This window comes from Cupriavidus sp. PET2-C1 (genome assembly GCF_054515855.1).
Map to the genome: position 1 here is coordinate 112,665 of NZ_CM137259.1, position 57,217 is coordinate 169,881.

Sequence of the window (57,217 nt, forward strand, 5' to 3'; positions counted from 1 at the left end):
AACTGCGTGCCGCACAGGTAGTCGCGCGTGGCCAGGTGCCGGTCCAGCTCGGCGAAGCGCAGGGCCACCTTGGCCATGCAAGCCTCGCGCGTGCTCTGCGCGGTTTCCTTGTGCCACAGCCACGGGCTGAAGACCTTGTGCAGCTCGGTGGAGACCAGCGTCAGCCAGCCCACCGCTTCCAGGCGCGCCTGGGTGCCGGCCGCCGGCAGCAGCGCCTTGCCCGGGGCGAGGTCAGCCACGTATTGCAGCAGCGATGCGGCTTCGGTGTGGCGCGAGCCATCGTCCAGTTGCAGCATCGGCACGTAGCCGCGCGGGCTCACCGCGTAGAAGTCGTCGCTGCCGTTTTCCGGCTCGGTCAGCTTGTGCCTGGCCAGGTCGACCTTGGCGAGCGAAAACGGCAGGCCGGCTTCGCGCAGTGCGATATGCACGGCCAGGGAGCAAGCGCCAGGGGAGTAGTAGAGCTTCATCGGGTGGTCCTCGCTGTTTTGGGTTCGGTTCGGGGTCGGGCTCGGGTTCGAGTTCGGGTTCGAGAACTCGGGGTTTGCCGCCACGCCTTGTGGTGGCAGTGCAGGCAGTCTAGGATTGCGAAAGCGCAATCGCAATGCGCGTCGGCGCAAGTCATGCCTGCAAATCTGCAATGAATATTCCCTACCAACTCTCCTCCCCCGATCTCGACGTGGTGCTGGCATTGGTGCGTGGCGCCACGTTGGCCGAAGCCGGGCGCCGGCTCGGGCTTGATGCCTCCACCGTGTTCCGCGCGCTGCAGCGCATCGAGAAAGGGCTGGGGCGGCGCTTGTTCGAGCGCAGCCGCGCGGGCTACCTGCCAACCGAGCTCGCCCAGCAGTTCGCGCAACATGCCGAACGCATCGAGGCCGAGCTGGAGGCGGCGCGCGCGCATGCCTCGGTGTCGGCGGGCACGGTGTCGGGCCTGGTGCGCATCACCACCACCGATACCGTGCTGCATGGCATGGTGCTGCCGGCGCTGGCGCCGCTCGGGCGCCGGCATCCCGGGCTGAGCTTCGAGCTGATCGCCACCAATGAGCTGGTCAGCCTGACCCGGCGCGACGCAGACATCGCCGTGCGGGCCACGCGCCATCCGCCCGATCACCTGATCGGCAAGTGCCTCGGCCCCTTGCGCGTGGCGGTGTTCGCGGCGCGGGAGCTGCTGGAGACGGCCGGCATCGCCATCTCTGGGCACGGCGGCGCCGTCGACCTTGCCGCGCTGGCCACGCTGCCCTGGATCGCCCCGGACGAGGCCATGCCCGATCACCCATCCGTGCGCTGGCGCCGCAAGCACCTGCCGCGCGTGGTGCCGCAATACCGCGTCAACAGCATCGCGGGCGTGCTGGAGGGCGTCGAGGCCGGGCTTGGCGCCGGCATTGTTTCGCTGATGATCGGGCGGCGCAGCGGCAAGCTGGTGGCGCTCACCGGCACGCTGGACGAGTGCGACACCGACCTGTGGCTGCTGACGCATCCCGAGTCCCGGCATCTGCGGCGCATCGCCACCGTGGTCAGCCACCTGGCGGAGCATGTCAGGCTGGATGCGTAGGGCGGCGAGAACGCGCGCTCACGGCGCGGCCAGGGCGGCGGGAATGGCGCTGGCCAGAAAGTCGTAGACCGCGCGGATGCGCGCGCTGCCGCGGATTTCCCGGTGTACGGTGAGCCAGACCGGCAGTGGTGGAATGGACAGCTCGGGCAGCACCGTGCGCACGCGCGCATCGCCGGCGGCGATATAGCGCGCCGCAAAGCCCACGCCCAGGCCGGCGCGGATCGACTGCCACAGCACGATGTCGTCATCGCTGCGCACCGCAAACGCTTCGCGCGTGACCTCCACGCCCATGGCCCGAAAGCCGCGCAGGATCGTATCGTCGTGGTCATAGCCGATCAGGTCAAAGCGCGGCAGGTCCTGCGCCGTGCGCGGCACGCCCTTGCGCCGCAGGTAGTCCTCGTGGGCGCAGGCGCATAGCGCCACCGACGCCACCTTGCGCGCGATCAGCGATGCCTGCACCGGCCGCACCATGCGGATGGCGATATCGGCCTCGCGCCGCAGCAGGTTGCTGACCGCGTTGGACGACACCACTTCGATGGCAAGTTGCGGCTCGCGCAGGCGCAGGTCCGCCAGCAGCGGCGGCAGCAGGTAGCTGGCCACCGCGCGGCTCGCGGAGATGCGCACCGTCCCGGCAATGCCCGCCTGGTCGCGCGTCAGCGTGCGCGCGACCGCGTCCGCGCCCTGCTGCATCACCCGCGCGTGCCCGGCGATGGCGCGCGCGGCCTCTGTCGGCTGCAGGCCATGGCCGGCGCGCTCGAACAGCGGCACGCCGAGCTGCGCCTCCAGCTGCGCCACGTGGCGCCCCAGCGTGGGCTGGCTGCTGGACAGCTGGCGCGCCGCGCCCAGCAGGCTGCCGGCCTCCATCACGGCCAGGAAGGAGCGCATCAGCGCCCAGTCGAATGCTTCGGCCATTTCTTCTATCGCTCCTTGCCTGGCGCGCTATTCAAAAATGAATTCGCGTGTTGCGTATTCATGCAATTGTGGCGCAGCCAAGGATTGCCCACAATGGTCTTCAGGCGATGCTGCAAGGAGAAGGTCATGCTGGAGAACGCGATGCAGGAGAACATGATGCGCGACACCGTATTGATACTCGGCGCCAACGGCCGGCTTGGCCGCACCCTGGTCGATGCCTTTGCCGCGGCCGGCTGGACGGTGCTGGCGCAGGCACGCCGTCCGCTGGCGGGCACGGCGGCGCACAACGTGCGCAGCCTGGCTATCGATGTGGCAGACACCGCGCAACTGCTCGCCGCCGCGCGTGGCGCCAGCGTGGTGGTGAACGCGCTCAACCCGGTCTATACCGAGTGGGAGCAGCACGCCGAAGCGCTGGCGCGCAGTGGCATGGAGGTGGCACAGGCGCTGGACGCCTTGCTGCTCTATCCCGGCAACGTCTACAACTTCGGCGAGTCGATGCCGCCGCTGCTGCGCCCCGAAACCGCCGAGCAGCCCAGCACGCGCAAGGGCGAGATCCGCCGCGCCATCGAGGCCGGCCTGCGCGAGCGTGCGCCCGCGCTGCGCAGCGTGATCCTGCGCGCGGGCGATTTCTTCGGCGGCCCGGGGCGCGGCGCATGGATGGACCTGGCGATCGCCAAGTCGCTCGATCAAGGCAAGGTGGTCTATCCAGGCCCGCGCGACCGCGCGCATGCCTGGGCCTACCTGCCCGACCTGGCGCAGGCCTTCGTTGCGGTGGCACGGCGCCATGCGGATCTGCGCGGCCATGCCGTGCTGCATTTCGCGGGGCATACGCTAACGGGCGATGCACTGGTGAGCGCGCTGGCCGAAGCCAGCGGCATGGCGCACGCACCGCGCGTGGGCGGCATGCCATGGTGGCTGATCCGCGCAGGCGGCGCGGTGGTGCCCATGTGGCGCGAGCTGGCCGAGATGGCTTACTTGTGGAAGGTGCCGCACGCGCTCGATGGCACGGCGCTGGAAGCCCTGGTGGGCGAGCTGCCGCGCACGCCGCTCAAGCAGGCGCTGCGCGCAAGCCTGGGCGAACTGGGTTTGCGGGTGGCAGCCTGAGTGCGGCGCCAGGCCTGGCCAATGATGTCGGATGTCGGCGCGCGTCACTACGCTGCCGGAAAGATGCCGCCACAGCGTTGCGCCCCGGCGGCGCAGCTTAGTCCAGCATCGCCGCCAGCGTCGGCGGCAACCCGCGATTCGGCTTGTGCGGCGGGCGCGCGAAGCTGCCTTCCGCCGCGCCAGTGGGCGCTAGCGCGATCAAGCTCTCGCAATGCCGGATCGCGCTGGACACGCCATCCACCACCGGCACCGGAATCCGGTCCTTGAGCGTACGCGCCAGCCCGGCCAGCGGCGCGCCGGCCACGATGATCACATCCGCGCCATCCTCGCGCACCGCCTTCAGGCTCAGCTCTTCCAGCCGCGCCGCATGATCCTCCTGCACGCTGCCGATATCGCGCAGCGGCTGCTGCAGCGAACGCACGCTGGCCAGCCGCGAGGTCAGCCCATTCGCCGCCACGCACTCGCGGTACCAGGCCTCGATCCGATGCGAAATCGCAATGATGGAAAAACGCTGCCCAAGCAGGCAGGCGCTGGCCAGCGCGGCCTCTGTCATCCCCACCACCGGCACATTGAACAATTCCTTCAATCCCGCCAGCCCGGGATCGCCAAACGCAGCCACCACCAGGCCATCGAACTGCCCCTGATGCTCCGCCGCCACGCAAGCGGTCGCATAGCCGCCCACCAGCGCCTCGAACCGCGTCTCGATATATGCCACGCCGAACTGCGCCGTCGCCATCGTCAAGGCCGTCCCGGGCGAAGCCGTGCGCAAAGCCTCCGCGCGGATCAGCTCGGTAACGCTCTCGGAAATATTGGGATTAACAACAAGAATACGCATGATCACGTCCGAAAAAATGCCCAGCCAACAGGCCCCCAGGGGCCGCCCACCAGGCGATGCGAAGCGAGCCGTAAAGGTTTACCTGGCCGTATGGGGCGCCTCGTCGTCAGGCAAAAAGAGCGGAAAAGAGGGGGCCATGTCTGAGCATCGCCCTAAGGCGATGTGAGTTTGGCCCCCGGCCGCTCTTTTTGGCTGACGACGAGGGGGTGTCGCCCCATCCGGCGCGCCTTCTTTGCCTACTTTCTTGGCAAGACAAGAAAGTAGGTCGCCTCCCCGGAGGGGAGGTGAAACTGCCTTTGACTTTAGGCTTTTGAAGTTGACTTTGAAGATGACTTTGAAGCTAAGCAGTGAAAGTCGAAACCAAAACCACCAAACCTCAAACCAGCGAAGGCGCCCCCGCCGGCAAGAACTTACCCCGCCCCGGCGCCGGCTCCAGATACTTGCCATCCTCCACCAGCAACTCACCCCGCGAGAAGCAATGCACCGGCCACCCGGTCACTTCAATCCCCTCATACGGCGTGTAATCCACCGCATGATGCAAATCGCTATTAGCAATTCGCACCTTCCGCAAAGGATCCCACAAGGCGATATCCGCATCGGCGCCCACGGCAATCGTTCCCTTGCGCGGATACAAGCCATAGAGCCGCGCCGGCCGGTACGCAGTCAGCTCGACAAACTGATGCAACGAAAGCCGGCCTTGCGCGATGCCGTTGAACAGCAGCGGCAAGCGCGTCTCGATGCCGGGCACGCCATTGGGAATGTGGTCAAACGGCTGGGCCGTGCCGCCTAGCTTCTTGCCTTGCGGATCGTCATAGTTGAACGGCGCATGGTCCGAGGAAAACACACTGAACACGCCATTGGTCAGCGCACGCCAGACGGCCGCCTGGTTCTCCGGGTCGCGCGGCGGCGGGCTGCAGACGCACTTGGCGCCTTCATAGCCGTCATCGTCAGGCAAGCCCATATCCTCGGCCGTCAGGTACAGGTACTGCGGGCAGGTCTCGGCCAGGATCGGCAGCCCCCTGCCCTGTGCCCAGCGAATCTGCTCGATCGCCTCCTTGCCGGAAACATGCACGATCAGGATCGGCACGTCGACCAGCTCGGCAAAGGTGATCGCACGGTGCGTGGCTTCACGTTCCACCAGCGCAGGCCGGGCCATGCCGTGGAAACGCGGCGAGATGCGCCCTTCCCCGACCAGTTTTTCAGTGAGCCACGAGATGCAATCCGCGTTCTCGGCATGCACCATCACCAGCGCATCGTTGCGCTTGGCCACGTCGAGCACGTCCAGCATCTCGCGGTCGGATAGCTTCAGGTCGTCGTAGGTCATGTAGACCTTGAACGAGGTGTAGCCCTTGCGAATCAACTCGGGCAATTCATTCTGCAAGACTTCCGGGGTGGGGTCCGCCACGATCAGGTGGAAGCCGTAGTCCGCCACCGCGCGGCCTTCGGCGCGGCGATGGTAGTCCGCCACCGCTGCCTTGAGCGAGCCGCCCTTTTCCTGCGCCGCGAACGGGATCACCGTGGTGGTGCCACCGCACACGGCAGCGCGCGTGCCGGTGAAGAAATCATCCGCCATGCGCATGCCGTCGGGCATGGGCTGGTCCAGGTGGACGTGGCCATCCACGCCGCCCGGCAGCGCCAGCAGGCCGGTGGCATCCATCTCGCGCGCGGCGCGCGGCAGGTCATTGCCCAGCATGGCGATGCGGCCATCGCGCACGCCGATGTCGCAGGTGAAGCGGTCAGAGGCGGTGACCACTTCAGCGTTGCGGATGACAAGATCAAGTTCGGTGTTCATGCGCCCTGCTCCTTCATTCCACTTCGGCAAACAAGCGGCCCCAGCCGCGCAGCGCGCGCGTGTCCACGCCAGCCAGGCGCAGTGATTTCCACACCACGGTGGAGATGGTGTCGTAGACGGGGATGCCGGTCTCGGCTTCCAGCGCCTCCACCAGGTGCGCCGCGCGCAGGTTGGTGCAGAACGTGGTGATGGCGGACGGCTTGTGCTGCGCCACTTCGCGCACCATGCGCCGGATGGTGTCTTCTTCCACCTCGGCGAAGCTGTAGTTCACGTGCAGGTCGAGGTGGCGCTCGGCCGTGCAGCTAAAGCCGTTGCGCTTGTAGTTCTGCACGATGCGTTGCTGCACATCGTCGAGATAGGGCGTGACCAGGCCGAAGTCGCCCGCGCCGGTCTTTTCCAGGATTTCGTTCAACGCCAGCACCGAGGTGGTGGCGGGAATGCCGGTTGCCTCGGTGATCTGACGGCACAGCGCCTGGTCTTTCTCGAAGCCGAGCCAGCCGGAAGAGGTGCCGTTCCATGCGATCACGTCTACGCGCGCGTCGGCCAGCAACTTGGCCGCGCCGATGATCTTGTCGAGGTCGAACTGGCCAAGGGCCTGGTCGCGCAGCGAGATTTCGGTGACGGTGAAGCGCGAGAAATGCGCGCTGACATTGGGCAGGCCGCTCACCATGGCGCTGGTGATGGGTTCCAGCGCGGTATTGGACGACGGCGTGAGCATGCCGAGAAGGGTGCGTTTGGTCATGGGGTAATGCTCTTTAGGAGATGCCGCGCCGCTGCCGGCGTGTGCCGGCGCGGCGCGTGCGACGGGTTGGCTAGCTGTGGAGAACGCGCTGCGCTCAGACCGGCAGCTTCTTCTCGTAGTCGATCGCGGTCGAGGAGATCAGCAGGCCCACGCCGGCCGCGGCAAAGAACATCAGCGCCAGGAAGTACGAGCCGGTGAACTGCACGATCATGCCGACGATGATGGGCACGGTGATGCCGCCGATATTGCCGCCCAGGTTCATGATGCCGCCCAGCACGCCCACCTTGTTGCGGGTGCCGAGGATCGACGGGATGCACCAGTACAGGCCGCACCAGCGCAGGAAGAACAGCGTGGAAGAGAGCAGGGCAACCACCACTACCGGATCCTTCACGTAAGCCACCGAGAAGATCGACACGGTAGCCACCACGGCGGCGATGCCGAACAGGGTGCGCATCACCAGGTTGGGCGCGCCGCCGGCGGCCTTCCACTTGTCGGCGATCCAGCCGCCGATGAGTTCACCGATAAAGCCGGAGAAGAAGATGATGAAGCTGGCGCCGCCCATCTGCTTGATGTCGAAGCCGTGCACCTTGTTCAGGTAGTTGGGCATCCACGTCAGCAGGCCGTAGAAGACGCTGTTGAAGCACATCCAGCCGGTTGCCATGCACCACACGGAGCGGTACTTGAGGAAGTCGAGCGAGCGCCCCGACAGGTTGGCCGGCTCGGCGCGGTGCTCGCTGGCTTGCGCGGCCTCGATATAGCTCGCTTCCAGCTCATTGACGCCGCGGTGCTCGCGCGGCGAGTTGCGCACGTAGTACCACGCCAGCATGCCGGCCAGCACGGTGCCCACGCCAGCCACCACGAACGCCAGGCGCCAGGAACCCAGCGCGGTGATCAGCCAGGTGATGATGATGGCGCCGAGCGCCGCGCCAAGCGGCGCGCCGCCGTCCAGCAGGGTGGCGCCGCGGCCGCGTTCGTTCTGCGTCATCCAGATCGCATTGAGCTTGCCGCCGGCCGGGTAGATCGGCGCCTCGGCCGCGCCCAGCCCGAGCCGGGTCAGCAACAGCGCGCCGGCGCTGGTGCACACGGCCGCCAGGGCCTGGAACGCGCCCCAGAAGACGGTGGCGGTGGCGATCACGATGCGCGGCTTGTACTTGTCCGCCAGCATGCCGCCTGGAATCTGCATGACCGCGTAGGTCCAGAAGAAAGAGCTGAGGATCAGCCCCTGCATGGTGGGACTGAGATCGAACTCCTTGGCGATCAGCGGCATCGCGACCGAGAGCGAGGCCCGGTCGATGTAGTTGATGGCGATGAGGAACAACATCATCAGGAAAATCTTCCAGCGCACGGAGCTCTTCGTCTCCGTTAGCGCTGCAGCCCGGCTTGTCGTTTGCATGACGCTTGTCTCCTTTGGGGGAATGTTAGGCGGTTTGTGTTGTGTGTCGCGCAACTGGAACGGAGTATAGGATACGTAATCTGTAATTACAACTGTCGTAAGTCATTGATTTTATTGTTATGCGAACGCACAATTTTGGGATGTGTTAGCCTTCTTGTGGTGCATGTTCCCCATCTCGGTGATGTCTGTGACTCAAACGCTTCCTAAATCCACCCGCCTGCGCACCCTCGGCATGTCGGCCGAAATCGCCGCGCGGCTGCGCACCATGATCGAGGAGGGCGAGCTGCCCCCCGGCGCGCGCATCGACGAGCGCGCCTTTTGCGAGATGTTCGATGTCTCCAAGACGCCGCTGCGCGAGGCGCTCAAGGTGCTGGTGTCCGAAGGCCTGGTGCTGCATCGGCAGTACATCGGCTACCGCGTGGCGCCGCTCGATCTTGATGAGCTGCGTTCCACCTTCGAGACGCTGCACGGGCTGGAGGCCACCGCCGGCGAACTCGCGGCGGCGCGCCTGTCCGAGGTGGCCATGGCGCGCCTGGAGCGCAAGCACCAGGCCATGCTGGAGGCGCACGCCGCCGGGCGGCGCACCGAGTACTTCCGCACCAACCAGGAAATCCACCAGCTGATCATCGACGGCGCGGCCAACCCCGTGCTGGCCGGCATCTACGCGATGTTGATGAGCAAGGTCCACCGCGCGCGCGGCGCCGCCAATGCGGATATGCTGCGCTGGCAGGAGTCGCACGAGGAGCACGAGGCCATCATGGCCGCGCTGCGCGAACCGGGCCGGCCGCGGCTGGCGCAGGTGCTGCGCCAGCATTCCGAGAACACTGCAAAAGAAGTCCTGACCGTGGTCGCGCGGACCCTTTCCGAGCCCGCCGGCCACATCGCCACCGAAGCCAAGGGGAAACGATGAAACTAGTACGTGTGGGTAAGCCGGGCGCGGAACGCCCGGGTCTGATCGATGCCGAAGGCCGCGTGCGCGACCTGTCCGGCGTGCTGGACGGCCTCGGGCCGCAGGCGCTGTCGGCCGAAGCGCTGGCGCGCCTGGCCAAGCTGGACCCGGCCATGCTGCCGGTGGTGCAGGCCGAGCGCTTCGGCGTGCCCTGGACCGGCATCGGCAAGATCGTGGCCATCGGCCTGAACTACGCCGACCACGCCGCCGAGGCGGGCATGGCGCTGCCGGCCGAGCCCATCGTCTTCCTGAAGGCCAACAGCTCGCTCAACGGGCCCAACGACCCGGTGATGCTGCCGCGCGGCTCCGAGAAGACCGACTGGGAAGTGGAGCTCGGCGTGGTGATCGGCAAAGTGGCGCGCGACGTCCCGCTCGCCGATGCGCTCTCGCACGTGGCCGGCTACTGTGTGGTGAACGACGTCTCCGAGCGCGAATTCCAGATCGAGCGCGGCGGCACCTGGGACAAGGGCAAGGGTTGCGACACCTTCTGCCCGGTCGGCCCCTGGCTGGTCACGCGCGACGAAGTGCCCGACCCGCAGGCGCTGGGCCTGTGGCTGGATGTCAACGGCCAGCGCGTGCAGAAGGGCAGCACCGCCACCATGGTGTTCGACGTGGCCACGCTGGTGAGCTACGTCAGCCGCTTCATGACGCTGCACCCCGGCGACCTGATCTGCACCGGCACGCCACCGGGCGTGGGCATGGGCTTCAAGCCGCCGCGCTTTCTCAAGGCGGGCGACACCATGCGCCTGGGCATCGACGGCCTGGGCGAGCAGGGCCAGATGGTGGTGGCGTACGCGTAACGGCGGGCAAAGCCACGCGCCATGACGACGGCTGAGCAAACCAGCAGCCGTGGACGAAGCCGCTGAACAGGCCAAAACCGCGCGCCGTGACGACGGCTGTCTCTCCCTCTCCCCTCAGGGGGAGAGGGCCGGGGAGAGGGGTGGCTTAGCTAGGAGCCACTGGAAGCGAAGCCCGTGGTGTTGTCCAGCATGACAACGCGGAGCCAGCGTCGTGCCTGGCCCTGCTTGTGTCGTTAGCTGCGTCGCAAATCGTGTCGCCTGTACCGCTATCGACACCTGCCCCCACGCCCGCAGATCATCCCCATGATCCCAGCGAACGCGAGAACGTTCCCCGTTCGCAACAGTTGTTACCCTGATTTCGCTACAAAGGGTTAAACCGTTTGCGCTCTGTGCCCAGCGTGAAATACTGTTTTCTATACGCCCCCGCCTCGTAAAGGGGCCTCGAAGAAAACGAGTACTGCCATGTCAGAACACGCCCCCGAACTGATCGAGTCACTTCTTGCCGACTCGCACGCGGCCCGACCCGCCGCCTCCGCTTCCCGCGCTTCCCCCGCTTCACGATTCTGTGAACTGGCCGACACCGTCGACAGCCGCGCCGAGCTGGAAGCCATCCGCCACAGTATCCACCAGCACCCCGAGCTCGCCTTCGACGAAGTGCGCACCGCCGAACTGGTCGCCACCCTGCTCGAAGGCTGGGGCTACGCGGTGACGCGCAGCATTGGCGGCACTGGCGTGGTCGGCACGCTGCGCCAGGGCGACGGTCCGCGCAGCATCGGCGTGCGCGCCGACATGGATGCGCTGCCCATTCACGAGCGCACCGGCCTGGCGTACGCCAGCATCCACGCCGGCAAGATGCACGCCTGCGGCCACGACGGCCACACCACCGTGCTGCTCGGCGCGGCGCGCCAGCTGGCCCGCACACGCAACTTCAACGGCACCGTCAACCTGATCTTCCAGCCGGCCGAGGAAATCGGCGCCGGCGGCGGCGCGGAGCGCATGCTCGCCGACGGCCTGTTCGAGCGCTTTCCCTGCGACGCGATCTTCGGGCTGCACAACCATCCCGGCGTGGAAGCCGGCACCTTCATGTTCCGCGCCGGCCCCTTCATGGCGGCCTGCGATACGGTCGCCATCACCATCCGCGGCAAGGGCGGCCACGCGGCCCGCCCGCACCAGTCGATCGACCCGATCCTGGTCGCCGGCAGCCTGGTGATGGCGCTGCAGAGCATCGTGTCGCGCAATATCGACCCGAACGAAACCGCCGTGGTCACCATTGGCACGTTGCATGCAGGGCATGCGCCCAACGTGATCCCCGAGAGCGCCAAGCTGGAGTTGAGCGTGCGCTCGTTCAGCCCCGATGTGCGGCGCACGCTGGAGGATCGTATCCGGCGGCTGGTGACCTCACATGTGGAGGGCTATGGCGCTACGGTGGAGATTGATTACATCCGGGGCTATCCGGTACTGATCAACAGTGAGCGCGAGACCGAGTTCGCCCGCCAGGTGGCTGAGGAACTGGTGGGGCCCGACAAGGTGGTGGCGAATTTCCCGCTGATCGCCGGAAGCGAGGATTTTGCCTACTTCCTGCAGCAACGGCCGGGGTGTTTTGTGCGGATGGGGAACGGGGCGGGGCAGCCTTTGCTGCATAACGCTGGGTATGATTTTAATGATGAGAATTTGACGGTTGGGGCGGCTTATTGGGCTAGGTTGGTGGAGAGGTATTTGGAGGTTTGAAAGGGGGGGCGGGGGGAGACCAGTTGGCTTTTGCTGTATTGGCTGTGTTCTTTGATCGGCGTTGGTTTTTGGACCCAAGGGCCATACGACATCGCCCTGTGGGGTTGGTCGCTGTTTTTTTGAGCGGCGTTGGCCTTTGGACCCAAGAGCCATACGACATCCCCCTGCGGGGGCTGCCGGTCACTCTTCTTTGCGTCGGCAAAGAAGACTAACGAGAAGAAAGCCGACCCTGCCGGGCGCAGAGCAATAAGGCTCTCGAATATCGGTGGTTGCGTCGTACGGCCCGGAGTGTTGGCTGGCGAATCCTACCGGCCCAGAGGACATCGTTTCTGCATGACCCATGGGTTACGTCGTGCGGCCCCTGACCTCGTGCGCGGTGACCGTTCCCACATCTGCCGTTCGCGGCGCGGAGGGCTGCGCCATTTCAGGCGTGACTGGTTTCGTGGTTTTGTCTCGGAGGACGAGCGCGGTGAGGTGCGAGCACGGCCCCGCGAACCGGGCCACGGTGCCCACCACGAAACCAGAGGAGTTGATAGCAAGGTGCCGCTCGCGCCAGTACGGCAGGGCATCAAATGGCCGGGCGGCCACCGTCAGAGACAAAACCACGAAACCACCAAGTCAGGCAGGATCGTGGTGCTACGCACCGCGAACGGCAGATGCCCGAACGCTCACCGAGCAAAGCGATGAGGGGCACCACCACGTGACCATTGGGTCATGCCATAGCGATGCCCTTCGGGCCGGCAGGATAGGCCAGCCAACACTCCGGGCCGTACGACGCAACCACCGAGGCAAAAACAGCCTTATTGCTCTGCCCCCGGCAGGGCGGCTTTCTTTTCGTTAGTTTTCTTTGCCGGTCAAAGAAAAGTGACCGGCAGCCCCCGCAGGGGGATGTCGTATGGCCCTTGGGTCCAAAAACCAACACCGAAAAAATCAAAGCCCAACCACAAAACAAGAGCCAACGGTTCTGCCCTTGGGTCCAAAAACCATCATCGATCCCAAAAGCCAAAAGCGCCCAACGCCTAAAAAGCCCCAGCCCGCCCCCAAAAACTTACCGAAAAAACCCACTCGGCGGCACCCCAAACTGCCTCCTAAACATAGTAGAAAACGCACTAGGACTCTCATATCCCAGATCCAACGCCACATCCACCACCTTAGCCCCGGCGGCCAGCCCCTCCAACGCCGACAGCAACCGAGCCTGCTGCCGCCACTGCCCAAACGTCATCCCGGTCTCCCGAGCAAAGCGCCGCTGAATGGTCTTGGGATCCACCCCCAGCCGCGCCCCCCATTGCGCCAAAGTCAGCGCTGTATCGGGCGCTCCCACAATCGCATCGCAGATCTCCCGCAATCCGGCATCGGCAGGACGGGGCAAGTGCAACGGCAAGGTCGGCACCAGCATGACTTCATCCAGCAATAACCGCATCAGCCGCCCGTCCCGGGACTCTTCCGCGTAGGGCGAAGGGATATCGATCGCGGCGAGGATCAGTTCGCGCAGCAGTGGCGTGATGCCCAGCACGGTGCAGCGGGTGGGCAGGTTGGCGGCGGCGTCCGGGCGGATATAGGCGGTGCGCATGCGCACGTGTCCGACCATGCGGATCCAGTGCACCATGCCCCCAGGCATCCACATGCCGCGCGTCGGGGGCACGATCCATTGCCCTTCGGCGGTGGCGACCACCATGACGCCATGCACCGCGTGCACCAGTTGCGCATTGGGATGCTGGTGCGGCTTGGTAACGTGGCCGGGCACATAGTCGGCGGCCATGGCCGTGACCGGCATGGCGCTGCGGTCGTACTGCAGGTAGGCGGGCGATTTGGCGTAGCTGTCGGCGCGGTGGATGGCGGGCGGGGAGGCGCGTGTTGTGGGCGCGGTGCTTTCGGCGCTGCGCTGTGCGATCGGGCGGGGGAGGCGGGGCATGTCCTTTTCTCCAAGGTTCTGGCCCTATTCTCGCAGGACAGGCGGGATCGTGCCATTTAGGATGAGCGCCAGGATTCCTTCATCGCCTTTTCAGCCCCCCGTTTCCATCATGAGCAGCCGTATCGAAACCGCGCCCGGCGGCGCGAATGCCTCGCCACAAGGCCTGGCCCAGACTCCCACTACCGCGCAGGCCACCGAGCGGACCGGCTTCCGGGTGCTGGGGGCGATCAGTTTTTCGCACTTCCTCAACGACATGATCCAGTCGCTGATCCTGGCCATCTATCCGATGCTCAAGGGCGGCTTCAACCTCAGCTTTACCCAGATCGGGCTGCTGACCCTGACGTACCAGATCACCGCTTCGCTGCTGCAGCCGGTGGTGGGCCTGTACACCGACAAGCATCCCAAGCCGCAGTCGCTGTCGATCGGCATGGGGTTCACGTTGTGCGGCTTGCTCATGCTGTCGGTGGCGCCTACCTATGGCGTGCTGCTGGTGGCCGCCGCGCTGGTGGGCACCGGATCGTCGATCTTCCACCCGGAGTCGTCGCGCGTGGCGCGCATGGCGTCGGGCGGGCAGCACGGGCTGGCGCAGTCGATCTTCCAGGTTGGCGGCAACGCGGGCAGCGCGACCGGGCCGCTGCTGGCGGCGTGGATCGTGCATCAGCAGAGCAGCGTGGCGTGGTTCTCGCTGGCGGCGCTGCTGGCGATTGCCGTGCTGTGGCAGATTGGCGGCTGGTATGGCCGTGAACTGGCGCACACCACGCGCAAGCGCAAGGCTGTCGCCGCTGCTGCGCCGCTGCCGCGCAGCACCGTGGTGCGGGCCATGGTGGTGCTGATGGCGCTGGTGTTCTCCAAGTATTTCTACATGGCGAGCCTGAACACGTATTACACCTTCTACCTGATGGAGCGCTTTGGCTTGTCGCAGCAGAGCTCACAGCTCTACCTGTTCGTGTTCCTGTTCGCGGTGGCGGCCGGCACCATCCTGGGTGGCCCGATCGGCGACCGCATCGGCCGCAAGCGTGTGATCTGGGCGTCGATCCTGGGCGTGGCGCCGTTCACGCTGATGCTGCCGCATGCCAACCTGTTCTGGACCGGCGTGCTGTCGTTCATCATCGGCTTTATCCTGGCCTCGGCGTTCTCGGCCATCCTGGTGTTCGCGCAGGAGCTGATTCCGGGCAAGGTGGGCATGGTGTCGGGCTTGTTCTTCGGCTTTGCGTTCGGCATGGGCGGCATCGGCGCCGCGGTGCTGGGCAAGCTGGCCGATGCGCACGGCATCCAATCGGTCTACCAGCTATGCGCGTTCTTGCCGTTGCTGGGGCTGCTGGCCATTTTCCTGCCAGACCTGGGCGGGCGAAAAAAGCTGCCCTGAGCCTGCGCGCAGCGGCTCGCGACGATATCGGTGTTCAATGCCATGCACCGTCGCGGTGCTCACGCGCACATTGCAGCAACCCCACGCGGTGCCTGGCGTACCTGCGGGGCTGCCCTATCAGCGCCCGGTCTTGTCCTGCGACACGTCCATGATCATGCGTGTGAGCAGGTACAGGCGCGGCGTGACCGAGTTGAGGTCGACGTATTCCGCGTCGTTGGAGTGCGCGCCAAAGCCGCGCAGGCCGAAGCGCTCGATCACGGGCGCCTTGGTGGCGGCCGCGGCGAAGGCCGCATCGGTGCCGCCGCCTTCGGCTGTGTCGTACACGGCCAGCTTCTCGCCGATCTCCGCATACACGCCTTGCGCATGCGCGGCCAGCTTGCGCGCAGCGTCGGTGACTTCCAGCGGCGGCCGGCGACGTTCGAATTTGACCTCGACCTTGGTATCGGGAATCAGCTGCTTCTTCACGCGCTCTTGCAGCGTGCGCTCCAGGTTGTCGTAGTCGGCGGTGCGCAGCACGCGCACGTCGGCCTGGGCCGTGGCGGTGGCCGGGATCACGTTGCGGTTGGTGCCGGCCGAGGAGATCGTCCAGTTCACCTTGAGTCCGGTCTCGTGGTTGGACAGGTCGCGCATCTGCAGGATCTGGTGCGATAGTTCATACAGCGCGTTGCGGCCGTTCTCGGGCGAGCTGCCGGCGTGCGAGGCCTTGCCATGCACGGTCAGCGAGATGGCGCCGATGCCGCTGGTGGCTAGCGACAGGCGGTCGCCGGTCACGCGCGTGGCTTCGCAGGAGAACACCGCGTCTTGCTGGCTGCCCATCTTGGTCAGCATGGCGCGCGCGCCCGGCGAGCTGATTTCCTCATCGCCGTTGATCAGCACGGTCAGCGTGCCGTAGTCCTTGAAGCCCATCTTCTGCAGGATGGCCACCGTATGCAGGATCACCGCCACGCCGTTCTTGTCGTCGGCGATGCCCAGGCCGTAGGCGCGCTCACCGTCGATGCGGAACGGCTGCTGCGCCAGCATGCCGCGCAGGTAGACCGTATCCATATGGCCGATCAGCATGATGTTGCGCTTGCCTGTGCCCTTGAACTGCGCCATCACCATCTTGCCCACTTGCTTGGGCGTGTCTTCCATGCGGTAGACCTCGGTGGGCTCGATCAGCTGCGCGTCGCCGCCCATCGCGGCCAGGCGGTCGCGGATCAGCGTGGCGATGCGGTCCAGCCCTTCGATGTCCTTGCTGCCGGACTCGATCGAGACCAGGTCCTTGAGGGTGGCGATCAGCGCCGGCTTTTCTTGCTGGGACAGCTGGTAGGCGGGCTCCATCGGCGCCGCTTGCGCGGCAGCGGCGCAGAGCAGGGCGGCGAGCGCGGCCGCCGTCTTCAAGGACGCACGGTGGCGGTGGGCAAGCGCGCTGGCGCGCGGGCTAAGGTTCAAGCGCATGTGGGGGGCTCCGTGATGCAGTGAGGAAAAAGGCAGTGGGGGGGAAACAGATAAAAGGCAGGACGGACCGCAGGGTTCGTGCCAGGCGTGGCGCATGCGTTGCTGCGATGCGCCTGCCTGCCGCGTCATTCGCCGGCCGCTTCGAAGCCCTGCAGCCAGCGCCGCAACAGGCTTGCCAGCTGCTTGCGCTCGGTGGCCGAGAGCCGCTCCAGCAAGCGATGCTCATTGGCCACGTGCACTTCCAGCGCGTGGTCGATGCGCACGCGGCCCGGCTGGGTCAGCTCGATCAGCAGCCCGCGCCGGTCATCCGGGTTGGGGCTGCGGCGCACCAGTCCGGCGCGCTCCAGATGGTCGATCCGGTTGGTCATGGTGCCCGAGGTGATCATCAGCGAATCGATCAGCGCGCCCGGCGACAGCGCATAAGGCGGGCCGGAGCGGCGCAGCGTGGCCAGCACGTCGAACTCCCAGGTATTCAGGCCGGTCGGCGCCAGCGCGGACTCCACCGCGCGATCGGTGTGGCGCGCCAGGCGCCAGACCCGGCCGATGATGCCCATCGGCGCGGCGTCCAGGTCCGGGCGTTCGCGCGCCCACTGGGCCAGGATATGGTCGACGCGATCGCCCCCGTCCCCGCCTTCGGGTGCCTCGTCGTTGCCGGCTTTCGGGGAGGGCGCCGTCGCGCTGCTTGCCTTGGGTTTGCCGCGGGTGGCCATGGTGGGCTGCTGTTGATCCTGGATGACGAGAATCTTGACATCAAGGCTTTCAGTTCGTAAAGTGGATTTTATATCTTGATATCAAGAATATTGGCATGAAGAAAAATGGAGCCATGACGACATGAAGCCCGACCCCCAGCCCGCCTCGCCAACGCTGCTCGCAGCGCGCCCATCCTCGCCGTCTTCCACGCCTGCCCCGCAGGTTCAGGTACGCACGGCAGATGTCCTGCTGACCGCTTCGGCGCCCCTGATCTGGGGCAGCACCTACCTGGTCACCAGCCAGTGGCTGCCGCCGGGACAGCCGCTGCTGTCCGGCGTGATCCGCGCGCTGCCGGCCGGCCTGGCGATGCTGGCGTGGGGCCGGCAACTGCCGCGCGGCGGCTGGTGGTGGAAGGCCGCGGTGCTGGGCGTGCTCAATATTGGCCTGTTCCAGGCCATGCTGTTTATCGCCGCCTACCGGCTGCCAGGCGGCGTGGCTGCCACCGTGGGCGCGATCCAGCCGTTGCTGGTGGTGCTGCTGGCGTGGCTGCTGCTGGGCGCGCGGCCGCATCTGGCTACGTGGCTGGCCGGGCTGGGCGGCATCGGTGGCGTGGCCTTGCTGGTGCTGGGGCCCGCCGCGCGGCTGGACGCCGTGGGCGTGGCGGCCGCGGCGGCCGGCGCGGTGTCGATGGCGCTGGGCACGGTGCTCGCCAAACGCTGGCGAGCGCCGGTCTCGCCGCTGGTGCTCACCGCGTGGCAGCTCACCGCGGGTGCCTTGTTCCTGCTGCCCTTCGCGCTGGCCTTCGAGACGCTGCCGGCGCGGCTGACGCTGCCCAACGTGCTTGGCTACCTGTGGCTGTGCGTGGCCGGTGCCGGCGTGAGCTATGCGTTCTGGTTCCGTGGCATCGGCCGCTTACCCACCGCTGCGGTGTCCGCGCTGGGCTTGCTCAGCCCCGTTAGCGCAACCGTGCTGGGCTTCCTGGTGCTCGGCCAGATCCTGAGCCCGGCGCAGATGGCCGGCGCACTGCTGGTGCTGGCCAGCGTGTGGCTTGGGCAGCGCGCGCCGAAGGCGGCACAGGCCGCTGCCGGAGGCTCCGGAGCATCAGATAAGGCGCATCCGCCGTTGGCGCCGCGGCAAGGGTGAAACGCAAGGGTGAACGACTAGGGTGAATGGCGCACCGTTTTTGCGGCATGATGGCGGGCATGACGTCCGCCGTACCTTCCCCCACCCCCACCCGGCCCGCTTGCGATCACTGTCTGGCGCTAGCGGCGGATTCCCGCCGGCGCGAGCCGCATGAGCGGCTTGCGCTCAAGCACACCGCGCCGCTGGTCAGCCAGAGCGCCGCTGGCGTGCCGTTCAGCATGCTCACGTTCACGTGCCGCGAGTGCGGCACCGTATGGCGGCTCTATGACCGCGCCAACGAGCTCTTTGTCTCGTGGGTGCCGGACCGTGCGCTGGGCCGCGGCGCCGATCGGATAAAATAGCGCCTGTTTCCTGCCTGCGTGCTGACGGTCCAGCGCCCGGTTCCGGGCCGCCCGGCGGCGCCAGCACGGCCAGTTCCGTTGTTCTGTTGTTCTGTTGTTCTGTCGCTCCGTTGTTTCGTCTTCCAACCGTTGTCCTCGTCGTCCCCCGCCATGTCTGCTTCCCACCGAATTCCCCTGCTGGCTGCTGCTTCCGTGTTTGCGGCCCTGACGTGCACGCTCGCCAGCGCTGCTGACGCCGCTGGCACGGCTGGTGCGTATCCCGCGCGCCCGATCCGGCTGATCGTGGCCTATCCCACCGGCGGCATCAGCGATACCGTGGCGCGCGCGCTCGGCGAGCGCCTGTCGGCCCAGATGGGCGCCTCGGTGGTGGTGGAAAACAAGGCGGGCGCGGGTGGCAGCATCGGCATCGACGCCGTGGCCAAGGCCGCGCCGGACGGCTACACGCTGGGCTTTGCCTCGACCAGCCCGCTCACGCTCAACCCGCACGTAGGCCGCGTCAACTACGATCCGCAGCGCGACATCGCGCCGGTCATGAGCGTGATGTACTCGCCGGTGCTGGTGATCGCCACGTCGAGCTTCGGCGGCAAGTCGTTCCAGGATCTGCTGGCGCAAGCCAAGGCCAAGCCCGGTTCGGTGCGCTGGGCCACGTCGGGCCTGGGCACGGTGGGCCATGTCATGCTGGAACAGGTCAAGTCGAAGGCCAAGGCCGACCTGACCCTGATCCCTTACAAGGGCGCGGGCCAGCAGATGAACGACGCCCTCGGCGGCCAGTTCGAGGTGATGAGCACCAACGCCAGCCCCATGCTGACCCAGCACATGCAAGCTGGCCGGCTGCGCGCGCTGGCAGTGGGCGCACCCAAGCGCATCGAGTCGCTGCCCAATGTGCCGACCTTTGCCGAGCTGGGCTACCCCAAGGCCAACCTCACTTCCACCTTCGGCATCTTCGCGCCCGCGCACACGCCCGTGGCCATCATCACCAAGCTGAATGCCGAACTGAACAAGGCCCTGCAAGAGCCCGAGGTGCGCGAGCGCCTGCTCAAGGGCGGCGAAGTCCCCACCGGCGGTACCGCCGCGCAGTTCGCCAAGGCCATCCATGCGGAATACGACGACAACGCCCGCATCGTGAAGGAAGCGGGCATCAAGGCGGACTGACGGGGCAGGGCGGGCGACAGCACGGGCGATTGGCCGGGCAGCCGCATCACGGCCGCTCGATCAGGTCCAGTCGGCAGCCGGTGGCATACACCGCCGACAGGCGCACGCCATTGCGCGGCTCCAGCGCCAGCTTGGTGCGCACGCGCGACAGGTGGCTGTCCACCGTGCGCGATGCCGGCGGCATGCTGCGGCGCCAGACCGATTCCTCGATGGTCTGGCGCAGCAACAACTGGCCGGCATGGCGAAACAGCAAGACCGCCAGCTCGTACTCCTTGGGCGCCAGCTTGACCAGGCGGCCGTTGACGAAAGCGCGCCGCTCGGCCAGCACAAAGCGGTACGCACCCAGCTCAAGATCGCCGCAGGCCTGCGCTACCGGCGCCATGCGCCGCAGCAGCGCGTCGACGCGCGCGGCCAGCTCGGCGTGGCGCACCGGCGGCGGCAGGAAGGCATCCGCGCCATGGGCGAAGCACCGGGCGATATGGTCGTCGTCGTTGTGCTGGCTCAGCAGCATCACCGGCAACGCATCGCCTAGGGTACGGCGTATCCACAGCAAGACGTCGCGCGCCGGGATGCCGGGCACCTCCCAGGCCATCAGCAGCAGCGCGTATGGCTCGTTGCGCAGCGCCTGCATCAGCGCGCCCCCTTCGCGAAAGCGCACCGCCTCATGGCCGCTGAGCCTGAGCGTCTGCTCCAGCAGGACGGCTCGTGCCGGGTTGTCCTCCAGTACTGCGACTCGCATAACCTCTCTCCTCGTGCGCGGCATTGCCAGGGCATCTTAGCGTCGCGGCCCGCGCGGCGGATCGTTAATCGAGGCTGCCGCCGCAGATTGCGAAATTTCTCATACGAAAGATTTCTCTCGCGGCTTCTAATGACGGATAGCCCCGCATCGTCGGGTCACTCCCTGGCGCCGGCGGCGCCAATTACCGCGAGACCGGCAGGCGTCCAAGCCTTTCCGGCCAAATTGCATGGGTATGAAGATCGCATCACTGGAAGATGAACCCGCAGAGGCGGCCCTGATCCGGCAGATTCTCGGCGAGGCCGGGCATGCCTGCACCACCTTCACGCGCAGCCGCGACCTGCTGCGGCAACTGCGCGAGGAAAACTTCGACCTGCTGCTGCTCGACTGGCAGATGCCGGATCTTTCCGGCAAGGAGGTGCTGACCTGGGTGCGCGCCAACCTGGACCGGCGCGTGCCCGCGATGTTCCTGACCTGCCGCGTGGAGGAAGAAGACATCGTCGATGGCTTCGCCACCGGCGCCGACGACTACATGCTCAAGCCGGTGCGTCGCGGCGAACTGCTGGCGCGCATCCATTCGCTGCTGCGCCGCGCCTATCCGGACCCGGGCAGCGGCGGCGCGCAGGTGGCGCTGGCCGACTACGTCATCGACTGCGCCGCGCGCACGGTGGCGCATCGCGCCCAGCCGCTCAGGCTGACGCCCAAGGAGTTCGACCTGGCCGTGCTGCTGTTTCGCAACGAAGGCCGCATCGTGTCGCGCGACCATATCGTGGCGGCGGTCTGGGGGCGCGAGATCTCGCCGCTGTCGCGCACCATCGATACGCATATGTCGCGTGTGCGCAGCAAGCTTGCCCTGCACCCGGAACACGGGCTGCGGCTGCTGCCGGTCTACACGCATGGCTACCGTCTCGAACTCACCGGCGCGGCGCCATGACGGCGTGGCTGCGTAGCGAAATCCTGCGCTGGGTAGCCGGCCTGCGCGCGGCCGCGCGGCACCTGGAGCGTCTCGCTCACAGGATGGGGGCAGGCAGGGAGGAGGGCGCGCGCGACAAGCCCGTTGGCATGACCGCCATCCGCGCCATGCTGCCTGCCGGCGGCGCCATCGATGCGGCGGCTTGCGACAGTGCGGCGCTGGCATCCTGGCAAACCGCCATGCGGGCGTTGTCGCACGATTTGCGCTCGCCGCAGAGTGCCATCCTGGCGCTGGTGCAATTGCACCAGGACGTGCCGTCCGCACGCGCGCACGCGGCATTCGTGGCGCAGACGGCGGGCTATGCGCAGGTGTCGCTGCGGCTCACCGACGACATCGCGCGGCTGTTGCGCGAGCTCGCCCACGGTTACCGCATGGAGATACTGGACCTGACGGCGCTGCTGCGCGAGTCCGCCGACACGCTCTGCCTGCACGCCGCGCCCGCGCCCGAACTCGAGCTGGCTGGCCACAAGGCCTGGATACGGGGCGATGCCGCCATGCTGCCCGAAGCCCTGCGCGTGCTGATGGCGCTGGCCATGATGTCCGCAGCCGGGGGCAAGCCGCCGCGGGTGTGCCAGCGGCTCGATGGCCGCCTCTGCCGGATTTCGATCGCCTTCGTGCCTGATGCTGATGTTGATGCGTGGCAGGACGCGCGTGCCGGGACGCCGGCGATGCAGTTTTGCCGCCGCGTGCTGTTGCGCCATGGCGGCGCGCTCGATGCGGATCGCGCCGCGGATGCCAAAGCCGGGACTGAAGACGGGACTGAAGCCGATGGCAGGGTCACCTGGCATCTGCACTTGCCCATGCTGCTCTGAACAACAAAAAAGCACCCGAAGGTGCTTTCTTGCAATCAGGCGTTACCCCGCGCGAGCGCGGGGCATGCCGACAAGGACAATCAGAAAATGTGGCGAATACCGAGTGCCGCACCGGTCTGGTTGTTCTTGCCCGGCAGTTCGGTCTTCGTGCCACCGGTCAGCTTGTTGTAGTCCACGGTGCCGTAGACCTGGGTACGCTTGGACAGCGAGTACTCAGCCAGCAGCACGCCGGTGTAACGGTTGCCTTGGTTGTTAGAAACGCCGTTCGCGTTCTTGACGTGATCGCCGTAGAACACGCCAGTCAGAGCCAGTGCCGGGGTTGCCTGGTAGGTCACGCCCAGGTAACCGATGGTGTCCTTGCGCGGGTTCGACGTGAAGTTGCCTGCCGGTACTGCGTTGGCGGTGCCAGCGGCCAGTGCGTCACCATTCAGGCTGGCATCAACGTTACCGGTGCGGTCCTTGCCACCCACGTAACCCAGGAAGATCTTGGCCGGGCCGATGCTGTACTTACCGGCCGCGCCCCACATTTGCTGCTTGTTGCCGTTGGCGTCGCGGACCTCTTGGTACACGCCACCAAAGCCGAACGGGCCAACGGTGTACGCAGCGCGGGTGCCCCAGTATTGCGACGAGGTGATGGAACCAGCCTTCTCGCCAAAGCCGTAGCTGGCGCCTACGTCCAGGCCGCCGAACTTGCCGCCGTAGCTGACTACGTTGTCATTACGGAAGTTCGTCAGGAAGAACGGCCAGGCGTTCGCGGTGTAGTTGCCGATGGTCAGCGGATCGTAGTCGCCGAAGAAGTTAAAGCCTTCGGTGTACTGGCGGCCCAGCTTGATGGTGCCGAAGTCGCCGGCCAGGCCCACATAAGCCTGACGGCCGAAGAGACGGCCGCCCGGATTGGCTGCGCTAGCTTGGTTGGCTCTGCCGGTATCCGGATCGAAGCCGTTTTCCAGCTGGAAGATTGCCTTCAGGTTGTTGCCCAAGGCTTCGCTGCCCTTGATGCCCCAGCGGCTGTTGGTGATGGCGCCGTTGGTCAGCTGATACAGGCTATCGTTGTTGCCATTCGAGTTATTGCTGTAGCGAATGCTCTGATCAACGATACCGTACAGGGTCACGGACGATTGTGCGTAGGCGCTGCCGGCCAGCAGCGTACCAAGTGCGAGGGTCAGGGCTGATTTCTTCATGTGGCTCCTTTTCTATTCTGTAGTGTCAGCGGTCGGATCGCGATAGCTGACGAGTTTACGTTTCGTGTAAACGCCCGCGAAAATTTAACAAAACAGAAAAGATTTAGACACTAATGCACGCCGTTGGCAGCCTCTAAGCTGGCAATTGGTGCAAAAACGTTGCGACGCCGCGACAAATCTACACAATGGTGCATCGCGAGATGAATCGAGCGTGACTCGCGCACCCCACGGTGTGGGGGATGATGCCGGCAGCGCGAGCGCGCTCCGGCCACCAAGGCAGGCCAGGCGGGCGTTTCACGGTGAAGCGCCGCCGCTTGAAGAGCGGGCCGGAGCGTGCTGGCCCGGCTCAGGGTTATCCCTGTGGGATCTCGATCTTGACCTCGAGCACCTCGAGATTGTCCTGGCGTTCCAGGCTCACGCGCAGATCCTGGTCGCTGATCTTTACGTATTTGGAAATCACCGCGACCAGCTCGCGCTGCAAGGCAGGAAGGTAATCGGCCGGCGCGGAATGGCCGGTGCGTTCATGGGCGAGGATGATCTGCAGCCGCTCCTTGGCAACCGAGGCGGACTTCTTCTTCTCGCCGAGCAGGAAGGACAGAATCGACATGATGGTAGACCCCCCTTACTTATTGCCGAAGATGCGCGAAAGCAGCCCCGGCTTCTGGTAGTCGGTGAAACGCATCGGCTTGTCCTTGCCGAGGAAGCGGTCCACCAGGTCGCCATAGGCGTCGGCCACGTCGGAGCCTTCCAGGTGGATGGCCGGCGTGCCCTGGTTGGATGCGTGCAGCACGGCTTCGGATTCCGGCACCACGCCGATCAGCTTGATGCGCAGGATTTCCTGGATGTCGGTGAGCGACAGCATTTCGCCGCCGTGCACGCGCTTCGGGTTGTAGCGCGTGATCAGCAGGTGTTCCTTGATCGGGTCGCCGCCTTCGGCCGCGCGCTTGGTCTTGGACGACAGGATGCCCAGGATGCGGTCCGAGTCGCGCACCGAGGACACCTCGGGGTTGGTCACGACCAAGGCCTCGTCGGCGAAGTACATGGCCAGCAGGGCGCCCGACTCGATGCCCGCGGGCGAGTCGCAGACGATGTACTCGAAGCCCATGTCGACCAGGCCATTGATGACCTTCTCCACGCCTTCCTTGGTGAGCGCGTCTTTATCGCGCGTTTGCGAGGCCGGCAGGATGAACAGGTTTTCGCACTTCTTGTCCTTGATCAGCGCCTGGTTCAGGTTGGCTTCGCCCTGTACCACGTTGACCAGGTCGTACACCACGCGGCGCTCGCAACCCATGATCAGGTCGAGGTTGCGCAGGCCGACGTCGAAGTCGATCACGGCAGTCTTATGGCCACGCAGGGCCAGGCCGGCGGAAAAGCTGGCGCTGGTGGTGGTCTTGCCTACGCCTCCCTTGCCGGAGGTCACAACGATGATTTTTGCCATGGCTCTTGGATCCAGTAATGGTTGAAGCTTGCGCTGCTGTGGTTTGGGCTCTGCGGCGGGTGTTACTTCATCCGGAGCGGTTCGAGAATCAGTTTCTCCCCCGACAGCCGCACCTGGGCCGATTTGCCCAGCACATCGGCGGGCAGCGGCAGTTCGGCGGTGCGGTAGATGCCGGCGATGGAGAGCAGTTCGGGTTCCAGGCAGGTGCAGAAGATGCGCGCCTGCGCGTAGCCCTTGACCCCCGCCAGCGCGCGGCCGCGCAGCGGGGCATAAATATGGATGTTGCCTTCGGCGATGACCTCGGCGCCGTAGCTGACCAGGTCGAGGATCACCACGTCGCCGGCGGCGTAGATCTGCTGGCCGGAGCGCAGCGGCTTGTCGATCAGCATGGTGGGCACGCTGCGCGACGCGGCTTCGGCAATGGCGGCCGCGGCGGCGGCTTCCACTTCGGCGGCCGCAGCCTTTGCCTCGGCCTGGGCCGCAGCCTGGGCGTCGGCCAGGGCTTCGGCCGGGGAGGGGCCTGCCGGCTCGGCCGGCGGGGTTTCGTCCCGGCCGCCGCGCCGGCTCTGGCTGTCGAGCAGCGGCAGGCCAAACGACTCGGCCCAGCCCCGCTGCGCCTCGCGGGCCACCACGCCGATAGCGCGGGCCTTGAGCAGGGCCAGGGTCTCGATCACCGTGTCCAGGGCTACCTGGTCGTCGCCTTCCAGCCGGCGCAGGTCCAGGGCCACCACATCATTGGAGAAGAAATCGGGAGTCGATTCGAAGCGGGACAGGAGATCGTCACGCAGCGCTGCGATGTCAGTGGTCTTGAGAGCGAGGAGGAGGGCGTCGACATTGCCACTGCGCAGCTCGAAGCGTGGCGATTTCTTCTGGGACATAGTCGGTGACCGTGGAAATGGGACATTCTAACTTCGTCTGGGTGCAGAACTGTAACAAATGCCGGATGACCCGAGACCAGTGCCGGATGCGGCGCGTCGGCGGCGCCCTTGTTACGATTGCGCCATCTGAACAACGGAGCAGCCATGGGCGCGATCGTCAATAGTGTGGCCTACCGCAGCGGCAAGCGCGTAGGTGATGTCGCCCTGGACCAGATCAGCGAGGCAATCTCGGTCCCGGGCACCTTCGTCTGGCTGGGCTTGCACGAACCGGACCTGCCGCTGCTGCGCAAGGTGCAGCAGGAGTTTGGCCTGCACGACCTGGCGGTGGAGGATGCCCTTGATGCCCACCAGCGCCCCAAGCTGGAGACCTACGGCGACTCCATCTTCATCGTGCTGAACACCGCACAACTGGTGGACGAGGAAGTGGTGGTGGGCGAGACCCACCTGTTCGTCGGCCCTAACTATGTGGTGTCGGTCCGTCACGGCGCGAGCAGCAGCTACGCGCCGGTGCGCGAGCGCTGCGAGAGCGACGCGCGCGCGCTGGCCAACGGCCCGGGCTACGTGCTCTACGCGCTGATGGATTTCGTGGTGGACCACTACATGCCCATCGTCACCCGGCTCGAGGATGGCTTCGAGCAGCTCGAGCAAGGCATCTTCCGCGACGAGTTCGACCGCGCCGCGATCGGGCACCTGTACCACATCAAGCGCCAGGTGCTGCGCCTGCGCAATGCGGTCTACCCGATCGAGGAGATCTGCGGACAACTGATCCGGTTGCACGAGGACCTGGTGCCCAAGGAGCTGCGCGCATACTTCCGCGACATCGAGGACCATGCCAGCCGCCTGGTGCGCAGCCTGGACGTGGTGCGCGAGATGTTGACCACCGCGGTGCAGGTGAACCTGGCGCTGGTCACGGTGGGCCAGAACGAAGTGGTCAAGCGCCTGGCCGGCTGGGGCGCCATCCTGGCGATTCCCACCGTGGTGTTCAGCTTGTACGGCATGAACTTCAACTTCATGCCGGAGCTGAAATTCCACTATGCGTATCCGACCGTGATCGGGGTGACCGCGCTGGCCTGCGGCGGGCTCTGGCGCAAGCTGCATAGGTCCGGCTGGATCTGACCTGCGCGGCGCCGCAACCCGGTTGCCACGCCTGCCGCCCCCACGCAGCCCCCCGTTCATCCCCACCGATCCTCCCTGCGCAGTCCGGGGCGGGGCGCCATGCCATGTTTATGGGATTCCCACCTGCTGGCCGGCTGCTTAGTCTTGCCCGTGCCGGGGGCCGCAAGACTGCTGCCATCGGCCGGCTAACGAATAACAGGGTCTTGCCGTAAATCATGTTGCCGGCACGGCGCTGGCAAAAAAAAGCAGAAGAAACACCGGAATCCATTCTCAGGGGGGAAATCCAATGAAGCTCCAACTTCAGACATTCGGGGTCGCGCTGAGCGGCGCGGCACTGCTGGCGCTGGCCGCCTGCGGTGGCGGCGGCAGCGATAGCACAAGCAGCGGCGCCGCCGGCGACAAGCCGGTCCTGGCCGCGGCCGCGGTGACCGGCACGGCCGCCACCGGCGCGGCGCTGGCCAACGCCAATGTGGCCATTACCGACAGCGCGGGCGCGTCCCCCTGCCAGGAAGCCGCGATCACCACCAGCGCGCTGGGCACCTACACCTGTAGCCTGAAGACGGGCGAGGTGGCGCCGTTCTTCGTGGTCGTCACCGACCCCACGGGCAACACCGCCCCGCTGGTCAGCGTCAGCACCGTCACGCCGGCTGCCGGCGCCAAGCTCACCATCAACGCTACGCCGCTGACCACGGCCATCGTGGCGCAACTCGCCGCCGACGGCAATCCGCTGACGTTCGTCAGTGGCAAGACGGTGGATGCCGCTGCCTTGCAAAAGGTCACCGCCAATGTGGTCGCGCAGCTCGCCAGCGTGCTCGCCGCCATCGGCGCGCCCGCCAGCTACGATCCGTTCTCGACCGTCATCACCGCTGCCACGTCCGCCGGCGTTGGCAACACCGCCGACCAGGTGCTCGATATCGTCAAGGTGGTCACGGATCCGGCCACCGGCAAGCTGGCGCTGGCCACCGTCGACAACCCGACGCCCGTGGCCATCGCCACCGCCACCAACACGGGCGGCACGCTCAAAGCGCCGCCCGCCGGCGTCGCGGCCCTGCCGCAGGCAGCGCAGGCGGTCGCCAAGGGGCTCACAGCCTGCTTCGCACTGCCCGTCGCGCAGCGCGTGACGTCCTCCAATGCCAGCCAGAGCGAGTCGCAGGGCGGCCCGGAGGTCAATGGGGTGGCGTCCGCATGCCAGAACATCGCCGCCGACGTCAGCAACGCGGCCGGTGTCGATTTCCTGCACAACGGTTACTACTTCGGGCAATTGCTCTACGGCATCCTGACCAGCGATACCATGACGGGCGCACAGTTCAGCGTGCCGGAAATCATGGCGTTCTATCCCGCCGCGTCGACGGCCTCGGGGCGTGACGAAGCCATCTTCAACATCCGGTACCTGGACGCCAGCGGCAACCCCGGCAACATCATCACCACGGCCCGCGATATCGCGGGCGGCGCAGCCAGCGCGCATCCATCGAGCTGGTGGCTGGTCGGCAACCAGCAGCCGGTCGACGTCACGCTCAAGCTCCAGATCCGGCGCGTCGAGCAGATGAACCCGGGCTTCAACAAGAGCAACAACAACTACAGCCACTTCCAGAGCGGCATCCAGTTCCTGATCAACGCCAAGGGCCCGGGCAGCGTCGTCAACAACGCCCCCCTGAGCTATGCGCGCGTCACCGGTCCCGGCTTGCCGAGCAATGGCATCGTCTATATCGCGCCGGTCCCGGCCGAGGTGGGCCAGACCTACATGGATGTGAGCAACAAGACCGGCACGGTGCCCGTCACCGCCCAGTGCGGCAACGAGTTCAGTCCGCCCTCGCCGTCGTATAACTGCCCGAACTTCTGGTTCTCGCGGACCGCGGGCCTCAGCGGTAGCGCGGCCAGCACCCTGGCGGGCAATCCCACCAGCCTGGTGTGGGCGCAGGCGGCGGACAACGCCGATGCCTCCAAGGTGGTCAAGGGCGCGAAGTACCGCATCGAGCTGTTCCATGGCACCAACACCACGCCGACCTACAGCTACAACAAGACCCTGTTGAGCGACCTTGTGCCGGCTACCCAAGGGGTGAACCTGCCGTGGAACACGCTGGGCAGCAAGTCGCTGGCCGCGCTGGACCCGTCCAACGCCAGCCTGGCCGGTGCGCAGACGTCGCTGACGGCGGACTGGGTGCAGAATGTCTCCGCCCAGCAGATTGGCAGCGTTGCCGCCACGGTTGACAACAACGGCACCTGGAGCACATCCACGCCGGCGCCCAGGGGCGCGACCTCGATCGTGGTCAACGCGGCGGTGCCGGCCTTCACGGCCACCACCAACCGCGGGCTGCTGTTCGGCTACCGCATGCTGGACAACAGCAACAAGTCGGCGGTCTTTACCTACAACTGACCGCACAACCGACCACATAACTGAAGCAACGGATCAGGCGCTCCTGACGCGGCCGGCGCCACAGCCGGCTTCGGCGACCTGCATAGCCCCGCAAGGCCAACAGCCTGCGGGGCTTTTTTTTTTAAGCTGGCGCCGATGGCTGGCGGCCGCCACGCGCTTTCGCACCGTTTTTACGCGATTTTTATATCTTCTTTACACCCCCGCCTTCCCTCTCTACCCCGTTTTTACCGCTCGATCCCTAATCTGCCATCTGTGAATCACTCACGGTGTGTTGCCATGGACGGGATCTATTTCATTGGTTTGTTGCTGTTTGGTGCGCTGACTGGCGCACTGCTGCTCTTGTGCGCCGCGCTCGCAGGCAAACCGCCGGGCGCGGCCGAGGGGCCGGGCGGAGAAGCCGCCGACGCGCGCCGCAAGGACAGCGCCACCGACAGGAGGCTGTGATGGACTGGGCTGACCTGCTGGGCGGCGTGCTCGCCGTTGCTGTCTTTATCTACCTCCTGATCGCCCTGTTCCGGCCGGAGAAATTCTGATGTCCACCGAATTCCTGGGACTACTGGTCCTTTACCTAGCCATCCTGCTGGCGCTCGCGCCCTTCGTGGGGCGTTATATCCGCCGCGCGATGGAAGACGACCGCTACCTCGCCACGGCCTGGGGCCGCCCGCTTGAGCGCGTGCTGTACCGCGTGGCGGGCGTGCGCGCCAATGCCGAGATGGGCTGGAAGCAATATGCCATCGCGGTTATCGCCTTCAACATGCTGGGCGTGGTGGTGGTCTATGCGCTGCAACGCATGCAGGCCTGGCTGCCGCTTAACCCGCAAGGCTTCGGCGCGGTGTCGCCGGACTCGGCCTTCAACACCGCCGTGAGCTTCGTCGCCAATACCAACTGGCAGGGCTATGCGGGCGAATCCACCATGAGCTATCTCACGCAGATGCTGGCGCTCACGGTGCAGAACTTCTTCTCGGCGGCCACCGGCATCGCCGTGGTGTTCGCGCTGATCCGCGGCTTTGCGCGCCAGAGCGCGGCCACCATCGGCAACTTCTGGGTCGACATGACGCGCTGCACGCTCTACGTGCTGGTGCCGATCTCCGCGGCGATCGCGCTGGCGCTGGTCAGCCAGGGCGTGATCCAGAACTTCGACAGCTACAAGGAAGTCAGCCTGGTCACGCCGGTCGAGTACAGCCAGCCCAAGGTGGACGCAGCCGGCCAGCCCGTGCTCGACGCCAAGGGCGCGCCGGTGATGGAGGCCATGAAGACCGACAAGCAGACGCTGGCAATGGGCCCGGTGGCTTCGCAGGAAGCCATCAAGATGCTTGGCACCAACGGCGGCGGCTTCTTCAACGCCAACTCGGCGCATCCGTTCGAGAACCCGACCGAGCTTGCCAACCTGATCGAGATGCTGGCCATCTTCCTGATCCCGGCGGCGCTGTGCTTCACCTTCGGCGAGATGGTCAAGGACCGCCGCCAGGGCGTGGCGATCCTGGCGTCGATGGCGGTGATCTTCATCGTGATGGCATGCGTCGCGGCGGCCTCCGAGCAGCAGGCCAACGCCGCGCTGGCGGGTTTGCCGATCGACCATGCGGCCAGCGCGCTGCAGGCCGGCGGCAATATGGAAGGCAAGGAAACGCGCTTCGGCATCGCCGCCACCGCGCTGTTCGCCACCATCACCACGGCGGCGTCGTGCGGCGCGGTCAACGCCATGCACGACTCCTTCACCGCCATCGGCGGGCTGGTGCCGATGCTGCTGATGCAGCTTGGCGAAGTGGTGTTCGGCGGCGTGGGCTCGGGCCTGTACGGCATGCTGGTGTACGCGGTGCTCGCCGTGTTCATCGCGGGCCTGATGATCGGCCGCACGCCGGAGTACCTGGGCAAGAAGATCGAGACCTATGAGATGAAGATGACCGCGGTGGCGATCCTCGTCACGCCGCTGCTGGTGCTCCTGGGCACGGCGGTGGCGGTGATGGTGGAGCCGGGCCGCGCCGGTGTGTTCAACCCTGGCACGCACGGCTTTTCGGAAATCCTCTATGCGTTCTCGTCGGCTGCCAACAACAACGGCAGCGCCTTCGGCGGCTTGTCCGCCAACACGCCCTTCTACAACGTGGCGCTGGCGGCAGCGATGTGGTTCGGCCGCTTCTGGATCATCGTGCCGATCCTGGCCATGGCGGGCTCGCTGGCGGCCAAGCGCAGGCTGCCGGTGACGGGCGGCACCATGCCCACGCACGGCCCGCTGTTCGTGGTGCTGCTGGTCGGCTCGGTGCTGATGGTGGGCGCGCTCACCTATATCCCGGCGCTGGCGCTGGGCCCGGTGGCGGAGCAGCTGCAGGCGCCGGCGGTCTCGGCGGCTAGCAAGTAATGGAGAAACGCATGCAACAAGAATCCATGGTGACGCGCAGCAAGAACGCCGGCGTGGCACCGGCAAACACGACCCCGGCCACCAGCGTGGTCACGCCGGTCCTGGCCGCGCAAAAGAGCGGCGGCCATCATCGCCCGCGCGGCGGCATGTTCGCGCCCGAGCTCGTCAAGCCGGCCCTGCTCGACTCGGTGAAGAAGCTCTCGCCGCGCGACCAGTTGCGCAACCCGGTGATGTTCGTGGTCTATGCGGGCAGCATCCTGACCACGATCCTGTTCTTCCGTGCGCTGTTCTCGCCCGCCACGGCGGGTGGCGAGAGCGCCGGGTTTATCCTGGCCGTGTCGGTGTGGCTGTGGTTTACCGTGCTGTTCGCGAACTTTGCCGAAGCGCTGGCCGAGGGCCGCAGCAAGCAGCAAGCCGAAGCGCTGCGCGGGCTCAAGACCACCGTCACCGCCAAGCTGGTCAAGGAAGGCCGGCGCGACTACCGCGCCGCCGGCGCCACCGAGGCGCGCGGCGCTGCCGCGCTGCGCCGCGGCGACGTGGTGCTGGTCGAGGCGGGCGACATGGTGCCCGGCGACGGGGACGTGATCGAAGGCGTGGCCTCGGTGGACGAGAGCGCCATCACCGGCGAATCGGCTCCCGTGATCCGCGAATCCGGTGGCGACTTTTCTTCGGTCACCGGCGGCACGCGCGTGCTGTCCGACTGGATCGTGGTGCGCATCACCACCAATCCGGGCGAGAGCTTCATCGACCGCATGATCACCATGGTGGAAGGCGCCAAGCGCCAGAAGACGCCGAACGAACTGGCGCTGACCATCCTGCTGGTGGGCCTGACCATTGTGCTGCTGCTGGCCACCGCCACGCTGCAACCGTTCTCGGTGTACAGCGTGTTCGTCGCCAAGGCCGGCATGCCCGTCACCATCACCGTGCTGATCGCGCTGCTGGTGTGCCTGATCCCGACCACCATCGGCGGCCTGCTGTCGGCCATCGGCGTGGCCGGCATGAGCCGCATGATGGAAGCCAACGTGATCGCCACCTCGGGCCGCGCAGTGGAGGCCGCCGGCGACGTGGACGTGCTGCTGCTCGACAAGACCGGCACCATCACGCACGGCAACCGGCAGGCTTCACGCTTTATCGCCGCGCCCGGCGTGTCGGCGCAGCAACTGGCCGAAGCCGCCTGGCTGTCGTCGCTGGCCGATGAAACGCCGGAAGGCCGCAGCATCGTCACGCTGGCGCGCCAGCAGGCCGGCGCCGCCACGCCCGATATCAGCGCGCTGCGCCCGATCTTCGTGCCGTTCACCGCGCAGACCCGCATGAGCGGCGTGGATGCCGGCGGGCGCAGCGTGCGCAAGGGCGCCGCCGATGCCGTGCGCAAGTACGTGACCGAGCGCGCCGGCAAGTTTCCCGATGCCGTGATGCAGGCTGTGGACGACGTGGCCCGCGCCGGCAGCACGCCGCTGGTAGTGGCGGAGTCCAGCACCGATGGCGAGCACGTACGCGTGCTTGGCGTGGTGGAGCTCAAGGACATCGTCAAGGCCGGCATTCGCGAGCGCTTTGGCGAGCTGCGCAAGATGGGCATCAAGACGGTGATGATCACCGGCGACAACCGCCTCACCGCCGCGTCGATCGCAGCGGAAGCCGGCGTCGATGACTTCCTTGCCGAAGCCACCCCTGAAGCCAAGCTCAAGCTGATCCGCGACTACCAGGCCGAAGGCCGCCTGGTGGCGATGACCGGCGACGGCACCAACGACGCACCGGCGCTGGCGCAGGCCGACGTGGCGGTGGCGATGAACAGCGGCACGCAGGCGGCGAAGGAAGCCGGCAACATGGTCGATCTCGACAGCAATCCGACCAAGCTGATCGAGATCGTCGAGATCGGCAAGCAGATGCTGATGACGCGCGGCTCGCTCACCACCTTCAGCGTGGCCAATGATGTGGCGAAGTACTTCGCCATCATCCCGGCAGCGTTCGCCACCACGTACCCGCAGCTCAACCAGCTCAACGTGATGGGCTTGTCGACGCCGGCCTCGGCCATCTTGTCGGCGGTGATCTTCAACGCGCTGATCATCGTGGTGCTGATCCCGCTGGCGCTGCGCGGCGTGGTGTACCGGCCGCTCGGCGCGGCCATCTTGCTGAGGCGCAACCTGCTGGTGTACGGCCTCGGCGGCATCCTGGTGCCCTTTGTCGGTATCAAGGTGATCGACATGATCCTGACCCTGTTCGGCTGGGTCTGAGCGCAGCATCGCACGCATTGCACGCGTCGAACGCGCTGAACATAAACGGAGCCATCCATGAATACGCAAGTCCAACCCGCCCAGCCCGCCACGCCCATCCAGGGTGGCCTGCTGCGCCCCATGCTGACGATCTTCGTCGTGCTGTCGGCCGTCACCGGCCTGCTGTACCCCGGCGTGATCACCGGCATCTCGCGCGCCGTGTTTCCGCATGAAGCGGCCGGCTCGCTGATCGTCAAGGACGGCCGTGTGGTCGGCTCGGAACTGATCGGCCAGCCGTTCTCGGATCCCAAGTACTTCTGGGGCCGCTTGTCGGCCACCGCGCCCATGCCGTACAACGCGGCGGCTTCCGGCGGCTCCAATCTCGGCCCGAGCAACCCGGCCCTGACCGATGCCGCGCGCGCCCGTATCGACGCGCTGCGCGAGGCGGACCCCGGCAACAAGGCACCCGTGCCGGTGGATCTGGTCACGGCTTCCGGCAGTGGCCTCGATCCGCAGATCAGCCCGGCTGCGGCGCAGTACCAGGCGGCACGCGTGGCCCGGCTGCGTGGCTTGCCGCTGGAGCGCGTAGAGGCGCTGGTGGCGGCCAACACAGAAAAGCCGCTGCTCGCGGTGATGGGGGATCCGGTGGTGAATGTGCTCCAGTTGAACCTGGCGCTGGATGCCGGGAAGCCGTGAAGGGGCTCTCACTCTACCGCGCAGTGCAGCAGGGAGATGCGGCCTTCGCTACGGCTAAGCGTGGCACAATCGTTTTCATCCATCCTCCTCCCGGGCAATGACCCCCACCATGCCTGACACCGCCCAGCGCGACGCCCCCGGCCGGCCTGATCCCGACGCCTTGCTGCAACGCATGCAGCAGGAGGGGGAGCGCGCCGCGCGCGGCAAGCTGCGGGTGTATTTCGGCGCGTCCGCGGGCGTGGGCAAGACCTTCGCCATGCTGACCGCCGCCCGGGCGCTGCGCGAGCAAGGCAGCGATGTCGTGATCGGCGTGGTGGAGACCCATGGCCGCGCCGAGACCGAGGTGCTGATCGCGGGGCTGGAGCGGCTGCCGATGAAGGCCATGCCGCATCACAAGCTGGACGACCGCGTGCTGCAGGAGTTCGACCTGGACGGCGCGCTGGCCCGGCGCCCGGCGCTGGTCCTGGTCGACGAACTGGCGCACTCCAACGCGACTGGCAGCCGCCACCCCAAGCGCTGGCAGGACATCGAGGAGCTGCTCTCGGCCGGCATCGATGTGTGGACCACCGTCAACGTCCAGCACCTGGACAGCCTCAACGAGGCGGTGGGCGGCATCACCGGCATCCGTGTGTGGGAGACGGTACCCGACACGGTCTTCGATGACGCCGACGAAGTCATCCTGGTGGACCTGCCCGCCGACGAATTGCTGCGGCGCCTGCGCGACGGCAAGGTCTACCTGCCGGAGCAGGCGCGCACCGCGGCCACCAATTTTTTCCGCAAGGGCAACCTGATCGCGTTGCGCGAGCTCGCGCTGCGCCGCACCGCAGACCGCGTCGACGACGACGTGCGCGCATACCGCCATGCCGAATCCATTCGCCCGGTGTGGCGCACGCGCGAGGCGGTGCTGGCGTGCATCGGCACTGGCGACGATGCCGCGCAGGTGGTCAAGAGCGCGCGCCGGCTGGCCGGGCAGCTCGATTGCGACTGGCACGTGGTCACGGTGGCCACGCCGCGCCTGGCGCCGCTTGCCGAGCACGAGCGCGCGAATATCGAGGAGGCGATGCGCCTGGCCGAAGAGCTGGGCGCGCGCACCGAGACGCTGGCCGGCAGCGATATCGTGCAGGCGGTGGCGGGTTATGTGCGGCGCCACAACCTCACCAAGGTGGTGGTCGGGCGGGCCCCCGGCAACTGGCGCCGCAGCGGCGGCAGCCTCCTGGCGCGCGGCCGGGCGCTGCTGGCGCTCGGCCTGTCGCCGTTCCTGGGCGCGCGCGCCTGGCTGTTCGGGCGCCATAGCTTTGCCGATTCGCTGGCGCTCGGCTGCCCGGAGATCGACGTGATCCGCGTGGCCGCCGACGCCATGGGCGCCGATACGCGCGGCCGCGCGCAACCGGCGCTCGGGCGCGCCGACGTGCGCGACGATCCGGCGCGCATCGACGACAGCAGCGTGGTGGCGCACCGCATCGACTACCTGTGGGCGGTGGCATGGTGCGGGGGCGCCAGCTTGTTGTCGGCGCTGACGCGGCCGTGGTTCGACCTGGTCAATATCGCGATGTTGTTCCTCGCGGCCGTGGTCGGCGTGGCGCTGCGCCACGGCCGCGGCCCCGCCGCGCTGGCCTCGGTGCTGTCGGTGGCGGCCTTCGACTTTTTCTTCGTGCCGCCGCGCATGTCCTTCGCGGTGAGCGACGTGCAGTACCTCGTCACGTTCGCGGTGTTGCTGACGGTGGGCCTGGTGATCGGCCAGCTTACCGCCGGGCTGCGCGAGCAGGCCCAGGTGTCGGTGGAGCGCGAGACCGATGCGCGCACCCTGTACGAGCTGGCGCGCGAGTTGTCCGCTGCCTTGATGCCCGAGCAGATCATCGACATCAGCAGCCGCTTCCTGCAAGCCGCGCTTGGCGCGCGCTCGGCGTTCTTCCTCGTTTCGCCCAAGGGGCGGCTGATGCCGCCGGTGATCGACCCCACGCAGCGCGGCAATGACGCGATCGATCCGGTGCTGGCGCAATGGGTGTTCGATCACGGCCAGCCCGCCGGCACCGGCACCCACACGCTGCCGGGCAGCACGGTGCTTTACCTGCCGCTCAAGGCGCCGATGCAGACGCGCGGCGTGCTGGCGGTGGAGCCGCAGGAGTGGCGCGCCTTCGCGCGGCCCGAGCGGCGCCGGCAGATCGACGTGTTCGCCACGCTGATCGCCATCGCCATCGAGCGGCTGCACTACGTGGAGGTGGCGCAGCAGGCGCTGGTGTCGATGGAGTCGGAGCGGCTGCGCAGCTCGCTGCTGGCCGCCGTCTCGCATGATCTGCGCACGCCGCTGACCAGCCTGATCGGCATGGCCGAGACCATGCAGCGCACCGAGCCGCCGCTGCCGCCGTCGCTGTCGGAAACCGTCGGTGCCATGCGCGAGCAAGCCCTGCGCATGCGCACCATGGTGGTCAATCTGCTCGACATGGCGCGGCTGCAAAGCCGCGACGTGCGCATGCAAAAAGAGTGGCAGTCGCTCGAAGAGCTGGTGGGCGCGGCGCTCGCCGGCATGCGCGATGCGCTGTCGCGGCACCGCGTGTCGGTCGCGGATCTATCGGCGCTGCCGCTGGTGGAGTGCGATGCGGTGCTGATGGAGCGGGTGCTGTGCAACCTGCTGGAGAATGCTGCCAAGTACACGCCGCCGGGCACCGGCATCCGTATCTCCGGCGAAGTGGTCGAAGCGGAGGTGCGGCTCGCGGTGGCGGACGATGGCCCCGGCGTGCCGCGCGGGCAAGAGCTCTCGATTTTCCAGAAATTCACGCGCGGCGAGCGCGAGTCCGCGACCGCGGGCGTTGGCCTCGGCCTGGCCGTGTGCGAGGCCATCGTGCAGGTGCACGGCGGGCGCATCTGGGTGGAGAGCGTGAACGCGGACCACACTGGCGCACGCTTTGTCGTGGCGCTGCCGCGCGGCAATCCGCCTGCGATCGAGCCCGAGCCGCCCGAGGCACTTGAGTCGGCGCTACTCGCCACGCCGGGCAACGGCGCAGGGCTGGCCGCGCGCGATGCGGCAAACAAGGAGTCCAACTGAAATGGCATTTGAATTTTCGCCGACTGTGTTGCTGGTCGAAGACGAGCCGCATATCCGGCGCTTCGTGCGCGAGGCGCTTCAGGCAGAAGGCTGCGCGGTGCATGAGGCCGAAACGCTCAAGCGCGGCCTGATCGATGCGGGCACGCGCCAGCCCGACGTGGTGATTCTCGACCTGGGCCTGCCCGATGGCGACGGCATGACGCTGATCCGCGAGATGCGCACCTGGACCGAAGTGCCGGTGCTGGTGCTATCGGCGCGCTCCGGCGAGGACGACAAGATCGCCGCGCTGGACGCCGGCGCGGACGACTACCTGACCAAGCCATTCGGCGTGGGCGAGCTGATCGCGCGCGTGCGCGTGCTGCTGCGCCGCCACGCCAAGACCAATCCGCAAGGCACGCCGCAGATCGGCTTTGGCGAGGTGCAGATCGACCTGGCCAACCGCGTGGTCACCCGCGCCGGGCAGGATGTGCACCTGACGCCGATCGAGTATCGCCTGCTTGCCGTGCTCATCGCGCATCGCGGCAAGGTCATGACGCACCGCGAACTGCTGCGCGAGGTCTGGGGGCCGGCGCACTCGGAGAGCAGCCACTACCTGCGGGTGTACATGGGGCACCTGCGGCACAAGCTGGAAGCCGATCCGGCGCAGCCGTCGCACCTGATGACGGAGGTGGGGGTGGGATACCGGTTCGTGGGGTGATGCGTTCCGCCGGCAACAGGATGGCGGCCGATGGTTAGTCAGGTAGTCAGGCGGCCGGCTCATGCGGCACCGGTGGGCTGTAGCGCAGGTTCCCCAGCACGGGCACGTGCCGCAGGAAGCGGAACATGCCGTTGTGGTCGATCCACCTGGCGTATGCCACATAGTCCGGATCCTGGGACAAATGCCGCTCTTCCGTCATGGCCCGCATCGCATAGATGCCATTCAAGGCCAGCAGGAGCAGGCAGTGGCGCAGCGTTTCATCCGCCGAGCCCTGGGCCATGAAGGGGATGGAGATCATCCACCAGGACAGGTTCTTGGCCACATAGGCGGGATGCTTGGTCCACCGGTAAGGCCCGTTGGTGATGATGCCCCGGTGGGTCAGGTTCGAGAACCGCGCGCCGAAGATCACCGTCGCCCAGACGTAGATCGCCGTCAGCACCAGGATCGCGCTGCCCCAGATGCCATAGAGCAGCGGCGTGTTCCAAAGCCACGCGCCCCACTGCAGGCCGGTTTCGTAATGCAGGTACTGCCGCCCGACCAGCGACCAGAACGGTTCGTAGCATGCCAGCGCCACCGCCCAGCCCAGCATGGACGGCTCGGCCGAGCGCACGTGCGTGTCGGTGATGCGCAGCGCCATCAGGTAGCCCATCACCACCAGGCCGACATCGATGAAGTACAGGAAGCCGTAGAGCAGGTCGAACCAGGCCTTGAAGCTCGTCAGCAGCGCAAAGTCGGCGGCGATGAAACGCGCCAGGTCATTGCACATATAGGTGAACATCAGGGGCAGGAAGAAGCCCTTGATCAACCAGGCTAGCAGATGCTGCCCCGCCACCTTGCCATCCACCTTGCCCCACTGCAACGTGACCAGCTTGCCCATGTGCCAGTAGCCGTCCAGGGGCCGGGCCATCCTGCGGTCGACGAAGAAGAAATAGGGCAGCGCCAGCGCGACCCAGCCCGGCAGCACGATTGCCAGCATGGAGAAGTAACGCGCGTAGAAGGCCGCATGGTATTCGGGGAACAGCCAGTACAGCAGGCCGACAAAGCCCATGCTGGCAAGCAGGCCCGCAAATTTGGTCAGGCTACGGTGCCACGACGGATTGTCCCGGGAAAAATCCAGGCCGGTGGCGGCGCGCAAGTGCACCTTCTGCCAGATCAGGTCGAGCAGGAAGATGGCCGCTGCCGTCACCCCGACGATGAACAGGGCCGAATGCACCATGTTTTCGCCGAAGGGCCGGTCGGTCCGCACGATGGTAACTGCCAGCAGGAACGCGGCCAGGCCCACGGCGGCGACGGCGCCGTGGGTGGCGGAGCGGGGCCGCGGCGCTTTGTCTTGCGGTGTCGTCACTGACATCGTCATGGACTGTTTCCCCCCGGTGACGCCATCTTGGATATCGCAGTGAGTGCGAAGGGCTGGATTACGCATGGCGATTAGGAGTCGAGTGCTTTGATCAGTGTCGATCCTATCCAGTGGAACAACTGCAAAACTGACAAATCCTGACATTGCCAAGGAAAGCGAAAAGGCCCGATCCTTGCTGGGATATAGTCGTGGCCTTTTCCGCGAAACGCGACTTGAAGGGACAATGCTTCGGCTATTCTGGATCGTTCTCTTGTGCTGGCTCGGCCACTCCGCAGCGTGGGCAGACATGCGTCTGCCGCAGGCGGGAGAGGTCTCTCTGGGCGAGCATTGGGAGCTGCTGCGCGATCCGCAGGATGTGCTGACCATCGAGCAGCTATCGCGGCCGGAGTTCGCGGCGGCCTTCCAGCCGCAGCATTCCCCTCCCGCCCTTGGCTACGTGAAGGGGGCCGTCTGGCTGCGCATCACCCTGACGCGCCCCGAGCAAGCCGCGCCGGTATGGTTGCTGGAACTGCGCTCGGCGTTGCTGGACGACGTCACGCTGTTCGAGCCACTAGCGGCGGGCGGATACGCGCAGCGGGTGTCCGGCGACAGGCGGCCGGTGGCGGGGCGCGACGTGGATTACCGCAATCCGGTGTTTCAGCTCGACTTGCCGGCGGACAAGCCGGTCACTGTGTATTTGCGCGTGCGCAGTACCAGCACCATGAGCTTTCCCCTGGTGGCGTGGTCGCCAGAAGCGTTCATTTCCTTTATCGGCACCGAGCTGCTTCTGTTTGGCTTGTTCTACGCAGCGCACCTGGTCTTGCTGATTACCAGCGTCTGGTTTTATTGGGTCACGCGCAATCTTTCCTTTGGCCTGTTCAGCCTGACTGTGCTGGCCAATCTGTTCACCTCGTTGTCCGCCGAGGGCTTCACGTATCAGTACCTCCTGCCTGGATGGCCGCTGACGAGCGATGCCGTCTACGTGGTGAGCTGGTTTTTCGCGACGCCGCTCGGCACCTTGTTCACGGCGCACTACCTGGGCCTGTACGAGTCGCCGTGGCGGCGTTGGGCGATCGGATTTTCGCGGCTGGCCTGGGGCGTGGCGCTGGTCATGACCCCCTGTCTGCTGCTGGGCAACGTCTGGTGGATACGCCCACTGGCGCTGCTCTGGGGCCTCGTCACCATGGGCATACTGCTGATCGCTTCCGCGGCGATGACCTGGCGCGGCCAAAAGGCCGCGCGTGTGCTTTTGTTCGTCCTGGTTCTGCTTTTTGGCGGCACCATGTTGCGCCTGGCGCGCAATGTCGGCGCGATCGATCCCGGCGCGTTCGTCGATAACGCCAACTACCTGGGCATGATGGCGTTCCTGCTCATCATGAATTCGGCAATCAGCTGGCGCTACACCGACATGCGTGCCGAAAAGGAGGCCGCCCAGGCCGAAGCCTTGCGCGTGGCCCGTCAGGCCGAGCGCGACCTGGAGGTCAAGGTCGCCTTGCGTACCCAGGCGCTCAGGGATGCCATGGCGCAGGTGGAAGCGTCGCTGTCGCTGGAGCGGCGCGCGCAGGAGGAGCAGCGGCAGTTCCTGTCCACGGTCTCGCATGAACTGCGCACGCCGCTGGCGGTGATCGATGCCACGGCGCAGAACCTGGACCTGGACGATGCCCATGATGACCCGCAGACTTCGGCCCGGTACCAGAAGATCCTGCGTGCCACGCAACGCCTGACCATGCTGCTCAATGACTCCCTGCATGAAGATGGCTTCGAATTGCTGCGCCATGGTTCCCGGCCGTCGCCCACCAGCCTGTCGGATTTGCTGGCGGATGCCGCGGCGGCGGCGCAACTGCTTTCGGAGGGGCATCGGCTGGAGGTGGATGGGGAGCGCTTGCCAGAAGCCTTCCTGTGCGATGCCAGCCTGCTGCGGCTGGCATTGCGCACGCTGGCCGACAACGCGGTGAAGTACACGCCCGCGGGCTGCCGGGTGGTCTTGCGGGGCCGGGAGGTGGCCGAAGGCGTGGTGCTGGAGGTGCAGGACAATGGCCCCGGCATCGAGGCGGCGGACCTGCCGCGCGTATTCGAGCGCTTTTATCGCGGCCAGAATGCGGGCCAGAAGCCGGGGACCGGGCTTGGCTTGTCGCTGGCCCGGCGCATGGTGGAAATGCAGGGCGGCACCTTGACCCTGGACAGCGCGCCCGGGCAGGGCTGCCGCGCCACGATCTTTCTGCCGTCGGCGCTGCCGGGCCTGCAGGCTCAGGCCAGCGCGATGGGCGCGGCGAACGTATAGCCTTTGCGGTGGGCGGTCTTGAGGGGCAATTCGCTGCCCGATTCGCTGCGCCAGCGTTGCCGCAGCCGGCTGACCATGGTCTCCAGCCGGCGCTCGTCGTAGCTCAGCCAGTCAAAGCCGAAGCCTTCGGCGATCTGGCGGCGATCGACGGGCTGGGTGGGATGGCGCGCCAGCATTTCGAGCAGCTTGCTCTCGTTGGACGACACGGCCATGCGGGCTCCCGCCGGCGCCACCAGCGTGCTGGCCTGCCGGTCGAGCCACCAGTTGGAGACGACGCGGCGGCTCAAGGCGCGCAGGATGGCGTCGAATTCGAGCAGCTTGACCGGCTTGACCAGATAGTGGTCCGCCCCGCCGTTCAGGCCGTGCAGCTTGTCCTGCGTTTCGCCGCGGGCCGTGAGCATGACGATGCCGCAGCCGGGGCGCTCGCGGCGCAGGCGGCTGGCCGCATCGAAACCCGTGCCGTCGGGGAGCATGACGTCGATGACGGCGATGTCCGCCTGCGCGGCCAGGGGCAGGAATTGCGCCAGGCTGCCGGCCTGGCTGACCGTCCAGCCTCGCTTTTGCAGGAAAGCCGCGATTTCCTCGCGCAGCTCGACCTCATCCTCGAGCAGGACTACATTGCCCATTTCAAAACCTTGCAGCGGTTGCGTTCGATGATCGGGGCGAGGAATCTCCGTGCTTGCCTGACAAGATTCGACGGCGTCAGCTCCGGGCTCCCCCTCCTGGCCGTTGCCCTGGCACTGGCGCCCAGGGTGGCCTAAGCGGTATTACGGCCAGACCGGCAGGAATCTTTACCCCTCCGCGGCGGTATCCCGGCCCGTCGGGCCACGATCCAAGCCACCTCATCAAACTAAACCACCTCACCAAACGCCAAAAAACACGCCCGCCTGCTTATACACATTGGTCTTGGCCGCCACCTCGTCGTTGCTCACCGTGGTGCGCGGCTTGAGGGTGCAGAACCATTCCAGCAGGTGCAGCCGCATCGTCGAGCGGATGGCCTCGTGGCCGGCATCCTCGCCCAGGTCGAAGAACTCGTCCGGGTCGCGTTCCAGGTCGAACAGCTGCGGGCGGAATCCCTGCCAGTGCACATACTTCCAGCGCGCATTGCGCACCATCCACGCCCGGCACTCGCCTGGCTGCCGGCCCAGCGCGATCCGCGCGCCACGATACGCGTAGTCCAGCTCCGACACCACGAAATCCCGCCACTGGCCATTGCCGCGCTCGCGCGTGAGATCCAGCAGCGAGCGGCCTTCCACGCGATGGTCGGCCGGCGGCAGGCCCAGCGCGTCCAGCACGGTCGGCACCACGTCCACGGCCGAGACCATGCGCGCATCCGCGCTGCCGCGGGTGGCGTCGGCTTCGGCCGAGGGGTCGTAGACAATCAGCGGGATGTTCTGCACGGTGTCGTAGAACTGCTCCTTCTCGCCGAGCCAGTGGTCGCCCAGGAAGTCGCCGTGGTCTGCCGTGAACACGATCAGCGTGTCTTCCCAGCGGCCCAGACGCTCCAGTTGTTCCCACAACTCGCCCAGGCGATCGTCGATCTGCTGCACCAGGCCTTGATAGGCGGGACGCACCGTGTCCGAGACTTCGCTGCGCATGAAGTTGGCGCATTCTTCCTGCGTGCGGTACGCGTCGAGCACCGGGTGCGGGTTGTCCAGCTCCGCCTCGTGGCGCTTGAGTGGCAGGCAGTCGTCCAGCGAATAAGCCGCGTGGTAGGGCGCGGGCGCCATGTAGGGCCAGTGCGGCTTGACCAGCGACAGGTGCAGCACCCAGGGGTCGTCGCCGCGCGCGGCGATGTACTGCATCGCCTGGCCCACCGTATAAGCCGTCTCCGAATGCGCTTGCGCCACGCGTGCCGGCAGGCCGGCATTGCGCATCTGCCAGCCCGACACGATCTCGCCCTGCGCGTTCTCGGCGCTGATCACGTAGTCCGTCCATGGGTCGGCGCTGTCGTAGCCTTGCTTGCGCAGCCACTCGGCATAAGCGCTGTGCGGCTCGGCGTGGTGGCCGTCATGGCGGTCGACTTCCACAAAGTGCCCGCTGCGCAGCAGCGTTTCCAGCTCGCTGCCGCCGTCGAGATGCAGGCGCTTCATGTTGGCGTTGTCGGGCATCACGTGCGTCTTGCCGGCCAGCGCCAGCGCACGGTGGCTGTCCTTCAGGTATTCGCCCAGCGTGACTTCGCCAACGGACAGCGGCACACGGTTCCAGGTGGCGCCGTGGCTGCTCGGGTAGCGCCCGGTGTAGAAGCTCATGCGGCTCGGGCCGCACACGCCGGAGGTGACGAACGCCTTGGTGAAGCGCACGCCGCGCGCGGCCAGGGCGTCGATGTGCTTTGTGCGCAGGGTGGGGTGGCCGTAGCACGCCAGGTGGTCCTGGCGCAGCTGGTCGCACATGATGAAGAGGGTGTTTCGGGTGGTCATGGCTTTGTGGATGCCGGTCGGGCCACTGACCCTGACCTGATCGGCATCAATTTAATAAATAACGTAATGTAAATTTTCGTCTATTCAATCCATGTTAGAAATAACATTCATGAAATGAATAAATATGGCGAAATATGATGGGGTGTTTTCAATCCCCGGTATAGCCAGAGGCCTTGACCACCGGTCCCCACCGTCCGGCATCCGCCGCCAGCACCTTGCCGAACTGCTCCGCGCTCCCGGTTTGCGGCTCCAGCCCCAGCTTCAGGAACCGCTCCTTCAGGTCCGCCGACTGCACCGCATGCACGATCGCCGCATTCAGCCGGTCGATCGTTGCCTTCGGCACGCCGGCCGGCGCCAGGAACCCGTACCGGCCAAGCCCCTCGATGTCCTTGTAGCCCAGCTCGGTAAACGTGGGCACATCCGGCAATGCCACCGAGCGATGCGTCCCTGAGCTCGCCAGGACGCGGATCTTGCCCGCGCGATGCATCTCGGTGAGATCGGCGAGCGTATCGACCGAGGCCGGCACCTGCCCGCCCACCAGCGCATTCATCAGCGGTGCCGAGCCGTTGAATGGCACGTGCAACATCTCCACGCCCACCTGCTTGCCGATCAGCAAGCCAAAGAAGTGAGGAATGCTGCCTAGCGCCGGCGAGGCGTAGGAATTGTTCTTGGCCGGGCTGGCCTTGAGCCACTCGATGTATTCCTTCAGCGTCTTGGCCGGCGCGCCGGGGCCGGTGGCCAGGGCCAGCTGGAAGTTGGCGGTTTGCGCCACCGGCACGAAATCGCGCTGGATGTCGTAGTTCAGCTTGCGGTAGGTCAGCGGGGCGATGGTCATCACCGCGGAGTTGGCGACCACCAGCGTGTTGCCGTCGGCGGGCAGGGTGCGCGCATAGTCCATGACCAGGCGGCCGCCCGCGCCCGGTTTGTTCTCGATGACCACGGTTTGCTTGAGTTCCTCGCGCAGCTTGTCGCCGATGAGGCGGGCGGCCAGGTCGGCGGTGCCGCCGGCGGGGTAGCCCACCAGGATGCGCAGCGGGCGGTCGTTCTGGGCGCTGGCCGGCGCGCTGGCCAGGCACAGGGTGGCCAGTGCGGTCATGGTGGCGAGGGTGGGGACTAGCGCGCGCAGCAGTTTGGCGGGTTTCACGGGTTCTCCTGTTGGTTCGGCATCGGCGGGAAGCCGGCCAATTTATCGATACGGCCCGCAGGCGCCAAAGAAAGATTTCGCGCATCGATGTGCGTGTTTCGTTCCTGGACCCATGCCTGCCCGGCCATACCCCGGCGGATGCGCTTAGCGCGCGGCCCGCCAGTTCTTATGCAGCGGCACAGACGCTAACACCCAGCCATATAATTGACAAAATCAACTAAATTTGCGGGTGCGGCATGAACGGCAGCCAGGCGGGCGAGCAGGCACAGGCACAGGAGCGCAGGGAGCGGGACGCCGGCGAAACGCTGCAGCATCCCGCCCGTCTGGCCGACTTCCTCAATTACCGCCTCTATCACCTGACCCGCGTTGCCCTGCAAGCCAGCGGGCATCACCTGCGTGCCGCGGCCGGGGTGAGCCGGCGTGAGTGGCGCATGCTGGCCTTTCTCGGCGAGCAGCCGGGCACGCGCCTGACGGAGCTGGCGCAAAGCGCCGGGCTGGACAAGGTGCTGGCCAGCCGCGCCGTGCACGCCCTGATGGCGCGCGGCCTGGTGCAGCGCGCCACGCGCGGCCAGGACAAGCGGGCGGCGGCGTTTGCACTGAGCGAGCAGGGCGAGGCGGTCTACCAGCTTGCCTTTGCGCAGGCCCAGGCCTTCAACGCCCGCCTGGCCGCCTGCCTGGATCCGGAGGAGGCGCGGGTGCTGGCGCGTTGCCTGTCCAGGCTGCACACGGAGGCCGAGGCCTTGCTGGCGCAGGCGCAAGCACTGCCCAGCAGCGTACCCGCGCCTGCGGAACCGGCGCAAAACTGGTGGCGCCAACCGTAAGGCCTGGCCGGCCGCATCCGACTGCACCTGGCGACTTCAGAGTCCTACACTTGTAGACTTGGAGTCAGCGCGTGCCCTGCCTGGAGCCTGCCATGCCGCTTGTCCGTCGCTTTCCTGTTCGCTTCACTGCCCACTTTCCTGGCCGCTTTCCTTCGCGATTGCGCGCCGCCGCCATTGCCGCGCTGCTTCCCCTCTGCCTGCTTGCCTTCCAGCACGCCCAGGCCGCGCGCCAGCCCCCGGCGCCGGCGCAGGAACTGACGCGCCAGGCGGTGACCGCCTACGACGCCGGCGCCTTCGATTCGGCCTTGCGGGATTTCGCCAAGGCGGCCCAGCAAGGCAACCGGCTCGCGCAGTACAACTACGCCATGATGCTGCTGCGCGGCGAGGGCACGCCGGTGCGCCAGGAGGAGGCGCTGATCTGGCTGCACCGCGCGGCCGAGAACGACATGACGCAGGCCCAGTTCACCTTTGGCGAGATGTACGAGCACGGCGAGCTGGTGCCGCGCTCGCTGGAGTCCGCCAACCAGTGGTACCGCCGCGCGGCCGAAGGCGGCCATGTGCAGGCCCAGGTGGAACTGGCGACCAATTACTTCACCGGACGGGGCCTCGCGCGGGACTACGGCAAGGCCTTCGAGTGGTACACGCGCGCCGCCACGGCGGGCGACGGCGGTGCCCAGTACATCGTCGCCAGCTATTACGAGCGTGGCGAGCCCGGCGTGGTCGAGAAGGACATCGAACAGGCCAAGATCTGGTACGCCCGCGCTGCCGCGCACGGCGACCCCGGGGCGCTGGCCAAGCTGCGCTCGCTGATCGAGCAGGGACTGAAGGCAAAACAGGCTGGCGCGATGTAATGCTGCGGTAGTCTGGGCATGTTGCCATGCACGGGCGGCCGCCGCGGGCCGCAATCCGAGGTGCGCCGCCGGGGGCGGTACAACTCTTGCTTGAGACAACAACACGAAACCTGCGCCAATGGGAGGCACTAGTGGCAACACACGTCGCACTGAACCATGTCACCCACTACCGGTACGACCGGCCCGTGAAGCTTTCGCCGCAGGTGGTCAGGCTCCGTCCTGCCCCGCACTGCCGCACGCCGATCCTTTCGTATTCGCTGCGCATCGAGCCCGAGCAGCATTTCGTGAACTGGCAGCAGGACCCGTTCGCCAACTACCTCGCCCGGCTGGTGATCCCCGAGCCGACCACCGAGTTCAAGATCACCGTCGACCTGGTGGTCGAGATGGCGGTCTACAACCCGTTTGACTTCTTCCTCGAGCCCTACGCCGAGAACTTTCCCTTCACCTATGAGCCCGGCCTGGCTTACGAGCTGGCGCCCTATATGGTCAAGGGCGAACTGACGCCGCGCTTTGCCGCCTTCGTGGAGAGCATTCCGCGCAACAAGCAGACCACGAGCGATTTCCTGGTGGCCCTGAACCAGCGCCTGCAAGAGGACATCCGCTACCTGATTCGCATGGAGCCCGGCGTGCAGACGCCGGAGCAGACGCTTGCGACGGGCGCAGGGTCGTGCCGGGATTCCGGCTGGCTGCTGGTGCAGACGCTGCGCCACCTGGGGCTGGCCGCGCGCTTCGTGTCCGGCTACCTGCTGCAGCTGGCGCCCGACGTGAAATCCATCGACGGCCCCAGCGGCACCGACGTGGACTTTACCGACCTGCACGCGTGGTGCGAGGTCTACCTGCCGGGCGCGGGCTGGATCGGGCTCGACCCCACCTCCGGCCTGCTCGCCGGCGAGGGCCATATCCCGGTGGCATGCACGCCCGAGCCGGGCAGCGCGGCGCCGGTCAGCGGCGCGGTCGACGAGAGCGAGGTGACCTTCCACCACGAGATGTCGATCACCCGCATCTATGAATCGCCGCGCGTGACCAAGCCCTATACCGAGGCGCAGTGGCAGGCGGTGGCGGCCGTGGGCGCCGAGGTCGATATCCTGCTCAACGCGCAGGATGTGCGCCTGACCATGGGCGGCGAGCCGACCTTTGTCGCGGTCAAGGATCGCGATGGCGCGGAATGGAACACCGATGCGCTCGGCACCACCAAGCGCGCCTATGCCACCGAACTGGTGCATAAACTGCGCGCGCGCTATGGCAAGGGCGGCTTCCTGCACTTCGGCCAGGGCAAGTGGTACCCGGGCGAGCAATTGCCGCGCTGGGCCTTGTCGATCTGCTGGCGCGCCGACGGCCAGCCATGCTGGCAGGACCCGTCGCTGTTCGCCGATGAGCGCGAGCCGGCCGACTATACCGAGGCCGACGCGCGCCGCTTCCTCGATAGCCTGGCCACCCGCCTCGGGATCGACCCCGGTTTTGTGCAGCCCGGTTATGAGGACACCTGGTACTACCTCTGGCGCGAGCGCCGCCTGCCGGTCAACGTCGACCCGCTGGAGGCGCGGCTCGACGATGAGATGGAGCGCATGCGCCTGCGCCGCGTGTTCGATGGCGGCCTGGCGCGGCCCACCGGCTATGTGCTGCCGCTGCGCCGCACTGGCCTGGAAGATGGGCCGGCGCTGGCCGCCCACCGCTGGATCAGCGGGCCGTGGTTCTTCCGCGACGACCGCATGTACCTGCTGCCCGGCGATTCGCCGATGGGCTACCGCCTGCCTCTGGATGCCCTGCCCTGGGTCAGCGAGGCCGACTACCCGTGGCAGTTCGACCAGGACCCGTTCGCGGCGCGCTCGCCGCTGCCCACCGGGGCGCAGCTGCGCGCGCAGTTGCCAGGGCTTGCCGGCCAAGGCGCCGGGCCTGGCCAGGCTGCGGAGTTCCGCGCCAGCACCGCGGCCTACCCCGCACCCGGCTCGGCGGCGGCGACGCGTGCCGGGGCCAAGCCAGGGGCGGGCACGATCGGCGGCACGGGCGCGCCCGCTGCCCTGGCCGCGGACCTGGCGCGCGTGCCCGAGCGCGGCGAATCCGCGGGCTGGATCACCCGCACGGCGCTGTGCGTGGAAGTGCGCCATCCCAGCCGCGCCGCCGGTCCCAAGGCCGAGAAAGCGGCCGCGGGCGACAAGCGCGGCATGCTCTACGTCTTCATGCCGCCGCTGACCGTGCTGGAGGACTACCTGGAGCTGCTGGCGGCGGTGGAAGCCGCCGCAGCCGGGCTGGGCGTGAAGATCGTGCTCGAAGGCTACCCGCCGCCGCGCGACGTGCGCCTCAAGCTGCTGCAGGTCACGCCTGACCCCGGCGTGATCGAGGTCAACATCCATCCGGCCGCCAACTGGGACGAACTGGTCGACCATACGGAATTCCTCTACCAGGCCGCCCACGAGACCTACCTCAGCACCGAGAAGTTCATGCTCGACGGGCGGCACACCGGCACCGGCGGCGGCAACCACTTCGTGCTGGGCGGCGCCACGCCGGCCGACAGCCCCTTCCTGCGGCGCCCCGATGTGCTGTCCAGCCTGATTGCGTACTGGCACAACCATCCCTCGCTGTCCTACCTGTTCTCGGGCATGTTCATCGGCCCGACCAGCCAGGCGCCGCGCGTGGACGAGGCGCGCAACGACCAGCTCTACGAGCTCGAGATCGCCTTTGCCGAACTGCAGCACCAGCTCGACCGGCTCTCGGGCCCCGAGGGCGGGGTCGGCGCGCACATGCCGCCGTGGCTGGTCGACCGTGCGCTGCGCAATATCCTGATCGACGTCACCGGCAACACCCACCGCAGCGAGTTCTGCATCGACAAGCTCTACTCGCCCGACGGCCCCACCGGCCGCCTCGGCCTGCTGGAGCTGCGCGCGTTCGAGATGCCGCCGCATGCGCGCATGAGCCTGGTGCAGCAGTTGCTGCTGCGCGCGCTGGTGGCCCGCTTCTGGCGCGAGCCCTATCGCGCGCGGCTCACGCGCTGGGGCACGGAGCTGCACGACCGTTTCCTGCTCGGCACCTTCGTGCAGATGGATTTCGAGGACGTGCTCACCGAGATGCGCGAAGCCGGCTTCGCGTTCGACAACGCCTGGTTCGCGCCGCACTTCGAGTTCCGCTTCCCGCGCGTGGGCGAGCTTGCGGCCGGCGGCCTGTCGCTGACGCTGCGCACCGCGCTCGAACCCTGGCATGTGATGGGCGAGGAGGGCAGTGCCGGCGGCACCGTGCGCTACGTGGATTCGTCGCTCGAGCGCATCGAGGTGCGCGTGCTGGGCATGAACGACAGCCGCCATGTGGTCACCGTCAATGGCCGCGCGGTGCCGCTGCAGCCCACCGGGCGCGTGGGCGAGTTCGTGGCCGGGGTGCGCTACCGCGCCTGGGCGCCGCCGTCTGCGCTCCACCCCACCATTGCCTCGCATGCGCCGCTGACTTTCGACGTTGTCGACACGTGGATGGGGCGCAGCATCGGTGGATGCCAGTATCATGTTTCGCATCCGGGCGGGCGTAGCTATGAGACCTTCCCGGTCAATGCGTACGAGGCTGAGAGCCGGCGCCTGACACGCTTCTTCACGCTTGGCCACACGCCGGGCGTGATGCGCGTGGAACCGCCCCGGCGCAGCCTCGAGTTTCCGTTCACGCTGGATTTGCGACAACGCTGATCCGGCAGCCCCCAAAGCCGCGCCCCGTGTCTCTTCAGCCGTCCCTGCCTTTTGATGAAACCGCCCCTGCCGTCGACGCGGTGATGCACCGCGCGCGGCCGGTGCCGCCCGGGCACCTCGATGAACTGGGGGCATGCGGGGACGGGTTGCGCGAGCCCTGGGCACGCTTTTTCCAGATACTGGGCGAGGAGGGCGTCGACGGCCTCGACCAGCAGGCCGCCGCCATGGCGCGCCAGATCCGCGACAACGGCGTGACCTACAACGTCTACGCCGACTACACGGACAAGGCCGGTGCGCGCGCCTGGGCGCTGGACCTGCTGCCCTTCCTGGTGACCGAGGAGGACTGGCAGCGGATCGAGCGCGGCGTGGCGCAGCGCGCTGAGCTGGCCAATGCCATGGTGGCCGACATCTACGGGCCGCAGGCTTTGCTGTCCAAGGGGTTGCTGCCGGCCGGCCTGGTCTTCGGCCATCCCGGTTACCTGCGCCCGCTCAAGGGTTACCAGCCGCCGGGCGGCAACTTCCTGCATATCGTCGCGGTGGACCTCGCGCATACCTTGGAGGGTGGCTGGACGGTGATGGCCCACCGCACGGAGACGCCTTCTGGCATGGGCTACGCGCTGGAGAACCGCCTCATCATCTCCAGCCTGTTCGCCGATGCCTTTCGCGAGCTGCGGGTGCGGCGCCTGCCCGCCGCGTTCTCGCAACTGGTGGCCACGCTGGCGCAGCAGCCCGCGGCGCAGCCACCCGCGCCGGAATCCGCGGGCAACGCCGCCGCTTCGGTCAGCAAGCACATCGTGCTGCTCACCCCGGGGCCCTACAACGAAACCTATTTCGAGCACACCTTCCTGGCCCGCTACCTCGGCATCACGCTGGTCGAGGGCAAGGACCTGACGGTGCGCAACGACGTGGTCTACCTGAAGACGCTGGCCGGGCTGGAACGCGTCGACGTGGTGCTGCGCCGCCTGGACGACGCCTATTGCGATCCGGTCGAGCTGCGCCAGGATTCCACGCTCGGCGTGCCCGGGCTGCTGCAGGCGATGCGCGCGGGCAACGTGCTGGTGTCCAATGCGCCCGGCTCGGGCTTCCTGGAGACGCCGGCCATCCACGGCTTCCTGCCGGCCATTTCCCGCGCGCTGCTGGGTGAGGAGCTGCTGCTGCCGGGCGTGCCCAGCTGGTGGTGCGGCGAGGCCACGGCGCGCGAGGAGGCGCTCGGGGAATTCACCGAAGCCTTCCTGATGCCAACCTACCCGCGCGGCATGGCGCAGCCGTGGGAAGGCCCGCGCCTGGGCATGGAGCGCGGCCTGCAGCGCCTGGCGGACTGGCGCGAGCGCATCGAGCAGGTGCCGGATCTGTTTACCATCCAGGCCGACCTGCCGCTGTCGCACGCACCGCGCTGGGAAGGGCCGCATATTGGCTCGCGCGCCGCCATGCTGCGGGTCTACGCCATTGCCGACGGACGGGGTGGCTGGCAGGTGATGCCCGGCGGCTTCACCCGGCTCGCGGGCGAGGGGCAGCCGGCGGTATCGATGCAGCTCGGCGGCTCCAGCGTCGACACCTGGGTGCTGTCGAGCCAGCCGGCGCAGCCGGGCGGCACGCCGCAGTTCCCCATGGCCGGCGCGGCGCCCGGGCCGGCGGCCAAGCCGCTGGCGGTATCCAGCCGCGCCGCCGAGAACCTGTTCTGGGCCGGCCGCTATGCCGAGCGCGCGGAAAACAACGTACGCCTGTGCCGGCTGGTGCTGGGCTCCATCGAAAGCAGCGACGACCGCGACGACAGCGCGCTCGACGTGATCGGCGAACTGGTGCTCGCCTGCGGCCTGCTGCCGACCGGCGCCCCGCAGCCACGCGCCTCGCTGCGCGTGTTCGAGCGCAGCCTGGTGTCCGCGCTGGCGGAAAGCGCCGGCTGGACCAGCGTGGGCCAGAACCTGGCCAGCCACGTGCACGCCGCCACCGAAATCCGCAACCGGCTGTCCAACGATCACTGGCGCACCATCCTGGCCGCGCGCAACGATTTTGGCGATGCCATGGAGGCGGCGTCCGTTGGGAGCCCCAGCAGCTCCAGCAGCCCCGGCAGCCCCGGCGGTGACACGGGCAACTATGACCGCCCGCGCGTGCTGGCGGCGCTGGATCGCCTGTCCATGCAGCTCGCCGCCATCAGCGGCGCGCAGGGCGACCGCATGACCCGCGACGAAGCCTGGCGCCTGCTGTTTATCGGCCGCCATATCGAGCGCGTGGCCACGCTCTCGACCTTCCTGCGGGTGTTTGCCCACAACGGCGCGCTGCTGCACCGGACCTGCTTCGATCTGCTGCTGCACCTGTTCGACAGCACGCTGACCTTCCGCGCGCTGTACCCGGGCCGCTCCGATGTGCCCGCGCTGGTCGACCAGCTGGTGATCGAGCCGACCAACCCGCGCGGGCTCTACGGCTTGCTGGCGCGGCTGCGCGTCAAGCTCGGCCAGATCTCGCCGCCGGCCAGCCCGGCCGGCACCGGGCGCGTGCCACTGCCGCAATGGCTGCCCACCGTGGAGACGCTGCCCGGCTGGGAAGCACTATGCCAGCGCGGCACCGACGGGAAATACACCAATCTGGTGCAGCTATGCGAGCAACTGACCGACATGATGGTGCGTCTCTCGGACGAAATCAGTGCGCGCTACTTTAGCCATGCTGGCATGGCCGGCACCCGCGTCGGGGCGTAACCATGAGCGCAACCGTGAATGCCACCGTGAATGCCACCATGAATGCGGCGATGAGCCAGGCGCAAGACGTGGCCGAGCCCGCGCCAGGACGCGCGGCCTCCGTGCTGACGATTCATCACAAAACCATCTACGATTACTCCGCGCCGGTGGAGAACGCCCAGCAGCGCGCCGTGGTGTTTCCGGTGACCTGCCCGTGGCAGGCGGTGCACGCGCACAGCACGCAGATCGAGCCGCCGCCGTCGCACCAGCATGCGGACATCGACGCCTTCGGCAACAACGTGCTGTACTTCACCATCGACGTGCCGCACGACTATATGCAGCTCGCCTGCGAGAGCACGGTCAGCCTCACACCGCGCTGGGCGTCGCTCGACCCCGCCGCCAGCATGCCGTGGGAGACGGCGGCCGCCGCGCTGCGCTTTCGCGCCGGGCAGCCCTTCCTGCCGGAAAGCGAGTTCTGCTTCGCCTCGCCCAACGTGGCGCTGCATCCCGATCTCAAGGCCTACGCGCTCGCCAGCTTCGCGCCCGGCGTGCCCGTGGTGGCCGGCGCCATCGACCTGATGCATCGCGTGCACGCCGACTTCGAATACCAGACCACCGCCACCGAGGTCGATACCCCGGCGCTGCAAGCCTTCGGCCTGCGCAGCGGCGTGTGCCAGGATTTCGCTCAGGTCATGATCGGCTGCCTGCGCTCGCTCGGCCTCGCGGCGCGCTACGTCAGCGGCTACCTGTGCACCGAGCCGCCACCCGGCCAGCCCAGGCTGATCGGCGCCGACGCCTCCCATGCCTGGCTGGCGGTGTACTGCCCGCTGGCCGGCTGGATCGATCTCGATCCCACCAACGACGTGCTGGCCGACACCAGCCACGTCACGCTGGCGTTCGGGCGCGACTATAGCGATGTCTCGCTGCTGCGCGGCGTCATCGTGGGCGGCGGCGCGCACGATGTGGAAGTGGAGGTCAGCGTGCTGCCGGTCGAGTAGGCACCGCGCCGCGGTCAGCGGCTGGCAAGCCAATTGCTTGTCAATAGCCTGGGTTTGCCGAGAAATGGGGGAATCATCATGCTAAGCCGCACCGCCGACCACCTGTTCTGGATGGCCCGCTACACCGAGCGCGCGGAAAACACCGCCCGCATGCTCGACGTCAACTACCAGGCCTCGATGCTGCCGCAATCGCCCGAGGTGGCGCAGCAAGGCTGGCTGGCAATGCTCGACGTGACGGAGCTCACGCCGGTGTTCGCCGAGCACCACGGCGCGGTCGTGCACGAGGAAGTGATCGACTTCATGGTGCGCGACCTGAGCCACCCGGCGTCGATCATGTCCTGCCTGCGCGCCGCCCGCGAAAACGCCCGCGCCGTGCGCGGTGCACTCACCACGCCGCTGTGGGAGACCATCAACACCACCTGGCTCGATGTCCAGCAGATGGTTGCCGACGGCATCCTGCGCCACGATCCGGCGCAGTTCTTCGAGTGGGTCAAGTTCCGCTCCCACCTCACGCGTGGTGTGGAAGCCGGCACCATGCTCAAGGACGAAGCCTACTGCTTCATGCGGCTGGGCACCTTCCTGGAGCGCGCCGACAACACCGCCCGCATTCTCGACGTCAAGTTCCAGGCCACCGACCTCGGCCTGCAGCAGGACGACTTCTACCAGTGGGCCGCGGTATTGCGCTCGGTGTCGGGGCTGGAGATGTATCGCAAGGTCTATCGCTCGGTGGTCACGCCCGAGCGCGTGGCCGAGTTGCTGATCGTGCATCCGGATATGCCGCGGTCGCTGGCGGCCAGTTTGCGGGAGGTGGTTTCGTTGCTGGCGCAGGTGCGCAATGCGCAGTCAGTGGAGACGGAGCGGCGGGCGGGGAAACTGCATGCCGAGCTTAAATTCACCCGGATCGAGGATATTTTTTCTGTTGGGATTCATGGGTGGCTTAGTGATTTTCTTCGCAGGATCCATGAACTTGGGGGTGGGGTTAGTCGGGATTTTTTGATGAAGGGGGGATAGGGGGAGGGGGGGGGTAGGGGGTAGGGCTTTTGGGGGGCTTTTGCTGTTTCTTTGAGTGGTGTTGGTTTTTGGACCCAAGGGCCATACGACATCCCCCTGCGGGGGCTGCCGGTCACTCTTCTTTGCGTCGGCAAAGAAGACTAACGAGAAGAAAGCCGACCCTGCCGGGAGCAGAGCAATCGCGGGTGCTAGGGGTGCTGGTTTCGTCGTACGGCCACAGTTCTGCTGGCATCTGCCGGTACCGGTTTGACTGACCACGAACCTGCCAATTTCCGGGATTCGCAGTACGGCCCCCGGTAGCAGAATCCTTGCCCGTTCGCCAATCTGCCGTTACCGGCGCGCGCCATCACGACACATCGCCAGCCAATGGTTTCGTGGTGGGGCGGGCGCGGTGGTCAAGGCCTTGGGCATATCACCCTGGTGCCACCGCGCCCACGACGGAACCGGTGCGCTTGCAACTTCGTGGCCGGCCCCTCCGCGAGCGACAGACGGCTTGAGGCAAGTGATGTCTGCTACCGGGGGCCCCACCACGAATCCCGGAAGCTGGCTGGTTCGTGGCCAGTCAAACCGGTACCGGCAGATGCCCGCCAGCACTCCGGGCCGTACGACGAAATCATCGATGTTCGAAAGCCTTATTGCTCTGCACCCGGCAGGGTCGGCTTTCTTCTCGTTAGTCTTCTTTGCCGACGCAAAGAAGAGTGACCGGCAGCCCCCGCAGGGGGATGTCGTATGGCTCTTGGGTGCAAAGGCCAACGCCGATAGAGACGAGCCAACGAGCCCACACATCCGAGCCCTTGGGCCCAAAAGCCATCGCCGATCAAAAACCCCCTATCCCACCAACTCCTGATGTAAAGCCAAATACTCCAACGCCAACTTATGCCTAGGATCCAGATGAATCATCGGCATCGCATGCTGATGCGACTCCCGGATCTTCACCGACGACGACAACCGTGAATTCAACACCGGCAACCCTTCGCTGACCAGTTCCTCCACCAGTTGCAACGGCAAGGTGGCGCGCGGCTGGAACTGGTTGATCACGATCCCTTCGACTTCCAGGTCCGCGTTGTGGTCGTGCTGGATCTCTTTCACGTTGTCGAGCAGCGTGTAGAGCGCGCGGCGGGAGAAGTCGTCGCAGTCGAATGGAATCAGGCAGCGCTGGACGGCAATCAGCGCGGAGCGGGTGTAGAAGTTCAGCGCGGGCGGGGTGTCGATGTAGATGGCGTCGTACGCCGCTTCCAGCTCGATCAGCGCGTCGCGCAGCTTGTAGATCTTGTAGCGGGATTCGAGCTTGCCGTGCAGCGTATCGAGCTCGGGATGGGCGGGCATCACATCGAGGTTTTCGAACGGCGTGGCGTGGATGAACGCGGTGACATCCAGCGGCTTGAAGCTGTATGTGAGCGCGGTCTCGAAGAAATCGGCCACCGTCGGGGTGGCCTCGGCGGCGTGCGCGCCGAGCAGGTACTGGCTGGAGTTGCCTTGCGCATCGAGGTCGATGACCAGGGTGCGCAGGCCTTCGCTGGCACTGATGGCCGCCAGGTTGCAGACGATGGTCGACTTACCGACTCCGCCTTTCTGATTGAATACGACGCGCCGCATTTGAGCCCTTGGAGGTGAACGTTCCAAAGGAGAGAGGATACCTCAGCAAGGTGTCATTTCAACGGCCATGTCG

Annotated in this window: 46 protein-coding genes (1 of these 46 running past the window's edge); 27 read left to right on the top strand and 19 right to left on the bottom strand. The window is 66.8% G+C overall.

Features of this window, described 5'->3' with window-relative positions; all coding sequences use genetic code 11:
• Positions 1-467: the 5' portion of a glutathione transferase GstA gene (gene gstA / locus ACX12D_RS00500; protein ID WP_459372502.1), read on the bottom strand. The gene continues 160 nt to the left of window position 1, outside the view; 467 of the gene's 627 nt are visible here — the first part of the coding sequence; its start codon is at positions 465-467; its stop codon lies beyond the left edge, outside the window.
• Between the two features lie 170 nt (positions 468-637).
• Between gstA and ACX12D_RS00505 the strand changes: the two genes are divergently transcribed.
• Positions 638-1,549 carry a LysR family transcriptional regulator gene (locus ACX12D_RS00505; RefSeq protein ID WP_459372503.1) on the top strand — a complete coding sequence of 304 codons (912 nt, stop codon included), beginning with the start codon at positions 638-640 and terminating at the stop codon, positions 1,547-1,549.
• Positions 1,550-1,567: 18 nt separating this feature from the next.
• Here ACX12D_RS00505 and ACX12D_RS00510 read toward each other — a convergent pair whose 3' ends face one another.
• Positions 1,568-2,461: a LysR family transcriptional regulator gene (locus ACX12D_RS00510; RefSeq protein WP_459372504.1), complete on the bottom strand. Its 894-nt coding sequence runs from the start codon at positions 2,459-2,461 to the stop codon at positions 1,568-1,570.
• A gap of 126 nt (positions 2,462-2,587) precedes the next feature.
• Between ACX12D_RS00510 and ACX12D_RS00515 the strand changes: the two genes are divergently transcribed.
• Entirely contained in the window at positions 2,588-3,565 is a 978-nt protein-coding gene (locus tag ACX12D_RS00515) for an NmrA family NAD(P)-binding protein (protein ID WP_459372505.1), read from the top strand.
• A gap of 97 nt (positions 3,566-3,662) precedes the next feature.
• Here ACX12D_RS00515 and ACX12D_RS00520 read toward each other — a convergent pair whose 3' ends face one another.
• From ACX12D_RS00520 to ACX12D_RS00535, 4 genes are all read right to left on the bottom strand, one after another.
• A complete protein-coding gene (locus ACX12D_RS00520) occupies positions 3,663-4,400 on the bottom strand; it encodes an aspartate/glutamate racemase family protein (RefSeq protein WP_459372507.1) in 738 nt (245 codons plus the stop codon).
• Between the two features lie 376 nt (positions 4,401-4,776).
• Positions 4,777-6,192: a dihydropyrimidinase gene (gene hydA / locus ACX12D_RS00525; RefSeq protein WP_459372508.1), complete on the bottom strand. Its 1,416-nt coding sequence runs from the start codon at positions 6,190-6,192 to the stop codon at positions 4,777-4,779.
• Positions 6,193-6,205: 13 nt separating this feature from the next.
• Positions 6,206-6,934, bottom strand: a complete 729-nt coding sequence (locus ACX12D_RS00530; protein ID WP_459372509.1) for a maleate cis-trans isomerase family protein — start codon at positions 6,932-6,934, stop codon at positions 6,206-6,208.
• Positions 6,935-7,028: 94 nt separating this feature from the next.
• Positions 7,029-8,327, bottom strand: coding sequence for an MFS transporter (locus ACX12D_RS00535; protein ID WP_183035833.1), 1,299 nt, complete (start codon positions 8,325-8,327; stop codon positions 7,029-7,031).
• 181 nt (positions 8,328-8,508) lie between these two features.
• Here ACX12D_RS00535 and ACX12D_RS00540 point away from each other — a divergent pair, with 181 nt between their 5' ends.
• The 3 genes from ACX12D_RS00540 (at position 8,509) to ACX12D_RS00550 (ending at position 11,804) form a co-directional block, all read left to right on the top strand.
• The gene (locus tag ACX12D_RS00540) at positions 8,509-9,237 is read left to right on the top strand and encodes a GntR family transcriptional regulator (protein ID WP_082054960.1); all 729 of its coding nucleotides are present in this window, start codon (positions 8,509-8,511) and stop codon (positions 9,235-9,237) included.
• Entirely contained in the window at positions 9,234-10,076 is an 843-nt protein-coding gene (locus ACX12D_RS00545) for a fumarylacetoacetate hydrolase family protein (protein ID WP_459372510.1), read from the top strand. The genes ACX12D_RS00540 and ACX12D_RS00545 overlap by 4 nt, the downstream gene beginning before the upstream one ends.
• Positions 10,077-10,538: 462 nt before the next feature.
• Positions 10,539-11,804: a M20 aminoacylase family protein gene (locus tag ACX12D_RS00550; RefSeq protein WP_459372511.1), complete on the top strand. Its 1,266-nt coding sequence runs from the start codon at positions 10,539-10,541 to the stop codon at positions 11,802-11,804.
• A gap of 1,048 nt (positions 11,805-12,852) precedes the next feature.
• Here ACX12D_RS00550 and ACX12D_RS00555 read toward each other — a convergent pair.
• Positions 12,853-13,716 (bottom strand): AraC family transcriptional regulator, encoded by an 864-nt coding sequence (locus ACX12D_RS00555; protein ID WP_459372512.1) that lies wholly within the window; start codon positions 13,714-13,716, stop codon positions 12,853-12,855.
• A 109-nt stretch (positions 13,717-13,825) separates the two neighbouring features.
• On the opposite strand from ACX12D_RS00555, the gene ACX12D_RS00560 reads away from it, so the two are divergent.
• Entirely contained in the window at positions 13,826-15,082 is a 1,257-nt protein-coding gene (locus ACX12D_RS00560) for an MFS transporter (RefSeq protein WP_459372513.1), read from the top strand.
• A 117-nt stretch (positions 15,083-15,199) separates the two neighbouring features.
• Here the strand turns inward: ACX12D_RS00560 and ACX12D_RS00565 are convergent, their stop codons facing one another.
• Positions 15,200-16,519, bottom strand: coding sequence for a M20/M25/M40 family metallo-hydrolase (locus ACX12D_RS00565; protein ID WP_459372515.1), 1,320 nt, complete (start codon positions 16,517-16,519; stop codon positions 15,200-15,202).
• A 125-nt stretch (positions 16,520-16,644) separates the two neighbouring features.
• Positions 16,645-17,229 carry a MarR family winged helix-turn-helix transcriptional regulator gene (locus tag ACX12D_RS00570; protein WP_459372516.1) on the bottom strand — a complete coding sequence of 195 codons (585 nt, stop codon included), beginning with the start codon at positions 17,227-17,229 and terminating at the stop codon, positions 16,645-16,647.
• Positions 17,230-17,350: 121 nt separating this feature from the next.
• On the opposite strand from ACX12D_RS00570, the gene ACX12D_RS00575 reads away from it, so the two are divergent.
• The 3 genes from ACX12D_RS00575 (at position 17,351) to ACX12D_RS00585 (ending at position 19,845) form a co-directional block, all read left to right on the top strand.
• On the top strand, positions 17,351-18,352 hold the full coding sequence (locus ACX12D_RS00575; protein ID WP_459372517.1) for an EamA family transporter: 1,002 nt from the start codon (positions 17,351-17,353) through the stop codon (positions 18,350-18,352).
• Between the two features lie 50 nt (positions 18,353-18,402).
• A complete protein-coding gene (locus tag ACX12D_RS00580; protein ID WP_459373891.1) occupies positions 18,403-18,693 on the top strand; it encodes a hypothetical protein in 291 nt (96 codons plus the stop codon).
• Positions 18,694-18,843: 150 nt separating this feature from the next.
• Positions 18,844-19,845 (top strand): Bug family tripartite tricarboxylate transporter substrate binding protein, encoded by a 1,002-nt coding sequence (locus ACX12D_RS00585; protein ID WP_459372518.1) that lies wholly within the window; start codon positions 18,844-18,846, stop codon positions 19,843-19,845.
• Positions 19,846-19,891: 46 nt separating this feature from the next.
• Here the strand turns inward: ACX12D_RS00585 and ACX12D_RS00590 are convergent, their stop codons facing one another.
• Positions 19,892-20,584 (bottom strand): response regulator transcription factor, encoded by a 693-nt coding sequence (locus ACX12D_RS00590; RefSeq protein ID WP_459372520.1) that lies wholly within the window; start codon positions 20,582-20,584, stop codon positions 19,892-19,894.
• Between the two features lie 232 nt (positions 20,585-20,816).
• Here ACX12D_RS00590 and ACX12D_RS00595 point away from each other — a divergent pair, with 232 nt between their 5' ends.
• Positions 20,817-21,515: a response regulator transcription factor gene (locus tag ACX12D_RS00595; RefSeq protein ID WP_459372521.1), complete on the top strand. Its 699-nt coding sequence runs from the start codon at positions 20,817-20,819 to the stop codon at positions 21,513-21,515.
• Complete coding sequence (locus ACX12D_RS00600; protein WP_459372523.1) at positions 21,512-22,366, top strand: ATP-binding protein; 855 nt, start codon at positions 21,512-21,514, stop codon at positions 22,364-22,366. Before ACX12D_RS00595 ends, ACX12D_RS00600 begins: the two co-directional genes overlap by 4 nt.
• Positions 22,367-22,446: 80 nt before the next feature.
• Here ACX12D_RS00600 and ACX12D_RS00605 read toward each other — a convergent pair whose 3' ends face one another.
• From ACX12D_RS00605 to minC, 4 genes are all read right to left on the bottom strand, one after another.
• Positions 22,447-23,547 carry a porin gene (locus tag ACX12D_RS00605; protein WP_459372524.1) on the bottom strand — a complete coding sequence of 367 codons (1,101 nt, stop codon included), beginning with the start codon at positions 23,545-23,547 and terminating at the stop codon, positions 22,447-22,449.
• A 352-nt stretch (positions 23,548-23,899) separates the two neighbouring features.
• Entirely contained in the window at positions 23,900-24,154 is a 255-nt protein-coding gene (gene minE / locus ACX12D_RS00610) for a cell division topological specificity factor MinE (protein WP_006164360.1), read from the bottom strand.
• 15 nt (positions 24,155-24,169) lie between these two features.
• Entirely contained in the window at positions 24,170-24,985 is an 816-nt protein-coding gene (gene minD / locus ACX12D_RS00615) for a septum site-determining protein MinD (RefSeq protein ID WP_043342744.1), read from the bottom strand.
• A 62-nt stretch (positions 24,986-25,047) separates the two neighbouring features.
• Positions 25,048-25,863: a septum site-determining protein MinC gene (gene minC / locus ACX12D_RS00620; RefSeq protein ID WP_441640180.1), complete on the bottom strand. Its 816-nt coding sequence runs from the start codon at positions 25,861-25,863 to the stop codon at positions 25,048-25,050.
• Positions 25,864-26,007: 144 nt separating this feature from the next.
• Between minC and ACX12D_RS00625 the strand changes: the two genes are divergently transcribed.
• From ACX12D_RS00625 to kdpE, 9 genes are all read left to right on the top strand, one after another.
• Positions 26,008-26,979, top strand: a complete 972-nt coding sequence (locus ACX12D_RS00625) for a magnesium and cobalt transport protein CorA (protein WP_459372526.1) — start codon at positions 26,008-26,010, stop codon at positions 26,977-26,979.
• 286 nt (positions 26,980-27,265) lie between these two features.
• Positions 27,266-29,353, top strand: a complete 2,088-nt coding sequence (locus ACX12D_RS00630; RefSeq protein WP_459372527.1) for a hypothetical protein — start codon at positions 27,266-27,268, stop codon at positions 29,351-29,353.
• A gap of 276 nt (positions 29,354-29,629) precedes the next feature.
• Complete coding sequence (locus ACX12D_RS00635) at positions 29,630-29,797, top strand: hypothetical protein (RefSeq protein ID WP_459372528.1); 168 nt, start codon at positions 29,630-29,632, stop codon at positions 29,795-29,797.
• A complete protein-coding gene (kdpF, locus tag ACX12D_RS00640) occupies positions 29,797-29,886 on the top strand; it encodes a K(+)-transporting ATPase subunit F (RefSeq protein ID WP_006164365.1) in 90 nt (29 codons plus the stop codon). Before ACX12D_RS00635 ends, kdpF begins: the two co-directional genes overlap by 1 nt.
• On the top strand, positions 29,886-31,706 hold the full coding sequence (gene kdpA / locus ACX12D_RS00645; protein WP_459372529.1) for a potassium-transporting ATPase subunit KdpA: 1,821 nt from the start codon (positions 29,886-29,888) through the stop codon (positions 31,704-31,706). The genes kdpF and kdpA overlap by 1 nt, the downstream gene beginning before the upstream one ends.
• 11 nt (positions 31,707-31,717) lie before the next feature.
• Positions 31,718-33,937: a potassium-transporting ATPase subunit KdpB gene (kdpB, locus tag ACX12D_RS00650; RefSeq protein WP_459372530.1), complete on the top strand. Its 2,220-nt coding sequence runs from the start codon at positions 31,718-31,720 to the stop codon at positions 33,935-33,937.
• Between the two features lie 57 nt (positions 33,938-33,994).
• Positions 33,995-34,612 (top strand): potassium-transporting ATPase subunit KdpC, encoded by a 618-nt coding sequence (gene kdpC / locus ACX12D_RS00655; RefSeq protein WP_459372531.1) that lies wholly within the window; start codon positions 33,995-33,997, stop codon positions 34,610-34,612.
• Between the two features lie 109 nt (positions 34,613-34,721).
• On the top strand, positions 34,722-37,655 hold the full coding sequence (locus ACX12D_RS00660) for a DUF4118 domain-containing protein (protein WP_459372532.1): 2,934 nt from the start codon (positions 34,722-34,724) through the stop codon (positions 37,653-37,655).
• A gap of 1 nt (position 37,656) precedes the next feature.
• Entirely contained in the window at positions 37,657-38,352 is a 696-nt protein-coding gene (kdpE, locus tag ACX12D_RS00665) for a two-component system response regulator KdpE (protein WP_253932621.1), read from the top strand.
• Between the two features lie 46 nt (positions 38,353-38,398).
• On the opposite strand, the gene ACX12D_RS00670 is transcribed toward kdpE, so the two are convergent.
• Positions 38,399-39,709: an isoprenylcysteine carboxylmethyltransferase family protein gene (locus ACX12D_RS00670; RefSeq protein ID WP_459372533.1), complete on the bottom strand. Its 1,311-nt coding sequence runs from the start codon at positions 39,707-39,709 to the stop codon at positions 38,399-38,401.
• Positions 39,710-39,995: 286 nt separating this feature from the next.
• Between ACX12D_RS00670 and ACX12D_RS00675 the strand changes: the two genes are divergently transcribed.
• Positions 39,996-41,969, top strand: a complete 1,974-nt coding sequence (locus ACX12D_RS00675; RefSeq protein ID WP_459372534.1) for a sensor histidine kinase — start codon at positions 39,996-39,998, stop codon at positions 41,967-41,969.
• On the opposite strand, the gene ACX12D_RS00680 is transcribed toward ACX12D_RS00675, so the two are convergent.
• The 3 genes from ACX12D_RS00680 to ACX12D_RS00690 all read right to left on the bottom strand — a co-directional run bounded on the left by ACX12D_RS00680 (position 41,936) and on the right by ACX12D_RS00690 (position 45,485).
• Positions 41,936-42,595 (bottom strand): response regulator transcription factor, encoded by a 660-nt coding sequence (locus tag ACX12D_RS00680; RefSeq protein ID WP_459372536.1) that lies wholly within the window; start codon positions 42,593-42,595, stop codon positions 41,936-41,938. The genes ACX12D_RS00675 and ACX12D_RS00680 overlap by 34 nt on opposite strands.
• Positions 42,596-42,829: 234 nt before the next feature.
• Positions 42,830-44,389 (bottom strand): sulfatase-like hydrolase/transferase, encoded by a 1,560-nt coding sequence (locus ACX12D_RS00685; RefSeq protein ID WP_459372537.1) that lies wholly within the window; start codon positions 44,387-44,389, stop codon positions 42,830-42,832.
• 148 nt (positions 44,390-44,537) lie between these two features.
• The gene (locus tag ACX12D_RS00690; RefSeq protein ID WP_441640192.1) at positions 44,538-45,485 is read right to left on the bottom strand and encodes a Bug family tripartite tricarboxylate transporter substrate binding protein; all 948 of its coding nucleotides are present in this window, start codon (positions 45,483-45,485) and stop codon (positions 44,538-44,540) included.
• 284 nt (positions 45,486-45,769) lie between these two features.
• Here ACX12D_RS00690 and ACX12D_RS00695 point away from each other — a divergent pair, with 284 nt between their 5' ends.
• The 6 genes from ACX12D_RS00695 (at position 45,770) to ACX12D_RS00720 (ending at position 55,548) form a co-directional block, all read left to right on the top strand.
• The gene (locus ACX12D_RS00695; protein ID WP_459372538.1) at positions 45,770-46,354 is read left to right on the top strand and encodes a MarR family winged helix-turn-helix transcriptional regulator; all 585 of its coding nucleotides are present in this window, start codon (positions 45,770-45,772) and stop codon (positions 46,352-46,354) included.
• 92 nt (positions 46,355-46,446) lie between these two features.
• Positions 46,447-47,205: a tetratricopeptide repeat protein gene (locus ACX12D_RS00700; protein ID WP_459372539.1), complete on the top strand. Its 759-nt coding sequence runs from the start codon at positions 46,447-46,449 to the stop codon at positions 47,203-47,205.
• A 131-nt stretch (positions 47,206-47,336) separates the two neighbouring features.
• Positions 47,337-50,867 carry a transglutaminase family protein gene (locus ACX12D_RS00705; protein ID WP_459372540.1) on the top strand — a complete coding sequence of 1,177 codons (3,531 nt, stop codon included), beginning with the start codon at positions 47,337-47,339 and terminating at the stop codon, positions 50,865-50,867.
• A gap of 26 nt (positions 50,868-50,893) precedes the next feature.
• Positions 50,894-53,560 carry a circularly permuted type 2 ATP-grasp protein gene (locus tag ACX12D_RS00710; RefSeq protein WP_459372541.1) on the top strand — a complete coding sequence of 889 codons (2,667 nt, stop codon included), beginning with the start codon at positions 50,894-50,896 and terminating at the stop codon, positions 53,558-53,560.
• 50 nt (positions 53,561-53,610) lie between these two features.
• Positions 53,611-54,537: a transglutaminase family protein gene (locus ACX12D_RS00715; protein WP_459373892.1), complete on the top strand. Its 927-nt coding sequence runs from the start codon at positions 53,611-53,613 to the stop codon at positions 54,535-54,537.
• A gap of 78 nt (positions 54,538-54,615) precedes the next feature.
• Positions 54,616-55,548 (top strand): alpha-E domain-containing protein, encoded by a 933-nt coding sequence (locus tag ACX12D_RS00720; protein ID WP_459372542.1) that lies wholly within the window; start codon positions 54,616-54,618, stop codon positions 55,546-55,548.
• A gap of 828 nt (positions 55,549-56,376) precedes the next feature.
• On the opposite strand, the gene ACX12D_RS00725 is transcribed toward ACX12D_RS00720, so the two are convergent.
• Positions 56,377-57,144: a ParA family protein gene (locus tag ACX12D_RS00725; protein WP_459372543.1), complete on the bottom strand. Its 768-nt coding sequence runs from the start codon at positions 57,142-57,144 to the stop codon at positions 56,377-56,379.
• Positions 57,145-57,217: the final 73 nt, after the last annotated feature.

What these genes read in the sequence shown, in the direction of transcription:
- ACX12D_RS00505 (WP_459372503.1), top strand. Translation starts at nt 638, where the DNA reads ATGAATATTCCCTACCAACTCTCCTCCCCCGATCTCGACGTGGTGCTG.
- ACX12D_RS00510 (WP_459372504.1), bottom strand. Translation starts at nt 2,461, where the DNA reads ATGGCCGAAGCATTCGACTGGGCGCTGATGCGCTCCTTCCTGGCCGTG.
- ACX12D_RS00515 (WP_459372505.1), top strand. Translation starts at nt 2,588, where the DNA reads ATGCTGGAGAACGCGATGCAGGAGAACATGATGCGCGACACCGTATTG.
- ACX12D_RS00520 (WP_459372507.1), bottom strand. Translation starts at nt 4,400, where the DNA reads ATGCGTATTCTTGTTGTTAATCCCAATATTTCCGAGAGCGTTACCGAG.
- hydA (WP_459372508.1), bottom strand. Translation starts at nt 6,192, where the DNA reads ATGAACACCGAACTTGATCTTGTCATCCGCAACGCTGAAGTGGTCACC.
- ACX12D_RS00530 (WP_459372509.1), bottom strand. Translation starts at nt 6,934, where the DNA reads ATGACCAAACGCACCCTTCTCGGCATGCTCACGCCGTCGTCCAATACC.
- ACX12D_RS00535 (WP_183035833.1), bottom strand. Translation starts at nt 8,327, where the DNA reads ATGCAAACGACAAGCCGGGCTGCAGCGCTAACGGAGACGAAGAGCTCC.
- ACX12D_RS00540 (WP_082054960.1), top strand. Translation starts at nt 8,509, where the DNA reads ATGTCTGTGACTCAAACGCTTCCTAAATCCACCCGCCTGCGCACCCTC.
- ACX12D_RS00545 (WP_459372510.1), top strand. Translation starts at nt 9,234, where the DNA reads ATGAAACTAGTACGTGTGGGTAAGCCGGGCGCGGAACGCCCGGGTCTG.
- ACX12D_RS00550 (WP_459372511.1), top strand. Translation starts at nt 10,539, where the DNA reads ATGTCAGAACACGCCCCCGAACTGATCGAGTCACTTCTTGCCGACTCG.
- ACX12D_RS00555 (WP_459372512.1), bottom strand. Translation starts at nt 13,716, where the DNA reads ATGCCCCGCCTCCCCCGCCCGATCGCACAGCGCAGCGCCGAAAGCACC.
- ACX12D_RS00560 (WP_459372513.1), top strand. Translation starts at nt 13,826, where the DNA reads ATGAGCAGCCGTATCGAAACCGCGCCCGGCGGCGCGAATGCCTCGCCA.
- ACX12D_RS00565 (WP_459372515.1), bottom strand. Translation starts at nt 16,519, where the DNA reads ATGCGCTTGAACCTTAGCCCGCGCGCCAGCGCGCTTGCCCACCGCCAC.
- ACX12D_RS00570 (WP_459372516.1), bottom strand. Translation starts at nt 17,229, where the DNA reads ATGGCCACCCGCGGCAAACCCAAGGCAAGCAGCGCGACGGCGCCCTCC.
- ACX12D_RS00575 (WP_459372517.1), top strand. Translation starts at nt 17,351, where the DNA reads ATGAAGCCCGACCCCCAGCCCGCCTCGCCAACGCTGCTCGCAGCGCGC.
- ACX12D_RS00580 (WP_459373891.1), top strand. Translation starts at nt 18,403, where the DNA reads ATGGCGGGCATGACGTCCGCCGTACCTTCCCCCACCCCCACCCGGCCC.
- ACX12D_RS00585 (WP_459372518.1), top strand. Translation starts at nt 18,844, where the DNA reads ATGTCTGCTTCCCACCGAATTCCCCTGCTGGCTGCTGCTTCCGTGTTT.
- ACX12D_RS00590 (WP_459372520.1), bottom strand. Translation starts at nt 20,584, where the DNA reads ATGCGAGTCGCAGTACTGGAGGACAACCCGGCACGAGCCGTCCTGCTG.
- ACX12D_RS00595 (WP_459372521.1), top strand. Translation starts at nt 20,817, where the DNA reads ATGAAGATCGCATCACTGGAAGATGAACCCGCAGAGGCGGCCCTGATC.
- ACX12D_RS00600 (WP_459372523.1), top strand. Translation starts at nt 21,512, where the DNA reads ATGACGGCGTGGCTGCGTAGCGAAATCCTGCGCTGGGTAGCCGGCCTG.
- ACX12D_RS00605 (WP_459372524.1), bottom strand. Translation starts at nt 23,547, where the DNA reads ATGAAGAAATCAGCCCTGACCCTCGCACTTGGTACGCTGCTGGCCGGC.
- minE (WP_006164360.1), bottom strand. Translation starts at nt 24,154, where the DNA reads ATGTCGATTCTGTCCTTCCTGCTCGGCGAGAAGAAGAAGTCCGCCTCG.
- minD (WP_043342744.1), bottom strand. Translation starts at nt 24,985, where the DNA reads ATGGCAAAAATCATCGTTGTGACCTCCGGCAAGGGAGGCGTAGGCAAG.
- minC (WP_441640180.1), bottom strand. Translation starts at nt 25,863, where the DNA reads ATGTCCCAGAAGAAATCGCCACGCTTCGAGCTGCGCAGTGGCAATGTC.
- ACX12D_RS00625 (WP_459372526.1), top strand. Translation starts at nt 26,008, where the DNA reads ATGGGCGCGATCGTCAATAGTGTGGCCTACCGCAGCGGCAAGCGCGTA.
- ACX12D_RS00630 (WP_459372527.1), top strand. Translation starts at nt 27,266, where the DNA reads ATGAAGCTCCAACTTCAGACATTCGGGGTCGCGCTGAGCGGCGCGGCA.
- ACX12D_RS00635 (WP_459372528.1), top strand. Translation starts at nt 29,630, where the DNA reads ATGGACGGGATCTATTTCATTGGTTTGTTGCTGTTTGGTGCGCTGACT.
- kdpF (WP_006164365.1), top strand. Translation starts at nt 29,797, where the DNA reads ATGGACTGGGCTGACCTGCTGGGCGGCGTGCTCGCCGTTGCTGTCTTT.
- kdpA (WP_459372529.1), top strand. Translation starts at nt 29,886, where the DNA reads ATGTCCACCGAATTCCTGGGACTACTGGTCCTTTACCTAGCCATCCTG.
- kdpB (WP_459372530.1), top strand. Translation starts at nt 31,718, where the DNA reads ATGCAACAAGAATCCATGGTGACGCGCAGCAAGAACGCCGGCGTGGCA.
- kdpC (WP_459372531.1), top strand. Translation starts at nt 33,995, where the DNA reads ATGAATACGCAAGTCCAACCCGCCCAGCCCGCCACGCCCATCCAGGGT.
- ACX12D_RS00660 (WP_459372532.1), top strand. Translation starts at nt 34,722, where the DNA reads ATGCCTGACACCGCCCAGCGCGACGCCCCCGGCCGGCCTGATCCCGAC.
- kdpE (WP_253932621.1), top strand. Translation starts at nt 37,657, where the DNA reads ATGGCATTTGAATTTTCGCCGACTGTGTTGCTGGTCGAAGACGAGCCG.
- ACX12D_RS00670 (WP_459372533.1), bottom strand. Translation starts at nt 39,709, where the DNA reads ATGACGATGTCAGTGACGACACCGCAAGACAAAGCGCCGCGGCCCCGC.
- ACX12D_RS00675 (WP_459372534.1), top strand. Translation starts at nt 39,996, where the DNA reads ATGCGTCTGCCGCAGGCGGGAGAGGTCTCTCTGGGCGAGCATTGGGAG.
- ACX12D_RS00680 (WP_459372536.1), bottom strand. Translation starts at nt 42,595, where the DNA reads ATGGGCAATGTAGTCCTGCTCGAGGATGAGGTCGAGCTGCGCGAGGAA.
- ACX12D_RS00685 (WP_459372537.1), bottom strand. Translation starts at nt 44,389, where the DNA reads ATGACCACCCGAAACACCCTCTTCATCATGTGCGACCAGCTGCGCCAG.
- ACX12D_RS00690 (WP_441640192.1), bottom strand. Translation starts at nt 45,485, where the DNA reads ATGACCGCACTGGCCACCCTGTGCCTGGCCAGCGCGCCGGCCAGCGCC.
- ACX12D_RS00695 (WP_459372538.1), top strand. Translation starts at nt 45,770, where the DNA reads ATGAACGGCAGCCAGGCGGGCGAGCAGGCACAGGCACAGGAGCGCAGG.
- ACX12D_RS00700 (WP_459372539.1), top strand. Translation starts at nt 46,447, where the DNA reads ATGCCGCTTGTCCGTCGCTTTCCTGTTCGCTTCACTGCCCACTTTCCT.
- ACX12D_RS00715 (WP_459373892.1), top strand. Translation starts at nt 53,611, where the DNA reads ATGAGCCAGGCGCAAGACGTGGCCGAGCCCGCGCCAGGACGCGCGGCC.
- ACX12D_RS00720 (WP_459372542.1), top strand. Translation starts at nt 54,616, where the DNA reads ATGCTAAGCCGCACCGCCGACCACCTGTTCTGGATGGCCCGCTACACC.
- ACX12D_RS00725 (WP_459372543.1), bottom strand. Translation starts at nt 57,144, where the DNA reads ATGCGGCGCGTCGTATTCAATCAGAAAGGCGGAGTCGGTAAGTCGACC.